The 50374-nt window shown below is 58.1% G+C and carries 45 protein-coding genes, 1 tRNA gene and 1 pseudogene; 23 read left to right on the top strand and 24 right to left on the bottom strand.

Going from position 1 to position 50374, the window contains the following annotated elements; translation table 11 throughout:
* From L3J03_03210 to ybgF, 6 genes are all read left to right on the top strand, one after another.
* On the top strand, positions 1–234 hold a 234-nt coding region (locus L3J03_03210), incomplete at its 5' end, for a hypothetical protein (protein MCF6289996.1).
* Between the two features lie 116 nt (positions 235–350).
* The gene (tolQ, locus tag L3J03_03215) at positions 351–1058 is read left to right on the top strand and encodes a protein TolQ (GenBank protein MCF6289997.1); all 708 of its coding nucleotides are present in this window, start codon (positions 351–353) and stop codon (positions 1056–1058) included.
* 13 nt (positions 1059–1071) lie between these two features.
* Entirely contained in the window at positions 1072–1500 is a 429-nt protein-coding gene (gene tolR, locus L3J03_03220; GenBank protein MCF6289998.1) for a protein TolR, read from the top strand.
* A 51-nt stretch (positions 1501–1551) separates the two neighbouring features.
* Positions 1552–2472: a TonB C-terminal domain-containing protein gene (locus tag L3J03_03225; protein ID MCF6289999.1), complete on the top strand. Its 921-nt coding sequence runs from the start codon at positions 1552–1554 to the stop codon at positions 2470–2472.
* Positions 2473–2534: 62 nt separating this feature from the next.
* Complete coding sequence (gene tolB, locus L3J03_03230) at positions 2535–3827, top strand: Tol-Pal system beta propeller repeat protein TolB (protein MCF6290000.1); 1293 nt, start codon at positions 2535–2537, stop codon at positions 3825–3827.
* 166 nt (positions 3828–3993) lie between these two features.
* Positions 3994–5037, top strand: a complete 1044-nt coding sequence (gene ybgF / locus L3J03_03235) for a tol-pal system protein YbgF (protein ID MCF6290001.1) — start codon at positions 3994–3996, stop codon at positions 5035–5037.
* 65 nt (positions 5038–5102) lie between these two features.
* Here ybgF and L3J03_03240 read toward each other — a convergent pair whose 3' ends face one another.
* The gene (locus L3J03_03240) at positions 5103–6347 is read right to left on the bottom strand and encodes an AmpG family muropeptide MFS transporter (GenBank protein MCF6290002.1); all 1245 of its coding nucleotides are present in this window, start codon (positions 6345–6347) and stop codon (positions 5103–5105) included.
* Between the two features lie 201 nt (positions 6348–6548).
* On the opposite strand from L3J03_03240, the gene L3J03_03245 reads away from it, so the two are divergent.
* Positions 6549–7364, top strand: coding sequence for a TlyA family RNA methyltransferase (locus L3J03_03245; GenBank protein MCF6290003.1), 816 nt, complete (start codon positions 6549–6551; stop codon positions 7362–7364).
* A 229-nt stretch (positions 7365–7593) separates the two neighbouring features.
* Here the strand turns inward: L3J03_03245 and L3J03_03250 are convergent.
* A pseudogene (locus L3J03_03250) lies at positions 7594–8805 on the bottom strand (GAF domain-containing protein).
* A gap of 909 nt (positions 8806–9714) precedes the next feature.
* On the opposite strand from L3J03_03250, the gene L3J03_03255 reads away from it, so the two are divergent.
* From L3J03_03255 to L3J03_03270, 4 genes are all read left to right on the top strand, one after another.
* Positions 9715–10197, top strand: a complete 483-nt coding sequence (locus L3J03_03255) for an SH3 domain-containing protein (protein ID MCF6290004.1) — start codon at positions 9715–9717, stop codon at positions 10195–10197.
* Positions 10198–10422: 225 nt separating this feature from the next.
* On the top strand, positions 10423–12093 hold the full coding sequence (locus L3J03_03260) for a prephenate dehydrogenase/arogenate dehydrogenase family protein (protein MCF6290005.1): 1671 nt from the start codon (positions 10423–10425) through the stop codon (positions 12091–12093).
* A gap of 201 nt (positions 12094–12294) precedes the next feature.
* Positions 12295–12948 (top strand): zinc ribbon domain-containing protein, encoded by a 654-nt coding sequence (locus L3J03_03265; GenBank protein ID MCF6290006.1) that lies wholly within the window; start codon positions 12295–12297, stop codon positions 12946–12948.
* Between the two features lie 71 nt (positions 12949–13019).
* Positions 13020–13096: transfer RNA gene (locus tag L3J03_03270), tRNA-His, on the top strand.
* 124 nt (positions 13097–13220) lie between these two features.
* On the opposite strand, the gene L3J03_03275 is transcribed toward L3J03_03270, so the two are convergent.
* The 5 genes from L3J03_03275 to L3J03_03295 form a co-directional block, all read right to left on the bottom strand.
* Positions 13221–13568 (bottom strand): MTH938/NDUFAF3 family protein, encoded by a 348-nt coding sequence (locus L3J03_03275; GenBank protein ID MCF6290007.1) that lies wholly within the window; start codon positions 13566–13568, stop codon positions 13221–13223.
* 340 nt (positions 13569–13908) lie between these two features.
* Complete coding sequence (locus L3J03_03280) at positions 13909–14256, bottom strand: hypothetical protein (protein ID MCF6290008.1); 348 nt, start codon at positions 14254–14256, stop codon at positions 13909–13911.
* Between the two features lie 21 nt (positions 14257–14277).
* Positions 14278–15264, bottom strand: a complete 987-nt coding sequence (locus L3J03_03285) for a transglycosylase SLT domain-containing protein (protein ID MCF6290009.1) — start codon at positions 15262–15264, stop codon at positions 14278–14280.
* 367 nt (positions 15265–15631) lie between these two features.
* Entirely contained in the window at positions 15632–16687 is a 1056-nt protein-coding gene (locus tag L3J03_03290; GenBank protein MCF6290010.1) for an HD domain-containing protein, read from the bottom strand.
* A gap of 29 nt (positions 16688–16716) precedes the next feature.
* The gene (locus L3J03_03295; protein MCF6290011.1) at positions 16717–18252 is read right to left on the bottom strand and encodes a hypothetical protein; all 1536 of its coding nucleotides are present in this window, start codon (positions 18250–18252) and stop codon (positions 16717–16719) included.
* A gap of 795 nt (positions 18253–19047) precedes the next feature.
* Between L3J03_03295 and L3J03_03300 the strand changes: the two genes are divergently transcribed.
* A complete protein-coding gene (locus L3J03_03300) occupies positions 19048–19197 on the top strand; it encodes a hypothetical protein (GenBank protein ID MCF6290012.1) in 150 nt (49 codons plus the stop codon).
* 177 nt (positions 19198–19374) lie between these two features.
* On the opposite strand, the gene L3J03_03305 is transcribed toward L3J03_03300, so the two are convergent.
* From L3J03_03305 to kdsB, 3 genes are all read right to left on the bottom strand, one after another.
* On the bottom strand, positions 19375–21687 hold the full coding sequence (locus L3J03_03305) for a YvcK family protein (GenBank protein ID MCF6290013.1): 2313 nt from the start codon (positions 21685–21687) through the stop codon (positions 19375–19377).
* A gap of 34 nt (positions 21688–21721) precedes the next feature.
* Positions 21722–22654 (bottom strand): malate dehydrogenase, encoded by a 933-nt coding sequence (mdh, locus tag L3J03_03310; GenBank protein ID MCF6290014.1) that lies wholly within the window; start codon positions 22652–22654, stop codon positions 21722–21724.
* Positions 22655–22719: 65 nt separating this feature from the next.
* The gene (gene kdsB, locus L3J03_03315) at positions 22720–23493 is read right to left on the bottom strand and encodes a 3-deoxy-manno-octulosonate cytidylyltransferase (GenBank protein MCF6290015.1); all 774 of its coding nucleotides are present in this window, start codon (positions 23491–23493) and stop codon (positions 22720–22722) included.
* A 281-nt stretch (positions 23494–23774) separates the two neighbouring features.
* Between kdsB and L3J03_03320 the strand changes: the two genes are divergently transcribed.
* Complete coding sequence (locus L3J03_03320) at positions 23775–24533, top strand: class I SAM-dependent methyltransferase (GenBank protein MCF6290016.1); 759 nt, start codon at positions 23775–23777, stop codon at positions 24531–24533.
* Between the two features lie 86 nt (positions 24534–24619).
* Here L3J03_03320 and L3J03_03325 read toward each other — a convergent pair whose 3' ends face one another.
* The 5 genes from L3J03_03325 to L3J03_03345 all read right to left on the bottom strand — a co-directional run bounded on the left by L3J03_03325 (position 24620) and on the right by L3J03_03345 (position 28483).
* The gene (locus L3J03_03325) at positions 24620–25828 is read right to left on the bottom strand and encodes a DegT/DnrJ/EryC1/StrS family aminotransferase (GenBank protein MCF6290017.1); all 1209 of its coding nucleotides are present in this window, start codon (positions 25826–25828) and stop codon (positions 24620–24622) included.
* Between the two features lie 33 nt (positions 25829–25861).
* Positions 25862–26224 carry an aspartate 1-decarboxylase gene (locus tag L3J03_03330; GenBank protein MCF6290018.1) on the bottom strand — a complete coding sequence of 121 codons (363 nt, stop codon included), beginning with the start codon at positions 26222–26224 and terminating at the stop codon, positions 25862–25864.
* Positions 26225–26400: 176 nt separating this feature from the next.
* Positions 26401–27243 (bottom strand): pantoate--beta-alanine ligase, encoded by an 843-nt coding sequence (gene panC / locus L3J03_03335; protein ID MCF6290019.1) that lies wholly within the window; start codon positions 27241–27243, stop codon positions 26401–26403.
* Between the two features lie 216 nt (positions 27244–27459).
* Positions 27460–27597: a hypothetical protein gene (locus tag L3J03_03340; protein MCF6290020.1), complete on the bottom strand. Its 138-nt coding sequence runs from the start codon at positions 27595–27597 to the stop codon at positions 27460–27462.
* A gap of 163 nt (positions 27598–27760) precedes the next feature.
* Positions 27761–28483, bottom strand: coding sequence for a tetratricopeptide repeat protein (locus L3J03_03345; protein MCF6290021.1), 723 nt, complete (start codon positions 28481–28483; stop codon positions 27761–27763).
* Positions 28484–28677: 194 nt separating this feature from the next.
* On the opposite strand from L3J03_03345, the gene xseA reads away from it, so the two are divergent.
* The 8 genes from xseA to L3J03_03385 all read left to right on the top strand — a co-directional run bounded on the left by xseA (position 28678) and on the right by L3J03_03385 (position 37162).
* The gene (xseA, locus tag L3J03_03350) at positions 28678–30021 is read left to right on the top strand and encodes an exodeoxyribonuclease VII large subunit (protein MCF6290022.1); all 1344 of its coding nucleotides are present in this window, start codon (positions 28678–28680) and stop codon (positions 30019–30021) included.
* 171 nt (positions 30022–30192) lie between these two features.
* Positions 30193–30411, top strand: a complete 219-nt coding sequence (locus tag L3J03_03355; GenBank protein MCF6290023.1) for a hypothetical protein — start codon at positions 30193–30195, stop codon at positions 30409–30411.
* A 272-nt stretch (positions 30412–30683) separates the two neighbouring features.
* Positions 30684–31250 carry a GNAT family N-acetyltransferase gene (locus L3J03_03360; protein ID MCF6290024.1) on the top strand — a complete coding sequence of 189 codons (567 nt, stop codon included), beginning with the start codon at positions 30684–30686 and terminating at the stop codon, positions 31248–31250.
* 46 nt (positions 31251–31296) lie between these two features.
* Positions 31297–32646 (top strand): cytochrome c3 family protein, encoded by a 1350-nt coding sequence (locus tag L3J03_03365; GenBank protein MCF6290025.1) that lies wholly within the window; start codon positions 31297–31299, stop codon positions 32644–32646.
* Between the two features lie 54 nt (positions 32647–32700).
* Positions 32701–33651 (top strand): NADH:ubiquinone oxidoreductase, encoded by a 951-nt coding sequence (locus tag L3J03_03370; GenBank protein MCF6290026.1) that lies wholly within the window; start codon positions 32701–32703, stop codon positions 33649–33651.
* A gap of 19 nt (positions 33652–33670) precedes the next feature.
* Positions 33671–35224 carry a nickel-dependent hydrogenase large subunit gene (locus tag L3J03_03375; protein MCF6290027.1) on the top strand — a complete coding sequence of 518 codons (1554 nt, stop codon included), beginning with the start codon at positions 33671–33673 and terminating at the stop codon, positions 35222–35224.
* Positions 35225–35300: 76 nt separating this feature from the next.
* Positions 35301–35756, top strand: coding sequence for a hydrogenase maturation protease (locus L3J03_03380; protein MCF6290028.1), 456 nt, complete (start codon positions 35301–35303; stop codon positions 35754–35756).
* Positions 35753–37162 (top strand): SpoIIE family protein phosphatase, encoded by a 1410-nt coding sequence (locus tag L3J03_03385; GenBank protein MCF6290029.1) that lies wholly within the window; start codon positions 35753–35755, stop codon positions 37160–37162. Before L3J03_03380 ends, L3J03_03385 begins: the two co-directional genes overlap by 4 nt.
* A 103-nt stretch (positions 37163–37265) precedes the next feature.
* Here L3J03_03385 and L3J03_03390 read toward each other — a convergent pair whose 3' ends face one another.
* The 4 genes from L3J03_03390 to L3J03_03405 all read right to left on the bottom strand — a co-directional run bounded on the left by L3J03_03390 (position 37266) and on the right by L3J03_03405 (position 40740).
* On the bottom strand, positions 37266–37553 hold the full coding sequence (locus L3J03_03390; protein MCF6290030.1) for a Smr/MutS family protein: 288 nt from the start codon (positions 37551–37553) through the stop codon (positions 37266–37268).
* Between the two features lie 3 nt (positions 37554–37556).
* Positions 37557–38711, bottom strand: coding sequence for a lipid-A-disaccharide synthase (lpxB, locus tag L3J03_03395; protein ID MCF6290031.1), 1155 nt, complete (start codon positions 38709–38711; stop codon positions 37557–37559).
* A 60-nt stretch (positions 38712–38771) separates the two neighbouring features.
* Positions 38772–40328, bottom strand: coding sequence for a sodium-dependent transporter (locus tag L3J03_03400; GenBank protein ID MCF6290032.1), 1557 nt, complete (start codon positions 40326–40328; stop codon positions 38772–38774).
* Between the two features lie 208 nt (positions 40329–40536).
* Positions 40537–40740 (bottom strand): DUF2065 domain-containing protein, encoded by a 204-nt coding sequence (locus tag L3J03_03405; protein ID MCF6290033.1) that lies wholly within the window; start codon positions 40738–40740, stop codon positions 40537–40539.
* A gap of 332 nt (positions 40741–41072) precedes the next feature.
* On the opposite strand from L3J03_03405, the gene purM reads away from it, so the two are divergent.
* Entirely contained in the window at positions 41073–42131 is a 1059-nt protein-coding gene (purM, locus tag L3J03_03410; protein MCF6290034.1) for a phosphoribosylformylglycinamidine cyclo-ligase, read from the top strand.
* On the opposite strand, the gene L3J03_03415 is transcribed toward purM, so the two are convergent.
* Both L3J03_03415 and fusA read right to left on the bottom strand, forming a co-directional pair.
* Entirely contained in the window at positions 42128–42592 is a 465-nt protein-coding gene (locus L3J03_03415; protein ID MCF6290035.1) for a MogA/MoaB family molybdenum cofactor biosynthesis protein, read from the bottom strand. The genes purM and L3J03_03415 overlap by 4 nt on opposite strands.
* A 74-nt stretch (positions 42593–42666) precedes the next feature.
* Positions 42667–44730, bottom strand: coding sequence for an elongation factor G (fusA, locus tag L3J03_03420; GenBank protein ID MCF6290036.1), 2064 nt, complete (start codon positions 44728–44730; stop codon positions 42667–42669).
* Between the two features lie 342 nt (positions 44731–45072).
* On the opposite strand from fusA, the gene murJ reads away from it, so the two are divergent.
* Positions 45073–46686, top strand: coding sequence for a murein biosynthesis integral membrane protein MurJ (murJ, locus tag L3J03_03425; GenBank protein MCF6290037.1), 1614 nt, complete (start codon positions 45073–45075; stop codon positions 46684–46686).
* 288 nt (positions 46687–46974) lie between these two features.
* Here the strand turns inward: murJ and L3J03_03430 are convergent, their stop codons facing one another.
* From L3J03_03430 to L3J03_03440, 3 genes are read right to left on the bottom strand one after another with little or no spacing between them, the layout of a single operon-like run.
* Entirely contained in the window at positions 46975–47622 is a 648-nt protein-coding gene (locus L3J03_03430) for a CDP-alcohol phosphatidyltransferase family protein (protein MCF6290038.1), read from the bottom strand.
* Positions 47622–48725 carry a histidinol-phosphate aminotransferase family protein gene (locus L3J03_03435; GenBank protein MCF6290039.1) on the bottom strand — a complete coding sequence of 368 codons (1104 nt, stop codon included), beginning with the start codon at positions 48723–48725 and terminating at the stop codon, positions 47622–47624. The genes L3J03_03430 and L3J03_03435 overlap by 1 nt, the downstream gene beginning before the upstream one ends.
* A 16-nt stretch (positions 48726–48741) precedes the next feature.
* Positions 48742–49611: a phosphocholine cytidylyltransferase family protein gene (locus L3J03_03440; protein MCF6290040.1), complete on the bottom strand. Its 870-nt coding sequence runs from the start codon at positions 49609–49611 to the stop codon at positions 48742–48744.
* Positions 49612–50374: the final 763 nt, after the last annotated feature.

The raw sequence follows: 50374 nt of genomic DNA on the forward strand, positions 1-50374 counted from the left end.
TACGGTAAACTCATGCCCGTAAGCGTTTACCAGTGGCTTAGATTCGTTCATTCGGGACTGCGAAGCATACTGGTGCTATTCGAGCAGGCCAGAATGGGCGAAGATGAGGTGCTGGTGAACGCTTACCCGTCGAGCGGGTTGTTGCGAGACCGACAATGTTTACCAACAACCAGATCCAGGGCTGCCGTTACTCCCTGTAAGTCCGGCGGAACGGACGCGGGCGAGCAATGTTGACATGCCGCTGAAAACCATATAAAAGTAATCCCTGTCCATCCACGCTCCCTCTTGGCCAACCAATGTTCCTGAAAAACAAGGTGGAATAATCAGTGTATAATTTCAATATATTGGCAATGATCTTCAGTGCCGGGCCAATGGTGAAGTTTGTCATGCTTCTCCTGCTCATCTTTTCCCTGCTCTCCTGGACCATCATCTTCATGAAGTACCGGCAGTTCAGGAACATCCAGGATGAATCCGTTGAGTTTCTCGACAGCTTCTGGAACAGCAAGAACCTGGCCGATGCCCAGGTCTCGGCCCGGGAGAACCCGGTCAGCCCCGAGGCCGCCCTGTTCAGCCACGGCTATGCCGAGTTGCAGAAGCTGGGCAAGAGCCGGGCCTCGATCCGTACCGGGGAAGAGACCCTGGAGATGCAACTGGCCACCATGGACAACCTGAAACGGGCCCTGCGCAAGGCCGAAAGCCGGGAACTGCAGCGGCTGGGCAAATCGCTGTCCTTCCTGGCCACCACCGGCAGCGCCACCCCTTTCATCGGCCTGTTCGGCACGGTATGGGGAATCATGAGTTCCTTCCATGAGATCGGCATGCGCGGCTCCGCCTCCCTGGCCGTGGTCGCCCCGGGTATCTCCGAGGCCCTGGTGGCCACGGCGGCCGGACTGGCCGTGGCCATCCCGGCGGTGATCTTCTACAATCATTTTTCAAACCGGGTGGAAGATTTTGAGGGCGACATGCAGAGTTTTGCCACTGATTTTCTCAACCTGGTGGAACGGGACCTCCTGGCCCGGGTGGCGGGCCGGGAAACCGCGGCTCCAACTGATCCGTAACCAGGGGAAGGTGATGGGAATGATAGGTCGGAAAAACCGTAGAGGTCTGGTGTCGGAGATCAACGTCACCCCGCTGGTGGACGTGATGCTGGTTTTGTTGATCATCTTCATGGTCACCGCGCCGATGATGACCCAGGGGGTGGACGTGGACCTGCCGGAGACCACGGCCAGACCACTCCGCCAGAAGGATGAGCTGGTAATCGTCACGGTGAACAAAAAGGGTGAAATCTTCATTAATAAAATCAAGTGCAGCCAGGCCCTGCTGAAACAGCAGCTCGTCTCCCTGGCCGGCAAGGACCGGGACAAACCGATATTTCTCAAGGCCGACAAAGAGGTGCCTTACGGAATTGTGGTATCGGTGATGGCGGATATCAAGGATGCCGGATTCGACAAGCTGGGGATGATCACTCAACCAAGGGACAAAACATACCCCATGCCCTGACCCCAGCCCGGGTATAAGAGTAGAGCTATAACGGCTTGTGCAAGAAAAATAATGATCGACCAATGGAAGACATCCCTGCCCCTGGCAATCGGCCTGCATTTTCTGATACTGGCCGCGGCAATGGTTCTTCCCTCTGTCCTTGAACGCCACCCTGTCCTGCCCGAGGTGTATACGGTTGACCTGTTCACCGTAACCGAACTTACTCCACCGGCCCCGGCCCCGGCCAGACCCGCTCCGGCCGGGCCCAAGGTTATCGAACCGCCGGCCGCGCCTGAAAAAATCCCGGTTAAAGCCCCGGCGTCACCGCCGGCGGCAACCCCGGTCTCCACTGCCCCGGCCCCGGCCAAGGCAATCTCCCTGGCCCCGCGCAGACAGAAAACCAAGATCCGCAAAAAAACCGCGCCAGCCGTGAACCGGGCAGTGGAACAAGGGAAACTGTCCAGGGCCCTTCAGAAACTGCAGACCAGGATCAACGAAAAAGAGGCCCAGAGGAAACTGGACCGTCTGGAACAGGAGGCAGTGGATAAAATCCGGGCCGCTTATGCCGGCGAGGCGGCCGTTGAGGCAACCGTCACCGCTCCTGTCGCGCCCACGGTCGATACCGGTTCAAAACACACCGAAACAAGGGCGACCACAGGGACCGATACAACTCCGGCCAACTCCGGGGGCGTCGTCACCAGTGACGCCATAACACAGTACAAGACAACCGTGGAAGGTAAAATAAAGGCCCATTGGAGCCTGCCGGATCTGCAGGACTGGGATAAATCCCTGAAGGCGATTCTGGTAATCACGGTTCGCCGGGACGGGGTGGTCACCAAGACCTTTTTTGACCAGAAATCAAAAAACGTCCAGTTCAACCAATCCGTGCTCAAGGCGGTGCGCGAGGCAGCGCCCCTGCCCCCCCTCCCTCCGGAACTTGAGGAAAACCAGCAAGATCTCGAACTGCGCTTCAGAATGGAGGAACTCCTGTGACAAGAAGCGGACATCCTCTCCATTATTGACAAGGACTTTTCAAGCTTCAGACACCCGTGACCATGAAAACAAAAACTTTCCTTCTACTCCCTGCCGTCTGGGTCATCACCTGCCTGCTCCTCAGCCTGGTGGCCCCGGCCCGGGCCGGGCGGATCATCCTGGACATCACCTCGCCTGATTTCCGTAAGATGCCGATGGCAATCCCCTCCCTGGTGAACAAGAGCCACCCGGACCGGGCCACCGAGACCGGCCGGGAAATGGCGGCCCTGCTGGTCAAGGGGCTCGAGTTCCACGGCTTTTTGAAGGCCATCCCGGCATCGTCCTACAACGACCGCCAGGATGCCCGCTGGCAGGACCTGGGCGTTGATTACGTGCTGCTCGGCCAGTACCGGATGGAGGGGACCAGGCTTGTCCTGGAGCTGCGGCTGCTCAATATCATTGAGGGCACCATGGTCTTTGGCAAGCGGTATACCGGAGAGATGAACCGCCAGGACGAGATGCTGCTCAAGTTCTGCGACGAGGTGATCAAGGAGTTGACCGGAGAACCGGGCATCAGCCGTTCCCGGATCGCCTTTGTTTCCGATGCCAGCGGCAAAAAAGAGATCTATGTTGCCGATGTCCTCGGGCTCAAGGTCCGCCAGATCACCCGCCACGGCACCCTGGCCATCTCGCCCAGGTTCTCGCCCAGCGGCCGTTACCTGGCCTATACCTCCTACCATCACGGCAACCCTGATCTTTATGTCACCGACCTCACCCAGGGCAGCACCACCCGGGCGATCTCAAGACGCAGGGGGCTCAACCTGGCCCCGGCCTGGTCACCGGACGGCCGGACCATGGTGATCACCCTGAGCAAGGACGGCAACCCGGACCTGTACCTGATGGATACCAGGGGCCATATCCTGCGCCGGTTGACCGTTAACGCCGGGATCAACGTCTCGCCGACCTGGTCCCCGGACGGCCGCAGGATCGCCTTTGTTTCCGACCGCAGCGGCCGGCCCCAGATCTACATCATGGACATGGTCACCTTCCAGGTCACCCGTCTCACCTATCAGGGCGAGGAGAATGCCGAGCCCAACTGGTCGCCCAAGGGGGACTACATCGCCTTTTCCGGCTATTACGAGGGCAACTACCATATTTTTATCATCAGGCCGGAAGGCGGGCCCGCGACCCGGTTGACCCGGTACTGGGGGGGGCATGAATCACCCTCCTGGTCACCGGACGGACGGCAGATCGCCTTTACCCGCCGCCGTAACGGCAAGGACGAGATCTGCGCGATCTTCAAAAACGGGGCCGGGCTGCGGCCCCTGTTCAAGCTAAAGGGGCAGCAGTCCTACCCCCAATGGTCACCCCGTTAATATCGCCACGGCTGAAGAGCTGCTTGCAATCGTGCCGGTTTCCTGGAATCATTGGGATGGTATCCGCTCGACCGGGCAGCCCGGCGATGGATCCCAGGCGGGAAATCAATCCCAACGACCGGATCCTTGACCACCAATTACTCTCTTGATGCATAACGAGGACACCATGAACAAACGGTTACGTAACGGTCTGCTGCTCCTGATCCTGACCCCCTTTCTCCAGCAATGCATTGCCACCACCCAGGACGTGCAGAACACCAACCTCCGGGTACGCTACGTGGACCAGGAGGTGAAACAGATCCGGGAGGGAATTCTCAGGGAGGTTCAGGCCCGGCAGGCCAAGGTTGACAACCGGCTCGACTCCCTTCATACCGATCTGCTCGGCCTGAAAGGCCAGATGGAGGAAAATGCCTACAACAACCGGCGGCTCCACGAGGAAAACAAGGAGATGCTGGCCGGCCTGCGCGACCAGGCGGCCCGCCAGGGCAGGAGCAGGGACCAGCGGCTGGCCCGGCTGGACAAGAAACTCAGCCGGCTGGACAAGCTGCTCGCCCGGCAGGATAGCCGGCTTGCCGGGCAGGATGATCGCCTGACCCGGATCGAGACCATGATCAGCCGGAACCAGGGCGAAATAGAGTCAATAAAAAAGGCCAGGGCCAGAGAAGCGGTGGAGCGGGCCATGGAAGCGGCCCGGGCCGTGGAAGAGGCCAGGAAGGCCAGGGAACTGGCCCGGGTTACGAAAACGAAAAAAGGCGTTCCAGAACTCATTCCGGACAAGCACAAGAAAAAGGTGAGCCCCGGCATTGGTGAAAAACCACCGGTAAAGAGTATCCAGGACCCTGGCCAGGGCCTGTATGACAAGGCCCTGGACCTGTTCCGGCAAAAAAAATACCAGGCCGCCCATGACGGGTTTGCCGCCTATCTGGATAAAAATCCGAACGGTAAACTGAAGGTCAACGCCCGGTTCTGGATGGGGGACAGCCTGTTTAACCAGCAGGAATACGAACTGGCCATCCTGGAGTACCAGAAGGTGATCAGTGACTTCCCCTACCATGCCAAGGCCCCGGCCGCCCTGTTGAAACAGGGGCTGGCCTTTGAGAAACTGGGCGACCGCGAAACAGCCAGGATCGTGCTGCGGAAGCTGGTGGCCGAGTATCCCAAGAGCGACCAGGCCGGGGTTGCCAGAAAACGGCTGCGGAAACTGAAATAAGGTCGGCCTCAGAGGGCTACGGGCACAGGGGTATAACTCGTTTTAAGGTCAGTGGCCGGGCGCCTTCAGGAAGAGACGTCCAGTTCTTCGTTGCTTGTTCCCAGGGGCGCTATCTTCAGCAGCAGCAGCATGCCCGGGATGGCGATAAGGGTGCAGGCCAGGTAAAAGCCGATCCATCCCAGGCCCTGGGCCAGATATCCGGTGATCGAGGCGGCAATGGTGCCCGGGACGGCCATCAGGCTGGTCAGCAGGGCATACTGGGTGGCGGTGAAACGCTTGTCGGTCTGGATCGCCATGTAACTGGCATAGGCTGCCTGTCCCAGGCCGGTGGCCAGGAATTCAAAGGCAACAACAGCGGTCAGCAGGGCCTGGTTCTTGCCAAAGATGACCAGCAGGGCAAAACCGGCGGTTGAAACGGCCTGGAGCAGTCCGAAAAGCCAGAGCGAGTTGGCGATCCCCAGCCTGATCATCAACACCCCTCCGAAAAAGGCGCCGCCGAACAGGGCCAGCATGCCGACCCCCTTGACGATCACGAAATATTCCTGCTTGGAGAAACCCATCTTCAGGATAAAGGGGATATTCATGGCCCCGGCCATGTTGTCGCCGATCTTGTACAGCAGGATAAACGACAGGACCCACCAGACCCCGCTTCTCTTGAAAAATTCGGCAAACGGTTCCACCACTGCCTGGCGCAGGGTGGGCGGTGCGGCAATGCCGGTATCCGGTTCAGGCACCAGCAGGGTGGTCAGGATCCCCACCCCCATCATCAGGCTGAGAATCACATGGACCGCCCCATAGCCGATACTGTCGGCCAGGAAAAAAGCAGTGCCGGTTGAGGCGAACATGCCGAAGCGCCAGGCGTTCATCCAGATGCCGGTGCCCACCCCCAGTTCCTCGTCGGTCAGGTACTCACGCCGGAAGGCGTCCAGCACGATATCCTGGGAGGCGCTGAACACCGCAATGGAGAAAGCGACCACCGCCATGGCGGTCAGGGACCGGGTGGGATCGAGCCGGCCCATGCCGAGGATAAGCAGCACCAGGCCGCACTGGGTAAGCAGCATCCAGCCGCGCCGCCGGCCGAGAAAAGGCGGGGTCGTGCCGTCCATCACCGGCGCCCAGACGAATTTCCAGGTATAGGGGATGGCCACCGCCGAGAACAGGCCGATGGTGCCCAGATCAATGTTGGCATCGGTCAGCCAGGCCTTGAGCACCTCCCGGATCACATAAAACGGGAATCCGGAGGAAAAGCCGAGGGTGAACATGGCCACCATTTTCCAGGAGAATATGGTCTTGAACACCTGCCGCGACATGGGTGAGCCGGTTTCCTTATCGGTTGAGAGATGCTGGCGTCGATCCGGCAAATTAGCAGGTTTAACTGAAAAACAAAAGCAAAGATTGTCGGTCTCGCAACAACCCGCTCGACGGACGTGATTCGTCTTGTAACTTGTTGATTTTATTGGGTGGCATTTGAAGCCTTTCGGGTTGTTACGAGTTCATCAAAGATTCACCCCATGAAAATCCGTCTCGATCAATTGCTGGTTATAAAAAAACTGGCCCCCACCCGGCAGAAGGCCCAGGCCATGATCGGGGCCGGCCAGGTGAGTGTCAACGGCCGGACCTCGGACAAGGCCGGCCGGCAGGTGAGCGAGGACAGCGCGATCAAGATCAGGCAACGGTTGCCCTATGTGAGCCGGGGCGGGTTGAAACTGGAAAAAGGACTCGCTGCTTTTGACATCAGGCCGGCCGGGTTTGTCTGCGTTGATATCGGCGCTTCCACCGGCGGATTCACCGACTGTCTGCTCCAGCACGGGGCGGAAAAGGTGTATGCGGTTGACGTGGGCTATGGGCAGTTGGCCTGGCAACTGCGGCAGGACCCCAGGGTGGTGGTCATGGAGCGGACCAATGCCCGCAACCTGGCCCCCGGGGATATCCCCGAGCCCATTGACCTGGCAGTGATCGATGCCGCCTTCATTTCCCTGAAACTGCTGCTCCCGCCCCTGCTTCCGCTGTTTCGCGACCAGGTCTCAATCCTGGCGCTGATCAAGCCCCAGTTCGAGGCGGGCCGGGGCAAGGTCGGCCGGGGCGGCGTGGTGCGGGACCCGGAACTGCACCAGGAGATTATCCGGGAGATACTCGCCTTTGGCCAGGGGCTGGGGCTCAACAGCCGGGGGGTGATCCCTTCGCCCCTTCTCGGCCCCAAGGGAAATCGGGAATTTCTGGTCCATTTTGTCTCGGTCCGGGCGATATCCCTCAGCCGTTCCCGCGCACGGAATAATGCGTCCCCTTCCACTCAAAGTCGTCCAGTTGATCCTCATCCAGATACCTGAGGGCATAATCCCTGATCAGGCCGGTCTCCACCACTAAATCGCAGAGATTCTCATCAAGATGTTTGTCCTTGACCATAAAGCCCAGGATCCGCATGGATTCGGAGAGCCGCTTGCCCTGCTTGTAGGGCCGGTCGGCCGCGGTAAGCGCCTCAAAGATATCCGCAACCGCTATAATCCTGCCCCTGATGTCGATATCGTCCTGTTCCAGGCCCCGGGGGTAGCCGCTGCCGTCAAGTTTCTCGTGGTGCATGCCGGCATAGAGCGGCACATGGCGCAATTTCCTGGGAAAGGGCAGACTCTCCAGCATCTTGATCGTGATGGTGACGTGATTGTTGATGATGTTCCGTTCCTTTTCAGTCAGGGTGCCGTGCCGGACCAGCAGGTTTTCCAACTCGTCACCAGTGAGCAGCGGCACCTTTTTCCCGGCCAGCCGGTAGGAGCGTTTCCCCAACTCGGCGAGCCTCTCGACACTCTCGTCACCGAGGAACTCAGCGCCGATGTTCACTGTTCTCAGAAATCGAAAATCCTCGGCCAGGGCTGCCGTCCGGGCGGCCAAATCATCCGGCGGCCGGGCAGCGGCCTCTTCCCCCAGGCGACTGCGCAGGAGACTGATCTCAACATCCCGTTCAAGGATTTCAAACTTGTGCCGGATAAGTTCGATACGGTCAAAGATTGTTTCAAGTTTGGCCGACTTATCCACCACATACTCCGGGGTGCTGATCTTGCCGACATCATGCATCCAGGCGGCCAATTTTATCTCCGCCATCTCGTCATCGCTGAAGCTGAGATCCTTATAGGTTCCGGAATCAGCCTGGTTGATCGCCGCGGCAATACTCTCGGTCAGGCCGGCCACCCGGAGAATATGGCCGGCGGTGTACGGTGATTTTTCGTCAATGGCCGAGGCAATGGACTTGACAAAGGCCTGCAACAGGTCTTCCAGGCCCTTGATCAGACGGACATTGGTGATGGCAATGGCGGCGGAGGAGGCCAGGCTGGTGATGCTTTCCTCGTCACGGGCGGCAAAGGAGACCACCTGGCCGGAGTGACGATCCCGGGCGTTGAGCAACTGCAGAACGCCGATCACCGCGTCCTCATGGTCGCGCATGGGGATGACCAGCATCGACTTGGACCGGTAGCCGGTGGTCTTGTCAAAATCCTTGGTTCCCTGAAAATCAAAGCCCTCGGCATCATAGACGTCCTTGATGTTGATCGCCTTGCCGTAGATGGCGCAGTAGGCCGAGACATTACGTTCGTTCCTGTTGCCGTTCCTGGTCACCAGCGGCACCGAGGGCCAGGTGATCCGTTCGCCGGTGCCGCCCATCCGCACATTAAGGGAGTCGTTCTGGACAATTGAAAAATCCAGGGCCTCTTCCAGTTCCCTTTTGATATACAGGGTGCCGCCGTCGGCATTGGTGAAACGGCGGGCCTCGCTGACGATCATCTCCAGGAGACGGTCGAGATTCTTTTCCGCGGACAGGGCCTGGCCGATCTTGACCAGTTCATGGATATGGACGACCTGGCCCTCGGTGAACGACTTGATATCCGCGACCACCCCGGCCAGGAGCGCGTCGAGCCCCTGGTCCCCGGCCCGGGGATAATCCGGGCCGCCCGGCCGGGTGCAAAACGAGTTGATCCTGGCCACCACCCCGGCCAGGAGGCCGTTGATCATCGGATCATCGCTGTATACCGGTTGGCCGGTCGATGCAGTGGTTTTACCGTCTGACATATCCATCTCTTCCCGTTGAGCTGGTTTATATGAAAATCGCCGTCAAACGCCGGCCTTGCCATGCCGGAGTGACGCCTTTGATTGTTTCGTTGTGGCCGGATGCCGTACTTGACCTGTCCGGCGGTTATGCCTTATTGGTAAGCGTTCACCAGCACCTCATCTTCGCCCATTCTGGCCTGCTCGAATAGCACCAGTATGCTTCGCAGTCCCGAATGAACGAATCTAAGCCACTGGTGAACGCTTACGGGCATGAGTTTACCGTAAATCCGTACCCCCGGTGAACGGTTACCCTTATTGTTCCCGCGGGCCGGGATCGAGGTTGAAGCGGAAAAACAAATCCCCGGCCGGCTTGGCCCAAATACCATTTCCGGGTTTGACTTGCCGCCTGGATAATGCTATTTTAGCCTCCGTTGACACAGGGATAATACACCATAAACCGAAAATATAAAATACCCTGGTCCGGTCAATCCCGTTCCCCGGCCCAGGGCCCTGATAGCTGCTCCCATGACCTGCCGCAGGCAGGACCCCGGCCGGCAACGATCGGTGAACGCGGAAAAATTACCGCGGATAACCAGGGCGGCGGCCTCCAACCCCGACAACCTCAGATTATCCAGGGAAAACACCATGAAGACACGTGGAATCCGGAAGCAAGGCGTTATCTTGTCAGCAATGCTCATCTCGTTTTTTCTTCTCTTCTCCGGGATGACCGTCCAGGCGGCCGAGTATGTCAGTATAAAAAAGGACGGGGTCAACATCCGCTCCGGACCCGGCACCAAGAACCCCGTGCTGTGGGAGGTGTTCCAGGGTTTTCCCCTAAAAGTGATGGCCAGGAAAAACGACTGGGTCCAGGTGATGGACTTTGAGGGCGACAAGGGCTGGATCTACGCCTCGCTGCTGACCAACCGGAAGACCGTGATCGTCAAGGTCGACACCGCGAACATGCGGAGCGGGCCGGGCACCAATTTCGAGATAATCGCCACGGCCAAGAAACAGGTGGTGTTTACGCCGGTTTCCCAGAAAGGGACCTGGATCAAGGTAAACTACAAGGACGAGATCAGCGGCTGGATGCATAATTCCCTGGTCTGGCCCGCCAATCCCTTAAATTAGCGTCCGTCCGGAACTGAGAACCTTGTTCAAGATCAAGGATCGCGGAGAAAACAAGCGCGGGCAGCTGGTCGATATCACTCCGGGATAATCGAAATCGTTCCCTTTGCGCATCCGAACCACAGGCAAACGCTCACGGGTTCAGGAACCTGTCTGTTTTCAAAGCACGCTTGTTGCCCAGACCTTTCCGGGCAAATGCTTTAAGCGTTTACACCAGAGGACACGGTCATGACCACCATAGCCACACTGGGCCCGGCGAATTCCAACTCCTGGCAGGCGGCAAGGCAGTATGCCCCGGACGCCGGGGTCGTTGCCCTGCCCAACCTGCCCGCGGTCCTTGACGCCTTTAACAACAACCAGGTCGATCTGGCCGTCCTGCCGGTCTATAACACCCGGGAAGGGGAGATAAAAAAATATCTCCAGGGGATGGAATCCCTGCGCCGGGGCCACTGGATCGACAACGTAATGCTGGCGATCAACCTGTCCCTGGCCGGACTTGACGGCCAGACCGGGCTGACCACCATCATCGGCCGTCGTTCGGATCTCCGCCAGGCAGAGGATTTCATTGTCCAGCGTTTTCCCGAGGCCACCCTGGTCCTGGTGGATGACCTTGGCCCGGCGATCCGGTCGATAAAGGAGGACGGCCAGCGTGACCACGGCATCATCGGCCCGGAAGAGATACTGCTCGCCGCTGATCTCGTCCTGCTGGAACGGGAGGTGGCGCCTTATAACCAGACCCGTTTCGCGGTGATCGGCCGGGAGCCGGCCCCGGTCAGCGGATATGATGCCACGGCGATGCTCACCGAACCGCTCAAGGACCGGGTCGGCCTGTTGTTCGACATGCTGGGCGAGTTCACCAAACGGGGAATCAACCTGATCGACCTGCGATCGGAAAACGATATCAAGTCGCAGAAACTGCAGATATACCTGGAGACCGAAGGCCACATCAAGGACAAGGCCCTTAAACAGGCGGTCCGCGAGATCGAGGAGGCCATTATCCAGGAACCGGGGTCGGTCAAGGTGTTGGGCAGTTTTCCCCGGGTGGACATGCGCAAAAAACAGATCCGCGCCTTTGGTTTCATCGGCACCGGCGCCATGAGCAGATGGTTTGCCGATAAACTGGGACATGAGGGATACCGGACCCTGCTTGCCGGACGACACACCGAGCCGACTCCGGTGGAGATGATCCCGGAGGTGGATGTGGTGGTGATCTGCGTGCCGATCAGCGCCACTCCCGGCACTGTCAGGCAGTACGGTCCGCTGCTCAGCGCCGGTCAGGCCCTGATCATTCTGGCCGGTGAGGCGGAGAATTCCCTGAACGCCGCCCTGGCCCACACCAGTCCCGAGGTGGAGGTGATGCTGGTCCACAATCTCTGGGGCCCCCAGGTCACCTCGATCAAGGACCGGAACGCCGCCGTGGTCCGGACCAGCCGGAGCGGGGTCCTTTGCAGCGAATTCGAGGCGTTCCTCTACAAACATGGGGCGGTGATCAATCAGGACACCCCCAACCAGCACGATCTGCTCATGGGGGTGGGTCAGAAACTGCCGACCACCATCTCGGTGGCCCTGGCCATGACCCTGGCCTTGAACCGGATTGCAACCAGCGATATCGGCACCCATTCCACCCTGACCTCGCTGTACGGGATTCTGGCCATGGCCCGGGTCCATACCCAGAACCCTCGAACCTACGCCGAAATAATGGCTGCCGGCGGAGACGGGCAGAAGATCGTCCGCAGCTTTGCCGAAAATCTGCTGCTGATAGTGGATCTGGCCGACCAGGGAAAGATTGATGAACTCTGTGAGCTGATCGACCGGAACAACCAGTATCTGACCCAGGATTTCCTGGCCCAACAGATGCGCCAGGCCCTGGCAGTGGACGAGGTGCTGACCAAAAGGTAGCACGGTCCCTGCATTGACTTTCAATGATTGATGATTAGCGTACCTTTTCAGGACAGGAGCCTGGCGAAGAATTACCTTTTACCCTGATCGCTTACAGGTTTACAATAATACCGCGGAGTTACACGTCCCGTTCTACTCTACCCGAATTGAACGATAAGCACATGCCCCACTGATCTAAAACTGTTTGGAGGTTTTTTTAATATGCTTAATATCTCCCAGGCCCACCTGGATGAAACATACCACTGCCCGCACTGCAAAAAGCAGCTTACCTGTTGTAATGCACCGCCGTTTCACGTGGGCGACGGCCTGGGCTGGGGCTCCGAATTCCTCTATATCTGTTTAAACGATGACTGCTCCCTGTATGTAAACGGCTGGAAACATATCTCGGAACAGTACGCCCATGTGGGTTCATACCGCTATATGCAGCTGCCCGGAGAAAAAAGCGGCACCCCGATGATGGTGGGCAGCCCCGATGCCTACAAGGGCTGTGAGGTTGACCGCGCCGCCCTGAGACTACAGAACAAACGCTATTGCGATGAAAAAGAGGCCCTGGCAAAGCTTGACACCTGCGTCCGGGAAAAAAACATGCAGCCCGCTCTCCATCTGATTCTGGACGAGGCCGCGGACCTGGAAGGCAGAAATCGCGCCTGCGATCTGCTCCTCGAACTGGACGATCTCGCCTGTATCGATCCCATCCGCAACCATGAGTTCCGCAACAACAAAATCGAACAGAAGATCAACATGACGATCAGTCAGCTGTTGCACAACAACTATCGCAAGGAATGTCCCCACTGCGCCGAGATCATCAAGGCCCGGGCCAAGGTCTGCATGCACTGCAACCGGGACCTCAAATAACCGCCCGGGCAGCGACTTTGCCCTTGCCAAACATCTTCCCATCTATTATACAAGGTCCCACGTTTTACATGGTGAGCGTAGCTCAGCTGGTGGTAGCACCGGGTTGTGGCCTCGGCGGTCGTGGGTTCAAGTCCCATCGCTCACCCCATTAAATACAAAAAGGGCTTCAGCTGTTATCCTGAAGCCCTTTTTCTTTGCCCCCTTTGTCCCAGGCCTGAACAACCTTGGGCTTCACCGGTCCGTTGCTGCGAGCAAGTCTTGCCGAGCCCCCCTTAACAGGTCAGGTGGAAACACCCCCCTACCCTTTTTTGTTGCTCCCACAGGCGGTTGAAGGAATCCACGGCCCGGGCGGTGGGCTGGGCCAGCATCTCGATGCCCTTTTGAGCGAGCTGTTCGGCAAGCCCGGCAACCGGACGCAGCAGACCGCTGGCCCCGGTGCCGACAACCAGGATTGCCACCGCCTCGGCAACGATATCCTCTATATCGTCGAGCAGCAGTTGATGTCCGGACCGGCGCCACCAGGGGGCCCGGATTCGACCGCTCGGAAAGACGATAAGGTCCGAGTTATACTCCCTGCCCGCGACCCGCATCCGGCCGAATGAATAGGATTCGATCATCATCCCCTGCCCTTTCCCTCGCTTCCGGAAGGCCGTCAGCCCGGTATCTGTTCCTGCACAGGGGGCAGCCCTCTCCCCCTTAAGGCCATCCCCTTGTCCGGCACTATCCCGGCCTGGACCCCTTGGCGGACATTCCAAAAAAATCTTCATCAATGGTAAACAGGCTGGCCGGGACCTCCTTGATCCCGAGCCGCTGTTCGACCAGCAGTTCAAACAGGCGGCCGCCTTTTCACCAGGATGACCTCGTTGACCGTGGATATTCCCAGCGGAGCCATGGCCAGCAGTTCGAGCCCCTGCCGGCGCTCTCGCCCTTTATCACGATATCCTCATAGCCCGCGGCCATCTATTGCACTTCATGGGTCTCGCCCGGATCAATGAAATGGCGGACTCCCTGCTCCTCTTCCATTTTTCTGATCTGATCCCGGACCTCGTCAACAGTGACCCCCAGCGAAGCGGCCATGGCCTGGATATCGTAACAGGGCTGGCCGTCAGGGGTGTAGCGGACAGGTTTTAACTCGGGAAAATACTCGCTGGTGGCCATGGCCGAGGCCTGGGTCAGGATATCGCGCATCTCCGGCGGACCGTGGAGAATCAACCATTTTACCGCCTCGGACCAGGTCCGGCTGTCAACGGTCTCACTCCCCAGAACCGCCAGCGCCATTTCAAGGTTCCACTGTTTTTCAAATTCCACCAATCAGCCTCTTCCGCATTATTACTGATAGATAAACAGCCTTTCACCGGGATAGAGAAACCTGGCCTTGCTGATATCGTTCCAGGCCAGGAGCCTGGGCAGCGACACCTTGAACCGCTGGGCAATGACACTCAGGCTGTCGCCCTTTTTGACAACATAGACAATCCTTTTGTTTTCCCGCAGCCACTGGGCGAGCAGAGCGCGATAGCTGGTGTGGAACCGCTGGGCGCGGCCCTTGGGAATGGCCAGCATCCGGCGGCCGGCGGCCAGGTAGTCTCCGCGCAGTTCCGGATTCAGGTCCTTGATTTCCTTATAATACGAGCCAGCCGCCTCGGCAATGAGCCGGATCGGTATCTCCCTGGAATTGGAGATGATTACCCGGTCGACCTCGCGGGGCTGATACCGGTCCTCGGGGCGGAGGGTGAACCCGAACCGGGCCGGGTCGGAAAAGATCATTTTCACCGCAATAAGCTTGGGCAGATGGGCCTCTGTTTCCCGTGACAGATCACATTGATAGTAATCAGTAACACCCTGTTGCCTCATGGCCGCCCGCAGACGATCCTCGCCCATGTTATAGGCGGCAACCGCCAGGCTCCAGGATTGAAACTGCTGGTGAAGTTTGCGCAGATAACGGACCGCGGCCCGGGTGGAGGTATAAATATTGCGCCGTTCATCGATTTTCCCGGAAATCGTCAACCCGTATCGACGGCCGGTGGCAGCGATAAACTGCCAGAAACCCACCGCCCCCTTGCTCGATCCGGCATGGGGTCGAAGTCCGCTTTCAACAATCGCCACATACTTGAGATCATCGGGCATTCCGTTCTGCCGGAGGATCTTTTCAATTACCGGGAAATAACGGTGGCTGCGCTTCAACCACAACAAAACCTGGGGCCGGTCCCAGGCAAGGAGGAGTAACTGCTTCTCCAGTCGTTCCCGGATGTCAATATTGTCCAGGGGCACCTGTTCTCCGCAGAACTCAAGGGGTTCCTTCAGGATCGTTGCAGCCAACAGGGGATCAGGCTCAGATCCAGACCCAGCGCCCAGAGCGTGGTCCGCAGTCACTACCAGACTGAGGAACAAGACGGTCAAGAGGATTCCTTGCTGCAAAACCCGCATCATTGGTCTCCTTAAACCTCACGGCGGACGAATCCGCTCGAAGGACAGTGACACTCGATCTTTACTATAATATAAGGAAATCCTTTACCCGGAAGTAATTTTCCCCAACAACCCATCAATGTCAACTTGACACCTGCCAAAATAGTAAAGCTCCTCGCCGCAAGCTGCAAGGAATCTTTGTTTATGGTGCTTGCCGGCAAATCGAAAAAAAAAGCGCGAACCATTCGGTTCGCGCCCTCTGTCTTTGTTCGGAAGGAGTTTACTGTAACGGCATGTTGCCGCTTTCAAAGACACGCTTGGTGGCGGCAACCACCTCGAAATCATAATAGGTCCCCTGGTTATTGGTTATCTCGATCATGGCTTCCTTCAGCCCGATGGCGGCCCGGTAGGGCCGGTGCGAGGCCATGGCCTCGATGACATCAGCCACCGCGATTATCCGGGCCTCAAGGAGTATGTCCTCGCCCTTCAGCCCGTAAGGATAACCAGAGCCGTCCATCCGCTCGTGGTGCTGGAGCACAATCTGGGCGACCGGGCGTTGAAACTCGATCTCTTTCAGGATCTCAAACCCTGCCAGGGGGTGGTTCTTGATCAGGGAAAACTCGACCTCGTTTATCTTGCCGGGTTTGCTCAATATCTCCGCCGGGATCGAAATCTTGCCCAGGTCGTGAACCACGCCCGCCATCCGGATCCCGTCTATCTGTTCCTCGCTCAATCCCATCTCCTGGGCAATGCACCGGGCGATATTGGTGGTCCGCTTCTGGTGTCCGGCGGTATAGGCATCCCGGGCCTCCACGGTCATGGCCATGGCCTGGACCGTGCCGCCCAGGAGTTTACGCAGCTTCTCCATGCTGTCCTTGAGTTCCTCGCCGGTCTGTCGTTGCTTGGTAATATCCTGGGCAATTTTCACCACTGCGGTAATCCGGCCATTGTCATCCTTAAGCGCCGGATGAGATGTACAGTGTAAATAGACAGTATCTCGCTCTTTTGTGGACACACGGACATCAAGTTCATGTCTGCACCCGTCCTCCAGGGTCTGCTGTACCATGCAATCCTCTATGGGACATTGCTCAGAGCTGTCGTGGTAGACCTTGTAGCACTTGCGGCCGACCATGTCGCCGCCGAATCTTCTCTTTGAACTGCTGCTGGCCCAGAGAATATTCAGCTGGTCGTCAAGCAGGGTAACCTGGTCCTCGACATATTCCAGCATCGCCCGCAACCCGGCCTCGCTCTGCTTGAGCTTAACCTCCCGCTGCCGCTGCCGCTCCAGCTTCTCCTGCAAAGACCTGATCGTTTCCATCTGATTCTTCGGTTCCATGACTTCCTCCGATACTCTGTTGCCCCTGCTCATGATTTTTTCTCCACTACTTCCGTTATCGGCAAGTTTGCAATATCCATAACATGACTGATTCCGGGATCCTTTCCATCGACAAGATCAATGACCCGGGAAAATGAATTGGGAATAAAAACCGTACCGTCTTTCTGTTGCCGGCGAACGCCGTAGCGCAACCCGGCCCTTTCCTCGGATTCCAGCTTGCCAATGACGTTCTTGGTGGTCCAGATCGATCCGTTCCGGGCAAAATCAGCCAACCTGCCGGTGGAGTTTATCGAATCTCCCAGGGCGGTGAACTCGACATTGGCGGCCGAATGAATGGCCCCGAAAAAAACCTGCCCCTCGTTGATGGCGATATTAAGGATAAGTTCGTTGTCCCAGTTTTTACGTACTTTCCAGCGGCTACTGAACTCTTGCATGCTCCGGCGCAATTCCAGGGCGCAGTCAATTGCATTCATGAGGTAGTTGGTGCCCGGTTTTTTGACAAAATAATAGAGCATCCCGTCCCCCACGTGCCGGCCATGGATACCGCCATATTTTTCAAAAGAGCCACGCACCGTCTGCCACAACCCGTTGATAAGCTCGAAATACTCCTCAGGCGGCAGTTCGGCACTGATCCGCACCGAGTCCTGCAGGTCGGCCACCAGCACGCAGAGCGAGACCAGGGAGGGCATCCGTTGGGCCAGCAGTTCACGGATCACCCTGCTCCGCTGGGTCAGAAGCCGCAGCACGGAATCGTTGAGATCGTCCGCTGCAACATAGACCACGAAAACTCCTTCCCGAAAGGACATGGTATGTATCTGAAAGGACCGGGTAGAGCCGTCCTTCATCTCAAGCGTGACCGGAGAGGCCGTGGCCATGGCCGCGGTGGTGCCGTCTACCCGGTCGTAGAGATCGCTCAGCACCTTGATCTCGCGGGCGGCTATTCCCTTGAAAAGATCGGTGAGCAGTTCCCTGGATATCCTTGACTTGAGAAAGCTGAAATGGGCGGCAATGCATTCCCGCCAGTTTCTGACCTGATCCTGGAATTCCCAGTTGAAAAAGAGTTTGAAGATGTTCCGCTGTTCACTTTCACTGATCGAACCGACCTTACTGTGCAGGACCATATCCTCGGCCTGGCTGTTGATCCATTCAATTTCGAAATTATGGTTTATCAGGTAGGCAGGGGTGTCCAGGTCCCGGATGGACAGGTTTAACTCCGGTTTGCCGGCAGAGGTGTCGGCAACGACCTGGGTTCGCTGTTCCAGCGTCTCCAGGGATCTCCGTTCTGGTAATTCATATGGGGCCTTGCCGGGAGTCGCCTCCCGGGAAATCGTTCCGGACAGTTGCCTGGCAATACTGTCCATTGTAAAACCGGAACGCTTTAACTGTTTAACCCGGTCAATCCGGTCCAGGACCCCCCTGGGAAAGAAACCAATTTTCTTGGCGCCCTGCTGCCCGGCGCCCGCCCGCTTGACAATGGGACGCGGCAGGATCCCGAGCTTGATGTAATTATTGAGAGTGGCCCTTGATATGCCTGTTTTCTCAAAAATTTCCTTACTTGAGATCATTATGTCCTCGCCCTGACCCGACATCCATTCCCTCGCAAAGCTTACTGTCTAACCCGGCGCTGTTTCAATCTGCTTACTGTCTAAACGATCACCTGCCGGGCCTGTGTTGTTTTGGACAGTTAAACAACCTGTTGGCGGGTTGTCAAGAAAAAAATCACCCGACTGTCTATTTTTTTCATACTGTCTAAAAAAGGCCCCTTCCCGTCCTTGCCGGGCCAGGCGACAAGATCGCTGCGGCGTAAACCCAATCAGGTAAACAACAATGAAAAAACAAAGAGATCAACCAGACAACTCGACAGCGCTAACTGTCTCCCTCGCCCTATTTATACAGTATGTGCAACCGACCTGGACACTTAGACAGATACAAATCTGCTCCTGCCAGGCCCTCTGCCCGAACATCGCGCCACAACCGGCATGGCCATGATTATCCCTGCCCCTGAAAAAAATTCAGCAAAAGTGAGGGCCGCTGGCAATGCTGTTTTTTTGTAACCGTTCACCTTTTTTTGTTCGCTGCCTGACCCGGTAAAGGCAAGCCGGCAGCAGGGATTTATACTGTTGGACGGTTACATGGCATTGCCAACCAGTCAAAACAGCTCATATCTTTCCATAAAACCAACTATTACAACAGGTTATGACGGCACAGGCCTGGTAATGGTTGGTAAGGTTTCGGTAAACCCCGTACGTTTGAGGTTGGACCGGGAAAGGGGTTTTCTTATAGCGAACGGTGTAGCAGACCCTGAGCCGCGGCCGTGACGGCAAAAGCGGAATTTGAAACAACTTCGGCAGGATATGCTTATGGCTTCCGAATCGCCGTTGCGGCGAAGCGAGTTGCTGCTTGATAGCCTGTTTATGAACAGCCGGCCCTTTTCAATGGAGCGGCCGTTGGTAGAAGAAGACCCCTTTCCCGACAGGAGGGGGGTTACTGAATGTTTACAATGGTTGTAGCCTGTAAAGAATGTTGTCTAAAACAAGCGGGATGACCAAAGACCGGCGATGAAAGACCTCACTCCGGCACGGCAAGGCCGGCGCCTGGTGACGACTTTCATATAAACTTTGTTATCAGAGTATCAGGCGAGAATGGGGGGGGAATAAAAAAAAGGGGGGCGGTTAAAAGGTAAGCGTTTACCAGTGGCGGAAGACCGTCCGCCGGAAGAAATCGACCAGGGCCTGGCGCCGGGCATACACCTTTACCTGCTCCGGGATAAGGTTGGAAATCTCGTTGCGCATTATCGCCATCTTATATTCGAGATAGGCGGCAAAGCGGTTGTCCAGGTACCAGGCAAAGGTCATCCCGAACAACAGGCCGGGCGGGGTGAATCCTTCGCTGCCGTTGATCAGCCGGGTATAATGATATTCATTGCCAGGGGAACGGACCATCCGCGCCAGGGTCAGATATGTATCCAGTTCCCGGGCATTGAGAAAAGAACGGTATTCGCCTGCCGGCCGGATTGTGAGATGAAATATCTTGCCCATGACCTGCCCTGCCCGCTCAAGGTTTTCCATCTGTTTTTCAGCAGCGTAATCGCCGAGCAGGGATTGTCCCAGGGCAACCAGCAAGGCGACCTCGAACCGTCCGGGCCGGGACAGGACGTCGTGGCGGATCTTGATCAGGCCGTCAACAGGATCGTAAAAGGAAAAAACATTGTCCCATTGCTGGCAGCGGGACCAGGCAGCGGTATCCACCAGGTGTATTCCCCTGACCGTATCCAGATGATCGATCCTGAGATCCCAATGCTTCCAGAGGATCTCCAACAAACGGTTGCGCAGCCCGGTTACGGCCAGGGGTTGATCCGCGGTCATGGTGAGCCGGCCCAATCTTCGCTCCAGCGCCCTGAAACGCTCACTGGATGACATCCGTTCAGCGGCAACCAGGAACGAGTCCGGTTTCCGGCTGGGCGGGAGTCCGGTGCCGGGGATGTCCTGTTTCTCTTCCGGCAGATGGCGGCGCACGGCCCAGAGGGTTTGGATAGCCTTGGCCAACCCATCGGGATCATGATGAATTATCCGTCTTTCATCCAAGGCCGCCTGGGAGAAGATCCCGGCCTCAACCGGTACGAACCCCAACCCCCGGACCTGGTCCCGATCCAGATAGATCGGCACCTTGCCCTCCATGGCGTAATTCTGCAGAATCGAGCCGGGGATATCCCGGAATCCCAGGGTCAACACCTGATGAAACAGTTCCCCCACCCCGCCCGGTACATTCCGATGATAGGCCTTGATCAGGTCAGAGACATGAAAACGCCGGCCTGGATCTTCCCGCACCAGGTCGGTCTCCCCCTTCTGGACCCAGAGGTTGGCCACCAGGATCTTCAGGGCCCGCCGGTTTGAACGGATGGCCGCGGCCACCCCCGGGACCTGGAGGATCGGAATAGTGCTGGTATAGAGACTGCCCGGGGCCAGGACAATGATATCCGCCTTATCCAGTCCGGCCATGACCTCTGCCGGAACCCGGGGCTCCCCGGTAAACTCGACAAATACCCGGTCCACCGGAAAACCGCGGCGGGCATGGCCGGACTTGTACTCACCGGTCACCAGGACTCCGTTGCTGTACAGGACCTGGAGCCGGGCCTGGCTGGTGGTGCAGGGCAGCACATTGTTAACGCCGATTCCCAGCATCCGGGCAAACTGATTAAGACCCTTGAGCACCGCGTGGTGGGGAACCACCTTTATAGCATCCCGGTCCGGTTGTGCCCCCCCTGGTCCGGACTGCAGCCGGATCGCCGCGGCCAGGAGCAGATTGCCCAGGCAATGCGGCCTGGCCAGGAGCGGGGTAAGGCAACGGTCGGCAAAAAGCGTATCCAGCAGCCTGATAAAAAAATTCCGGAGCGGCCCGGGCAGGGAGTCAAGGGATATCCCTTTCTCTTTCAGCAGGGTTGCGGCCGAAAGGGGCGGTTCGGCAAAGCGCAGATTGAACAGGCCGTGCAGGGTGGCCATGGTCCGCAGCCCGTCCTCCTGGTTGAGCTGATACCGTTTCCGCAGTCCCTGCCGGCGGATCGCCGACAACAGGACATGACGAAGATCGCCAAGACCGATCAGCGGCAGATCCTTGAGCAGCTCGCCGGTGGAGCCGCCGTCATCAGTGACACAGACCACGGCCGAGGTTTTAGGAAAGACCTCTTTCAGGCCGATAAACGGGTTTTGCTCCCAACCCGGACTTCTGCTGTCTCCGCCAAGGATATTGGACAGCCCGGTGCCGCCGCCCAGGACCATTACCCGGACCCGGTCGGTGGCGACCCGGCCGAGCATCTCGGCCAGTTCGCGCAGGTCGGCGGCCACCCCCTGGTCCAGTCCCGGAGGCGGTCCCTGCAGCCCCAGCTCGATCAGCTTTTCAGCCGGATCGTGCCTGGGCAGAAGATCAAGCGGAGTAAGCCGCTTGGCACGCAGTTTCTTCAACTGCGCACCGATTGCAGCAGCGGTCGGCCTCATGGATGCCATTGGTTTTCTTCAGTTAGGGCTCTGACTTTTCTGACTACAGATGCAGGCTGGCGGCAACCATCTGTTTTTGCACCGCTCCCACGGACACTGCCATGGCTGCCTTTTCCTCGTTGGTTAAGGAAAACTCGACGATCCGCTCAACCCCGTTGCCGCCCAGCACCACCGGCACGCCCAGGAAACAGCCGGAGATGCCGAACTCACCTTCCAGGTAAACGGCGCACGGCAGTACCCGTTTACTGTCAACCAGGATCGCCTCGGCCATCTCAATGGCGGCCAGGCCCGGGGTATAAAAGGCGCTGCCGGTCTTGAGGTGATTGACGATCTCAATGCCGCCCTGCTGGGTCCGGGCAACGATCTCAGCGATCCGCTCCGGGCTGAGCAAATCAATGACCGGCACCCCGGCCACGTTGGCCAGCCGGACCAGGGGCAGCATGTTGTCGCCGTGGATACCCATGACCATGGCGTTAACATCCCGGGGCGACACCCCGATCGCCTCGGCCAGGAAGGTCCGGTACCGGGCCGAGTCAAGGACCCCGGCCATGCCGATCACCCGGTTGCGCGGCAGGCCGGAAACCTTGAAAGCGGTGTAGACCATGGCGTCAATGGGGTTGGTGACCACGATCAGCACGCAGCCGGGCGAATGGTTGACCGCCTCCCGGGCGCAGGACTTGACAATGGCCACATTCCTGGCCAGCAGATCGTCACGCGACATCCCCGGCTTCCGGGCCAGGCCGGCGGTGATAATCACCACGTCGGAGTCAACGCTATCCTTGTAATCGTTGGACCCCTTTACAGAACATGAAAAACCAGCCACCGGGCCGGACTGCCAGAGATCAAGGGCCTTGCCCTGGGGAATCCCTTCCATCACATCCAGGAGAACCACGTCGGCCAGGTTGCGCGCCATTGCCCAGTGGGCGGCCGTGGCCCCCACATTGCCGGCGCCGATTATCGTAATCTTCTTTCTCATCAAACTCCTCTCTTTCTATGGTAGACGACATATACCGAACCGGATTCCGACTGACCCGGCGGCAATCACCTTTTTGCAGACGCCAATATCTCTTCCAGCCGTACTATGTCCCAAGGGGTATCGATTTCAATGGAATCATGCTCGGTGAGCACCACCTTGATGGCATAGCCGTATTCCAGGGCCCGGAGCTGTTCCAGTTTTTCGAACCGTTCCCATTCCCCCTGGGGCAGCCCGACAAAGGTGAGCAGAAATCCCTTGCGATAGGCGTAAAAACCGAGATGCTTATAATAGGTCGGCAGATTCTCGGACCCGGGGTCACGCTGGAACGGGATCGGCGAACGGGAAAAATAAAGGGCCCGGCCGTTCCGGTCAAAAACAGTCTTCACATGGTTGGGGTCGTCAATCTCCTCGGGCCGGATGATCTTGTAAATCAGGGTGGACATGGGCAGGGCCGGGTCGGCCAGAAGCGGGGCCGCGACCTGTTCCACCACCTCGGCCGGAAACAGGGGCTGATCGCCCTGGATATTGACCACCACGTCCTGCTCCGGGATATCAAGCAGCGTGGCCGCCTCGGCCAGCCGGTCGGTGCCCGAGGCATGCTCCGGGCTGGTCGATACCACCTCGCCGCCAAAGGAAAGCACACAATCGACGATCCGGTCGTCATCCGTGGCAACCACCACCCGGGAGAGCAGGGAAATCGATTTGGCCCGTTCATAGACATGCCGGATCATCGGTTTGCCGGCAATCAGGGCCAGCGGCTTTCCCTCGAACCGGTTGGAATGATAACGGGCCGGAATGATCGCCACAACTTTAGGCTGTGATTTATGGTCAAGATCCATTATTGTCGGTCTCGCAACAACATGCGAGACGGACGTGTCTCATGTTGTAACTTGTTGATTCTGTCCAGTGGCATTTGAAGCCTTTCGGGTTGTTACGAGTTCATCATTATTGATTATTCTCTCAACACCTGTCGAGCGATCCGGTCCGGATCCGCCAGACATTATTTGTGGGGCTCACCCCACGGTTTACCTAGACCAAGCTCGGTCGTTTGTCTGCCATGAGATCTCCACCAACCCAACCGGCTACGCCATCAGTTGCCGTTGCCCCGGAAACCGAATCATTGCGGGACCAAAGCCGCGGTCTCGCGCAAAGCCTGGGTCTGCCGGATACGGATGTCGCGAATCTCTCCTTTGCCTTTCTGCTGGTCCGGACAAAAAAACGGCTGGAGCTGCGCCGGACCGGACCATCGGCGCCAGGCCCGCTCTTTGTTGATTTTATCCGCGGCCCCCTGGGCTATCGTCATCGCCACGGCGGCGGCAACAAGCAGTTCCTGGCCCGGGCCGTGGGGATCAAGCGCGGCCGCCGGCCCGCAATAATCGATGTCACCGCCGGTCTCGGGCGGGATGCATTCATCCTTGCCGGGCTCGGCTGCCGGGTACGGATGATCGAACGGTCGCCCATCCTGGCAGCCCTGGTCAAGGACGGTCTCAAACGGGCCGCGGCCGACCCGAAAATTTTCGCGCTCATTCAGGAACGGCTCCTGCTGACAGTAGGCGACAGCCTGGAACTGCTGCCCCGGCTCGCCGCGGAAAACCGGCCCCAGGTGATCTATCTTGATCCCATGTATCCCCATCGCGGCAAAAGCGCCCTGGTCAAAAAAGAGATGCGGATGATCCGCGGCCTGGTGGGCGACGATCCCGACGCCCCTGCCCTGCTTGCCGCGGCCCTCCGCCTGGCCGCCGACCGGGTGGTGGTCAAACGGCCGCTCGCCGCCCCGCCGCTGGCCGGGACACCCGCGGTGAGCACGGTGATCACCGGCAAGACCATGCGCTACGATATCTATCTAACCCCTGTCCCGGCAAGCGGGAATGATGATTAGGGTACTCTGTCCCCTGTCCTCTGTCCTCCGTCTTCCGTCCTCCGTCTTCTGTCATCCGTCCTCTGTCCTCTGTCTTCCGTCCTCTGTCATCTGACAGCAGCGGCCGCCTTGTTCAAGGCGCGGCTGATCTCGGCCAGCCGCGCCTCACCCAACTTGATCGGCACCTGATAGACCAGGAGCCGGCCGATGATCCCGGCCGAGGCCGGCAGGGAATCAGGGTCATGGATCACCCGGCGCCGGCCATCCTGATCCTTAAAGGGCCAGTCGTTCTTGCACAGGGTCGAACCGTTCAACAGGTGCTCCCATTCGGGATAATAATGCCAGCTGTTTTCAGCGAAACTGACGGCGCCGGCGTTATTGGCGGCCAGCACCTTGTTCACGGCCCGGGCCCGGGCCGCGTCGGGCAGGAAAAAACCGATAAAGGTGGCCGTGTCCCCTTCCCTGTCCACCAGGGTCCGGAAACCGACCCCGGGCAGGACCGAGATCGCCGCGCGCAAGGCGGCCTTGTTCTTTTTCTGGGCCGCGATCATCGAGTCCAGCTTGGCCAGCTGGGCCAGGCCGATGGCCCCCTGGAGTTCCATCATCCGGTAGTTGAAGCCGATAAAGCTCCTGCCCTCGCCGCCCCGGCCGCCGGGGTTGACCACATGGTCATGGCCGTGGTCATGGTACTCGGACATGGCCTGCCACAGATCATGATCATCGGTGATGATCATCCCGCCCTCGCCGGTGGTCATGGTCTTGACCGCGTCAAAGGAAAAGGTGCCGCATCTGCCAAAGGTGCCCAGGTATTTGCCGCCCACCGTGCCGCCGGCGGCCTGGGCCGTGTCCTCCAGCACCGGTATCCGGTGGCGGTCGGCGATCTCGACAATCTCCTTGATCCGGGCGGCAGCGCCGAGCATGTGCACCGGAATAATGGCCCTGGTCTTGTCGGTGATCTTCTTTTCCAGGTCCGCGGGATCCATGTTCAGGGTCTCGTCCACCTCGGTGAACACCGGAATCGCACCGATATCGAGAATCGCCTCCCAGGTGGCCACAAAGGTGAAGCCCTGGGTGATCACCTCGTCGCCGGCGCCGACACCCAGCGCGACCAGGGCCACCTTCAGGGCCGCGGTCCCGGAGGTGACCGCCTGGCCGTGGCCCGCTCCGCAATATTGGGCAAATTTTTCCTCGAAACTCCGTACCTTATAGATCCCCCGGCGCTGTTCGCCAAACTCGTACCGAAACAGGACCCCGGTCTCCAGGACCTCCATGATCTCCTGCTTCTCTTCCGCGCCAAACACCTCAAAACCAGGCATACTCATCCCTCGATATGTTGTGGTAATATTTTTTTACCGGTACAGCCACTCCTTGATCCGGTTGTTCTCGTCCAGCAGCACCACCCGGGGCCCATAATCCTCAAGTTCCGTCTCGCTGTACAGGGCATAGGTAACAATAATGATCAGATCGCCGACCTCGCCCTTGCGGGCGGCGGCACCGTTCAGGCCGATGATCCCGGAGCCGGCCGCGCCCGGGATGGCATAGGTGTCGAACCGGGCACCGTTGTTGATATTGTAGACCTTGACCTGCTCAAAGGACTCAATGCCCACCTGGTCCAGCAAGGTCTGATCGATGCTCAGGCTGCCCTCATAGTCCAGGTCAGCCTCGGTTACCGTGGCCCGGTGGATCTTGGCCTTTAACATGGAACGTATCATTTCTCTTCTGCTCCTAAAATATGATGAACTCGTAACAACCCGAAAGGCTTCAAATGCCACCCAATAAAATCAACAAGTTACAAGACGAATCACGTCCGTCGAGCGGGTTGTTGCGAGACCGACAAATATAACTGGTCACAGGGCATGGAACTCCGCGGCAGCACCGGGCGCTTACCCTAAAACAACAACCCGTTGTCGATCAACCTGGTGCGGCCGATCCGCACGGCCATCAACAGCCGGGTCTGCGAATCCACCGCGTTTTTTTCGGTTAATTTTTTCTGGTCAACCAATTTAACGTACTCGATCTCCACCCCGTTGCCCGAACCAAGCATCCCTTTAATCTCGGCGATGAGCCGTGGCCCGTTGCGCAGCCCCTGTCGCACCAGCCGCCGGGCCGATTCCAGGGATTGATAGAGACAGAGGGCGGTCTGCCGTTCCCTGGGGTCAAGATAGGTGTTGCGCGAACTCATGGCCAGACCATCGGTCTCGCGGACAATGGGATGACCGAGGATAATGATGTCCCAGTCCAGGTCAGCCACCATCCGCCTGATCACGGCAAGCTGCTGAAAATCCTTTTCCCCGAACACCGCCAGATGGGGCTTGACCAGGTGAAACAGTTTGGCAACCACCGTGGTCACCCCCTCAAAATGACCGGGCCGGCCAGCGCCGCACAACCCCCGGCTGAGCCGGTCCACGCTCACCCGGGTCTGAAAATCATCCGGATACATGGCCGCAACCTCCGGAGTAAAAAGCACCGCCACCCCCTGGCCCGCGGCCAGCTCCGTATCCCGGGCAATATCCCGGGGATAGCGGTCCAGGTCCTCGCCGGGCCCGAACTGAATCGGGTTGACAAACAGGCTGACCACCACCTGGTCGGCCTGGTTCGCGGCATGCCGCATCAGGGCCAGATGTCCCTGGTGGAAACAGCCCATGGTCGGCACCAGGGCGATGCGCTCGCCCCGGGCCAGGACCTGGTTGCTCCAGGCAGTCATTTCAGCGCTGGCACGGATAATCTGCATAACAGGGGGAAAAGTGATAACTGTTTTCGTAACCGTTCACCAGGGGCTACAGATTTACGGAACCCACCAGCCGGTAAGCGTTTACCAGTGCCCCGGATTCGTGCAAGCGTAAACATTGTCAGTCTCGCAACAACCCGCGAGACGGACGTGTGTCATGTTGTAACTTGTTGATTTTATTCGGTGGCATTTGAAGCATTTCGGGTTGTTACGGGTTCATCAACATTCAGTAACCCCCCTCCTGTCGGGAAAGGGGTCTTCTTCTACCAACGGCCGCTCCATTAAAAAGGGCCGGCTGTTCATAAACAGGCTATCAAGCAGGAACTCGCTTCGCCGCAACGGCGATTCGGAATCCATAAGCATATCATGCCGAGGTTGTTTCAAATTCCGCTTTTGCCGTCACGGCTGCGGCTCAGGGTCCGCTACACCGTTCGCTATAAGAAAACCCCTTTCCCGGTCCAACCTCAAACGTACGGGGTTTACCGAAACCTTACGTGCAAGCAGGCCTCTGGGATGAAAACTATTTCCCCTCAGGGGTCGCGGCAATACGCTCCTTGATCCGGGCAAGCTTGCCGGTAATCAGGGAGGTCTCCTCCGGGGAGAGGGGCAACCGGGCGGTCAGGTACTGTTCGTAGCTCTTTTTTGCCGCGCCCAGGTTGCCGCGCAGTTCATTGATCCGGCCCATCCCCTTGAACCCCTGGCCCTTGAAACCTTCCATTTCACTGAGCGCCCGGTAGGCGGCCAGGGCCTGCTCAAGGTCCCCTTTTGTTTCCAGGGACTGGGCAATGCTTAACTCCACCAGCGGGTAGAGCGGATTGTCCTTGTCCAGATCCGCCAGAACGGCCTGATACCCGGCAATCGCCCGATCAAGGTTGCCGGCCTTGAAATCGATGTTAGCCAGCTCCACCCGGCTCCAGAGCGCCGAAGAGGTCCGGGGATACTGCTCAGCCACCCGGGTCAGGGCCGGAATCCGGTTTTCATCGCCGGTGAACTGAAGCGCGACCGTGAGTTCGGCAACGGCCCGCTCATCCTGCTGATCAACATAATAATCATAAACAGCCCAGGCCAGAACCGCGACCGCCAGGACGATCCCGGCGATCTGTAATTGTTTTTTATTATTACGGACAAAGGCGACCACCCCGGGCGGCAGGTTCAACTCTTCCAGCAGCCCTGGTTTTGCTTCCGGATTGATGGTCACTCCAATGATATTTTTTTTGCTGAAGGCGCTCGGCTGTTTGGTCATTATTTTGTTCCTATCTTCTGTTACAACCTGGCTTTCCAGGTTCTTGAACCGGTATTGAACGAATTTGACAATATACCCGGCCGGAATGAAAAATGCACCTGCGTTTTGCCCCGGCCGGTCTGATCGTTTTGCCGGCCGGAGCGGGGACCGAATGTCAGTGACGGCTCCCTGCTGATATGGTATTAACATTGTCCATGACGGAACTGCCCATCCCGAAAATCCTGACAGTCACCGAGATCACCCGCTCGATCAAGGGGATGCTTGAGACCGGATTCCCCTTTGTCACGGTGACCGGCGAAGTGTCCAACTTGAGCCGGCCGCTCTCCGGCCACCTCTACTTCAGCCTCAAGGATGCGACCGCCCAGCTCCAGGCCGTGCTTTTTAAGCCGCAGCAACGGTATATCGTTGCCCTGCCCCGGGCCGGCGACCAGGTGATCTGCCGGGGCCGGATTTCGGTATACGAGCCCCGGGGCAACTACCAGCTGATTGTCGATTTTGTCGAAGCCCGGGGCGCCGGCGATCTGCAGATGGCCCTTGAACAACGCAAACAGCAACTGGCAGCGGAAGGACTTTTTGCCGAGGAAAACAAAAAAGCACTGCCGCTGCTGCCGGCCCGGGTGGCCCTGGTAACCTCGCCCAGCGGGGCCGCGGTGCATGATTTCCTCACTGTGGCCGAAAAACGGTTTCCGTCATTGCCCATTGAAATTTTTCCGGTGCGGGTCCAGGGCCAGGAGGCAGCGGCCGAGATCCGCGCGGCCATCCTTCTCCTTAATCAACGAAAAAACTCCGAGGTGATCGTCATCTGCCGCGGCGGCGGCTCCCTTGAAGACCTCTGGCCCTTTAACGACGAGTCCCTGGCCCGGGCAATCCATGATTCAAGGATCCCGGTGGTCAGCGCAGTGGGCCATGAGATCGATTTCACCATTGCCGATTTTGTCGCCGACCGCCGCGCCCCCACCCCATCGGCCGCGGCCGAGATGGTGATTCCGGACCGGCAGGCCCTGCTCGACCGGGTCGGGTCCCAACAACAGCGTCTCCTGGCCCGGATCTCTCATATAATTCAGGACCGCCGGAGCCGGGTCCACACCCTGCTGCGGTTCCTTGGTGATCCCCGCACCCTGCTCCCCCACTTCCTCCTCCGCCTGGACCATGGCCAGACCGCCATGATCCAGGCACTGACCGCTGGTCTGACCGCCCGCCGGGGCCGGCTCAAGGATATCAACGCCCGGCTCCTGAAACAGACACCGGTCCACCAGCTGGCAACCCGCAAACAACGGGTGGCTGAACTTTCCCATCGCCTGCGGACAATGATCCGGGTGCTGCTGAGCCGTAAGGAGAACCGGCTTGGCCAGACGGTCTCCCTGCTTGAGGCAGTGGGCCCGACCGCGGTCTTGAACCGGGGCTATGCCATTGTCCGGGCCCGGCCCGGCGGCGAGGTAGTCCGCGCCGCTAGCCAGGTGACCAGGGGTCAGGCCCTGGATATCCTGCTCCATCGCGGCCGGCTGGAATGCGAGGTTACCAGGATCAAGGACGATTAAAACTTTGTTATTGACAGCCCTTGTCAAGATTCATTATAGGAGATTTGTGCGTCAGGAACCGGGGAGGATCATCACGGCGGTCCTGTTTTTTTGCGCGGACCGAAAAAGTAATTATCACTATTCCGTGTCCGTTACCTCACCCTTTATATCAGCCAATCCAAGGAGGACTGAATGGCAACAAAAATCATACAGATTATCCCGGCAACGGAATGGTATGCCAGATACGAGGAAGAAGGGACAAGCTTTCTCGAACCTATCGCCTGCTGGGCCTTAATCGACCGGGGAGAAGACGGGACAGAGATAGATGGTCTTGTGCCCGCGGGCAACACCCTGGTTCCCTGTAAGGAAACCGATGGTTTTGCCGAGATAATCAACCGGGAAAAGGTTTAAAAGATGTAAGCGTTCACCAGCACCTCATCTTCGCCCATTCTGGCCTGCTCGAATAGCACCAGTATGCTTCGCAGTCCCGAATGAACGAATCTAAGCCACTGGTAAACGCTTACGGGCATGAGTTTACCGTAAATCCGTACCCCCGGTGAACGGTTACTAAAAGATGACAACAGCCAGCAGGCGGGCCGTGACGGTTGTGGCCGCCCCTTGAATATGGTTAACATCTCCAAGGGTTGTTTTTTGATTTCTCAAGTCCGGTACTTGGAATACACATGCCAAATATCGACAAAGTTATTGAAGCGCTCTGGGATAAACGGGAAGCGTCAATATATGGGGCCGACGGCAAGGAATATCGAGTAATTTTTTCCAGGCCGGGCGGTTTCTTTGACGTCAGTATTCTTGATAATCTGGAGCCCATGGGATTCATAACCCTGAAGCACGAAAACAAGGGGTTATATTCCATTGTCAATGACACTAAAATCAATCCTCATTCGTCCCTTGCCAATACCCCGGGACATGGGATTGAGGTAAAAGAAAAATTCAGAAAAAGAGGGGCCGGCAAGGCCCTGCTCAGTGTTGGAATCGGTATCATCCAGAGAGATTGGCGGCTTGAACAAAGAGGTGGAGAATTCAAAGTAATCGCTTCTGATATTACCAATATCGGGTTAGGATGCTATCATAACTTCGGGTTTACCATCAAGGAAGGCATGGCGGTCAGTTCCTGTTATTACACTGATCCGGATACTGTCCCTGAAATAAACATCCTGCCCAAAAAGGTATGTTTTATTAAACGGCTGGCAAAAAGACTGCGGCGGGACCTCCGAGGGGATTCAGGATAGGGCCGGTGATCTTTTAGCTGCAAACTTACTGAGAGAGAACCAGGTGATGAAAAGAACCACCCTGTGTAGCCGCCAGACCGGCCCTGTTTCCCTTGAAACAGCCCTCCTGGCCATTATCGTTCTCCTGGGCACGGCCTGTTTCCCCGGCCCGGCATTATCCGGCCCGTACATCAACTCCGCCCATGGCGATACCACCTCCGGGGTCAGCCGCAACAGCACCGCCGCTTTGGGCTACACCAGGGGCAACTGTGCCCACTGCCATGAACAGCATGCCAGCATCAACGGCTCCGAACCGAGCCCAACCAGTGGCGGGCCGGACATATACGCCCTGTTCTACACCAACTTCGTCAGCCAGACCGACGGCTTCTGTCTCAAATGTCACGTTGTTCTCAGCTCCGAGCAGTCCGGCGGCATCACCAACCGCAGTTACAGTTACCGGGCCGGTGGCTGGACCAGTGATACCCTGGCTGATATAACCGAGGCCTTTTCCTTTACCTCGCCCTCCTCATCCCACAATTTGGGCGACATTTCCACATTTATCACCGGCAAGTGGGGTTATACCGCTGATTCCAACCCCTGCGTTGCCTGCCATAACCCCCATGCGGCCCAGGGCGATCCGCTGGGCGATTCGACCTTGCCCAAGAGTAGCGCCACCCGGGGCTGGACCGTGTCCCGGCCGGCGGAACACAACTCCAGTCCCTGGGATGTGTGGGGCGATGATGCCGGTGAAAAAATGTCCGACTACACTGCCAGCTACCAGGCCCCTTATCGCTTCGGTTCCACCAGTGCCTATGAGCCGGACGGTTCAACCACCCAGGACGGCTCCAACCTGGCGGATTTCAATACCTTCTGCACCGACTGCCATAACAGCACAAACATTATCTACAGCAACAACCTGGCCAGAAATCTGCGTACCATTGACTGGGATAACGAGAAACACGGCCGCGGCAACGCCGACACCAGCCTGTGCGGTGATGATCCCTATCCCAACGGCACCACGGGCCTGGGCAAGGTGCTTTCCTGCCTGGACTGCCACGAGCCCCATGGCTCGACCAATGCCTTTCTGATCAGGCCGGAGGTAAACGGCGGCGTGCTGGCCGGTTCCATCGGCGCCTTTTCCACCACTGACTGGCAGTATCTCTGTGACAGATGCCATCAGGATGACAAGGAGATCAACTCATCCTGTCAGGAAGACCATTACTATATCAGTCACCATCAAAACACCGGCTGCAACTCCGACGCACCCTATTCCCCCTCCAGTTGCGGCTCATGCCACAGTGGCGGCGGTGGCGGCGGCCCCCCCAGCTGTACTTCCAGCCGTGCAAAAAAAATCTGTAGCGACTGCCATTTTCACGGTTCCACGAACCCGTATGACTCCAGTCAACGCACGTTTTAGCCTGCTTTTCTTCACGGCCGAGGGCCGGCCCTTATCCCCGGAGAGGTGATCGCTATGGGTGATTTTTCCTTGTTATGGCTCCAGTCCGCGGCCTGCGGCGGGGACTCCATGTCGCTGCTGGGCCTTGAAAACCCGAATCTTATTGAACTGCTCGGCAACCAGGGGATCACCCTGCTCTGGCACCCCTCCCTGTCACCGGAACGGCCCCGGCAGTTACAGACGATCATTGACGCCATTCTCGCGGATGACCGGCACCTGGACCTCCTCTGCATTGAAGGCGCCATTGTCAACGGGCCCGAGGGCACCGGCCTGGCGGATGTCCTCGGCGGCCGGCCCAAGCGTGACCTGATCGGCGAACTATGTGCCAGGGCGAAGTTTGTTCTGGCCATGGGCACCTGCGCCTCCTACGGGGGCATTCCCGCGGCCCCGCCCAATCCCATGGACGTCACCGGGATGCAGTGGCGGAACAAGGAGCCGGGCGGGCTGCTGGCCCCGGACTGGCTGTCCCGGGGCGGGCTGCCGGTGATCAATGTTGCCGGTTGTCCGGCCCACCCCCTGAACATGGCCCAATCGATTATCAACCTGCTCATCCAGGGCACGGCAATGGTCCTGGACGAGTGGAATCGTCCGCAAGAGAGCTACAACACCATGGTCCACCAGGGCTGCACCCGTAACGAATACCATGAGTACGACATGGAGGAGACCGACTTCGGCGGCCGGGGCTGCCTTTTTTTCAACCTGGGCTGCCAGGGGCCGAAGACCAGCGGTTCCTGCAACTCCTCCCTGTGGAACAACCAGAAAAGCAAGCCCCGGGCCGGGGTGCCCTGCTTTGGCTGCACCTCACCCTCCTTTCCGAAAAACAAGGACTTCTTCAAGACCGACAAGATCGGCGATGTGCCGGTGGAACTGCCGACCGGGGTGGAGCGGCCCAATTACATGGCCTACAAGGGGCTGGCCAAGGCAGCGGCCCCCCAGCGTCTGAAAGACCGGACCACCGGACTTTAGGATTCAAGGATCGGAACCCATGGCGGATAATAAAAAAAACCTGACCGTTGAGCTGAACCGGGTTGAGGGTGATCTGGAGCTGAAACTGGTGGTGGAGGGCAACCGGATCGTTGACGCCCGGGCCGTGGGCCGGATGTACCGGGGGTTCGAGCAGATTCTGATCGGCCGCCATGCCCGTGACGGCCTGGTGATAACCCCGCGGGTCTGCGGCATCTGCAGCACCGCCCATTTATACGCCGCGGTAACCGCCATTGAGACCGCCTGGCAATGCCCGATCGGACCCAACGGCACCCGGGTGCGCAACCTCTGCCTCATGGCCGAGGAGGTCCAGAGCGATGCCCGCCACTCCTTTCTGATGTTTGCCATTGACTTCTGCAACCGCAGGTACCGCCACCATCCCCTCTACCCCCGGATAGAGGAGGCATTCCAGGTTTTCAAGGGAAGGATCTACGCTGAAACCATCCGCCATACCAAGCAGTTGCTGGAAATTGTCGCCCTGTTCGGCGGCCAGTGGCCCCACTCCTCATATATGATTCCCGGCGGGGTGACCACGGTGCGGAGCCGCAAGGAGTTGATCCGGGTGCAGACCATTCTGGACAGCTATCTCCGCTGGTACGAGGATTCGATCATCGGCTGTTCCAGCGAACGCTGGCTGGCCCTGCGCACCCGGGATGATTTTCATGCCTGGCTCGATGAGAAACAGGCCCACCGGGACAGTGCGGCCGGCCTGTTTCTCCGCTTCGGCCGGGAAGCAGGCCTGGCCGGGCTGGGGCGGGGCAACGACCGGTTGTTGAGCTATGGCGCCTGGTTCGAGCCCGAGGAATGGCAACCCCCTTTCCGGAAAAGGCCTTGCCGGCGGCGGGCCGGTTTTGTCAACGGTATTAACGGCCGGGTGGAAGAGTTTGTCGAGGAAAAAATCAAGGAACATATCGAGTATTCCTGGTTTGCCCGGCAGAGCGGCTCCGGCCCCCCGGCGGGCAACCGGACCATCCCGGAGTTCGCTCCCAACTCGAAACGGTACAGTTGGGCCAAGGCCCCTCGCTACGACGGTCAGGTGGTTGAGATGGGGGCCCTGGCCGAACTGGTGGTTGCCGGCGATCCCTTGATGTCCTCGTTTTTCCGGGAGCAAGGCGCCACGGTCTGGCTGCGGGAACTGGCCCGGCTGCACCGGCCGCTGCTCACCCTCAATCATATGCGGGAGATCGTCCGCACCATGCTGGGACCGGACTTTGAACAGCCGTTTTACCTGAGCCCAAAAACGGTTTACAGCGGATCGGGCCGGGGCCTGATCCAGGCGGCCCGGGGCGGACTCGGCCACTGGGTGAGCTTTGCCGACAACCGGATCACCGGCTATCAGATCATCTCGCCGACCACCTGGAACGCATCACCCCGTGATAACCTGGACCGGCCCGGCCACTGGGAGACCACCCTGATCAACACCGAGATCGCGGACCTGGAAAACCCGGTGGAAATAGAACATATCATCCGTTCCCACGATGCCTGCCTGGTCTGCTGCGTCCATTTCCTCGATACCGGCAGAAAGCTCTCCTTTGGCCTGGGGCCCACGCGGTAATCAAAACAATAGGCAACAACCGGCCGGTCGTCGCCTATTCCCGCGATCGGTTACGGGCCGGAGGAGGGAAGCGGTTGTGATCCATATCGTCTGTTTCGGCAATCTCTGGGCCGGGGACGACGGCTTCGGGATCCATGTCTTTGAGGAACTGGCCCGGCTGGACCCGCTGCCCGGGGTGAAGATCTTTGATGCCGGCCTGCTCGGGCTCGGGGCTCTGAGCTGCTTTGAACAATGTGACAAGGTAATTGTAGTCGATGCCCTGCGGGGCTCCGGCAAGGTCGGTGTGGTCCTTCGTCTGAATGCCGCGGAGATGGCTCTCCATTACCCGGTCTACAGCGAGCACGCCCTGGGGGTGAATTTTCTGCTCCGCGTACTCCCCATTGCCCTGGCCGGACAGACCCTGCCGGAGATCGTTATCCTGGCCGCGCGGATCAAGGAGGCGCGGCCGGCGGACAACCGCCTCAGCGGTCCGGTCCGGGCGGCCCTGCCCCTGGTCCTGGCCCTGATAACCGAAGAACTTTTGACCTGTTGAACCAGAAGAAGATGGCGGAAACGGTGGAGGAAAGGCGCCAGCGGCAACTGGAGGCCCTGGAAGCGGAGCTTGAGAGCCTGCGGCTGGCAGCCGCGGAGCAGGAAGCCCTGGTCCGGGACGGCTATCTCCGTTCGGATGCCATGCTGCAGGAGGTGATGAACGACAAGGCCGCCCTCCAGGCAAAAGAGACCGGACTGGCCCGGGCCAACGAGTTCACCAGCCTGGTGCTGGACATGATGGACGAGGTCCTGATCGTTCTGGGGACCGACGGCAGGATCCAGCGGGTGAACAAGAAACTGACCGATCTCCTGGGCCGCACCGTCACGGAACTGACCGGCGCCAACCCGGATCTGCTTTTTTCCGGCGCAAGCCTTTCCCTTTGCCAGTGGTTCTTTGACCCGGGCCTCTGCGCCAGCGACTCGATCACCTATCAGTTCTTCTCCTGGAATCCCCAGAAACAGACGGAGTTGACCCTGATCGCCCGCAACGGCCGGGAGATCCCGCATGATTTCCGCAGTTCCATTCTGCACAATTTTCAGGGCAAAAAGGTGGGCGTGGTCATTGTTGGGATCGACCTGCGCGAACTCAAGGCAAAAAACGAGATGCTCAACCAGTCGCTGCAGGAGGTGCAGGAGGCCAACCGCCAGATTATGGACTCCATCCGCTACGCCCGGACGATCCAGCGCTCCCTGCTCTCCGACCGGAAGATGGTCGAACAGCGCCTGGCCCGCAGTTTTTTCATCTGGGAACCCCGGGATGTCATTGGCGGGGATATCTACCATGTCTATCCCCTGGAGAACGGCAATCTTATCATCTCCCTGTTCGATTGTACCGGCCACGGGGTGCCGGGGGCCTTCATGACGATGCTGGTCTCGGGCAAGCTGCACCATGCGATCCGCAGCGCAAAGATCTCTTCTCCGGCCGTGATTCTCAAATATCTGAATCAGTCCGTGCGCTCGGCCCTGCATCAGGACTCGGACCAGCCGTCATCGGATGACGGCCTGGAGGCGGCGGTATGTCTCCTTGACCGGACCGGCTCCACCCTGACCTTTGCCGGGGCCCGGCTTTCCCTGCACTATATTCACAACCGTAAAGCAGTGACCGTGACAGGGGACCGGCAGAGCCTGGGCTACCGGAAATCGAACCCGGACCATGATTTCACTGAGCATCAAATCCCCCTGGAGCAAGATATTGCCTTTTACCTGTGGACCGACGGCATCACCGACCAGGTGGGCGGAGACAAGGGGCTCCCGTTCGGCCGGACGCGATTAACGGAACTGTTGCTTGAGATTCACCAGTTGCCATTTGACCGGCAGCAGGAGTTGATCCGGCAGGCCCTTGCGACCTTTACCGGGGAGGAACAACGGCGGGACGACCTGACCGTGATCGGATTTTCGCCAGGGTGACAGGAACCGGCAGCTGAAACCAGGTAACCGGCTGACGAGAATTTACAGAAAAGAAAGTTGCTTTATCAAGCAACTGAAGCAGGTAAGGCTGGTTAGTTACGGATTATCGCTGCTGGTCAGCCGGCCGCAACTCGACCAGGGTCGCGCCCCAGCTGCCGCCGTCCCCGCCGGCCAGCCGGTAGGAGCGGACCATGGGCAGCCGGTCGAGGATGGCGTGTACGGTGCGGCGCAAGGTGCCGGTGCCCTTGCCGTGGATGATCCGCACCTGATAGATATCCCGGGCCCGGCACTCTTCGAGATAGTCAGGCACCAGGTCCTTTACCTCGCGGGGCAAGAAGGTATGCAGATCCAGGGTCCCGTCAATGGGAAGCTCGAATATCTCCTGGTCCATGCCCTACCCTCCTGTCATCTCCAGGATAAGCCGGGCGCAGCGGCGCGAGGCCCCGGGACCGCCCAGCTGTTGCCGGACCCCGGCCAGTTCCGCGGCCATCTTCCGGTGCGCTGTTTCATCCAGGAGCAGGGGTGTTATGGCGGCGGCCAGTTTTTCCGGGGTAGCGTCGTTCTGTAATAACTCCGGCACCACCTCCCGGCCGGCGATGAGGTTGACCAGGGAGGCGTACCTGACCTTGATGAAGTGGCGGGCGAGATGATAGGTCAAGGGGGAGACCCGGTAGCTGACCACCATCGGGACATTGAGGATGGCCAGTTCCAGGGCCACGGTGCCCGAGGCGGCCAGGACCGCGGCGCAGACCGCCATCAGGTCGTAGCGGGCCTCGGTGCTGACCCGGATATCGAGGCGGGTACCGGCCAGGCCGTGGTTGTCGAGATCGGCCCGGCCCAGGGTGGATGCCAGGGGCAGCAGAAAAACCGGATTGTTGAGTTCAGGGGCTATTCTTTCCGCGGCAGCGATAAAGAGCGGCAACATCCGGGCGATCTCCTGGCGGCGGCTGCCGGGCAGAAGTCCCACCACGGTACGATCCGGCCCGATCCCCAGTTCCGCCCGCATCTCCGGACCGGACATGGTGGTGGCAACCGAGTCGAGCATCGGATTGCCGACAAAGTCCACTGCCATGCCGTGGCCGCGGAAATACTCCTCCTCAAAGGGCAGGATCACCGCCATCCGGTCCACGTATTTTTTGATTTTTTTAATCCGCCCCTGCCGCCAGGCCCAGACCTTGGGGCTGATATAGTAGAGCACCGGGATATTCAGTTTATGGGCCTTTCTGGCCAGTATCAGGTTGAAACCCGGATAGTCGATAAGGACGAGAAGCGCCGGCGGCTGTTGCCGCAGCCGTTGCTCCAAGACCCGCATCGCCCGGCGGATCTTCCCCAATTGGCCCAGGACCTCCACCAGCCCCATCACCGCCAGGTCATTGATATCGACCAGGATATCCACCCCGGCCCCGGCCATCTCCCGGCCGCCCATGCCGGAGAGAGCACAATCCGGGGCCAGATCGCGCAGTTCCCGGGCCAGGATGGCGCCGTGCTGGTCGCCGGATGCCTCGCCGGCCACGATCATGACACGGGCGGCGGCAGGCGATCTCTTCATTGCTGGAGAATCGATTGAAGCGGACAAAAAATACCTGGGCTGTAGAGGTTCAGGAGTACATTAAATCAGCAACTCATCTTCCTCCGGTTTGTGGCGGCGCCTGCGCTTGCCCGGCTTCCAGGGCACAAAGGTCAGGGCCAGGGCCGCTACCAGGCAGGCCAGCAGCCAGCCGCCGCCGTACATGATGAGCTGGTCGGTGGGATAGCCGCTGTAGTTTTCCTTGAGATCGCCGGTGAGCGACAGGTACAACAGGTAGACAAGGACAGCCGGGGTCACGAATTTCACCAGGATATCCCAGAGACCCGGGATCCGGGTGCCCAGCCGGCTGACATGCTCGCGCAACACCCTGGCCTTCAAGACCCAGCCGATGATCAGACATTCGAGCAGGCCGCCCATGACCAGGCCGTAGTTGGTAATGAAGTGGTCGGCAATATCGAGCAAATACAGACCGCCCTGGGTGGTAAAAATAAGGCTGCCGACAAAACCGGCCGCACAGACAACGGTCACCACCCGGCCGCGCGGCCAGTCGAACTTGTCGGTTACAGCGCAGCTGAAGGCCTCGATCAGCGATATCCCCGAGGTCAGGCCGGCGATCACCAGCATCAGGAAGAAGATAATACCGAACAGGACGTTCATGCCGGGCAGCAAGGAGATGGCCTTGGGATAGACCACAAAGGCGAGCTGCGGCCCGCCCTTGATCGCCTCCTCAAACGGCACCCCCTGGCTCTGGGCCATGAAACCGACCACCCCGAACACGGCAAAACCGGCGACAAAGGAATAGAGACAGTTGACAACGCAGGTGATCAGGGCATTCTTGCCGATATCCGTTTTCCTGGGCAGGTAGCTGGCATAGGTGATCATGATGCCGAAGCCCAGGGACAGGGTGAAAAATATCTGGCCAAAGGCCGCGGCCCAGACCTTGCCGGCCTCGCTCCGCATCGCCGGGTCGGAAGAAAAAAGATTTATCTTGGCCCAGTCGGCATGCAGATAATGGTTGCGGATGGCATCCCCGGCGCCTTCAAGGGAGACGCTCCACCCCACCAGGATGATGGTCAGGACGAAAAGTATCGGCATGAACACGACACTTGCCCGTTCAATCCCGTGACGGATGTCGCGGAAACAGATGATCCAGCAGAGAACCCAGACCAGCAGGGTCGCGGCAACAATCGGCACCCTGACCCCGCCAAGCTCGGCGGCGGAATCGCTCAACTGGAGGAACTGGTTGAAGAAAAAGGCCTGGGTGTCCGTGCCCCAGGCAAGGTTAAAGGAATAGAACAGGTAATTGATACACCAGCCGATCACCACCGAGTAGTAGAGCATGATCCCGAACATGGCGACAACCGGCATCCACCAGCCGAGCCATTCGAAACTTCCGCGAATCCTGGCAAAACTGAGCGGTGACGACCCTTTCTCCCGGTGGCCGAGCCCATACTCGATGATCATGATCGGCATGCCGGCCACCAGCAGGGCCACCAGGTAGGGAACCAGAAAGGCGCCGCCGCCGTACTGGTGCGCCATATAACTGAACCGCCAGACATTGCCCAGTCCGATGGCCGAGCCGATGGCGGCCAGCAGGAAACCGGCGTTTGACTTCCAGTTGCTTCTCTCCTGTGCCATGTCCCCCCCAGATCGTTCAGATTGTCTGAAGATACCGCTATCCAACCATGGCGGATCCGGCCTTGGACGCCCCTTGCCAGGGCCGGTCTGCTGTTGCGCCGCCACCAGAAAACATTGACCAACAGTCGAACATTCGAGTTACGAACAAAAAACGAAGAAACAACTACTCCTGAAATCCAACAGATTCCACCAGGTCGATTACAGTCCGTTATCCGGGCAGCAGACCGGTTCGCAGGGCAACAAAGCAGATAAGAAAACCGAGTGCCACGGCCATTAAGCCCATCACCCGAAGTTGACCCGGGCGCATCAGGAGAAGCTGGGCCAGCCATTTCCGCATCGTCTCCGGAAAAGTCAGATAGGGCAGCCCCTCCAGGATAAAGACCACACCGATCAGGGTAAGCAGTAATTTCATAGCGCATCATCCTACCAAGAGTGACAGACGATTTCAACGATCACGCGGAGAGGTGGCACCCGTGCTCATCTACAAAAAAAGAGTGACGGCCGACTGCTTTCAGCCTAAAGTAGAAAAAGCTGCCCGTTAGCCGATCCAGGAGGTTGCCGGAAGATATGTGTTTATGTGTTCTTTCCCCGGTTTCTACCCGAACAACGGGGCCTGCCCGCCACAATCTCCATTGACTTTTCCGCGGGCGGAAATTAATAATAACCGCTCAAATCAAGCCATGCAGAGAAGCCGGTGGTCCGTCTTTGGGGCCGCCAACCAACAACCTTATACAGTGAGTACCCATGAGTGAATCGGACAGTTCAAGATACGCCGAGGCCGGTGTTGATATAGATAAGGGCAACGAGTTTGTCGACCAGGTTAAAAAAATCGCCGCCCGGACCTTCCGGCGGGGAGTCCTTACCGATATCGGCGGGTTCAGCGGCCTGTTTGCCATTGGCAACGACTATGAGGACCCTGTCCTGGTCTCCTCCACCGACGGTGTGGGCACCAAGCTGAACATCGCCAAACTCTGCAACAAGCATGACACCATCGGCATCGACCTGGTGGCGATGTGCGTCAACGATATTGCCGTGGGCGGGGCCCGCCCTCTCTTCTTCCTCGATTACCTGGCCATGGGCACCCTGGAAACAGGGATCGGCACGGATATCGTCACCGGGGTGGCCAAGGGCTGCGAGATTGCCAGATGTTCGCTCATCGGCGGCGAAACCGCGGAAATGCCCGGGCTCTACGCAACGGGCGACTATGATATCGCCGGGTTCGTGGTGGGGATCGCCGAGCGGGACAAGATCATCGACGGCTCTGAGATCAAGGTCGGCGACCGGATCATCGGCCTGGCCTCCACCGGGATCCACAGTAACGGCTATTCGCTGGTCCGGCAGATCTGCTTCAAGGAACTGGGCCTCACCGTGGACCAATATGTGGAAGAACTGGGCTGCATCCTGGGCGAGGAGTTGTTGAGACCGACCCGGATCTACAGCGAATCGATCCTCAACCTGATCAAGAACTACAAGGTCAGCGGCCTGGTCCACATCACCGGCGGCGGGCTGCTGGACAACATTCCCCGGATCCTGCCCCAGGGCAGCCGCGCCATCATCCGCACCGAGAGTTGGCCGGTATTGCCGATCTTCTCCTTCCTGCAGGACAAGGGCAATATCAATTCCCGGGAGATGTGCCGCACCTTCAACATGGGCATCGGGATGGTGGTTATCGTGAACGGGGATATTGTCGAGGATGCCATGCAGCATCTCACCGCCCTGGGCGAGACCCCCTACCTGATCGGGGAAATCGTGGTCCGCGGAACCGACGAGCAGGATGCCCCGGCGGTTGATATAGACTGCTAGCCGCCGCAGTCCGCTTCATCGCCCCTGATCTTGGCCAGGGCATGGGGCAGGGCTGCCAGCACCACTGCCAGATTCTCCCGCGCCGCCCGTTCACTGCCGGGCAGATTGATGATCAGGCAGGTCTTGCGGATTCCGGCCAGGCCCCGGGAAAGCATGGCATGCGGGGTCTTTTGCAGGCTGGCCCCACGCATGGCCTCGCTGATCCCGGGCACCTCGCGGTCCAATACCTTGCGGGTGGCCTCCGGGGTAACGTCCGACACCGCCACCCCGGTGCCGCCGGTGGTCACCACCAGATCAAGACCGAGGTGATCGACCCATTGGACAAGTGTTTCCCGGATGGTCTCTTCCCGGTCAGGGACAATGGCGGTGGCAATCACCGCCAGGCCCGTGGCTTCCAGCATCTCGACGATGGCCGGGCCGCTGCTGTCCCGCCGCTTGCCCTGGGACCCCTTGTCGCTCACAGTCAAAACCCCGCAGCATAAACCTTGCCGCGGGGTTTTTTCAGTTACATTCATCCGGATTATTCTCCAGAGGCTTATCTGGTTTCCTTGGCAGCCTCGATGATCTTCTCGGCCAGCGGGGCCGGCACCTCCTCGTAATGGGAGAAACTGACGCTGAAGGAACCGCGGCCGCCGGTCATGGAGGTAAGATCAGCCGCATATTTCTGCACCTCGGCCATGGGTACCTGGGCATTGATGATCTCATGCCTGGCACCGGAATCCATGCCCATCACCCGGCCGCGGCGGCTGTTCAAATCGCCCATCACATCACCGACGCAGTCCTCGGGGACATGGACGGAAAGATTCATTATCGGCTCCAGGAGTACCGGCCTGGCCTCGGCCACCGCCTTTTTAAAGGCCAGGGAGCCGGCAATCTTGAATGCCAGTTCCGAAGAATCCACCGCATGGAAAGAGCCGTCCACCAAGGTAATCCTGACATCGACCACCGGATATCCGGCGATCACCCCGCCGAGCATGGCCTCCTGGATACCTTTTTCCACTGCCGGGATATACTGCCTGGGAATCGCGCCGCCGACAATCTTGTCAACGAACTCAAAGCCGCCGCCCCGGGGCAGGGGCTCAAGTTCGATCCAGGTGTCGGCGAACTGACCGCGGCCGCCGCTCTGCTTCTTATGCTTGCCCTGGACCCGGGCCTTGCCCTTCAGGGTCTCCTTATAGGGCACCTTGGGCAGATGAAGCTCCATCTCCACCCCGAACTTGCGCTTGATCTTCTCGCCCACCACCTCGAGATGGACCTGGCCGACCCCGGAGATCAGGATCTCCTTGGTCTGGGCCTGGCGGGTGAGGCGCAGGGTCAGGTCTTCGTCCAGCATCTTGGTAATTGAGGCGAACAGCTTCTCCTCGTCCCCCTTTTTGCCGGATACCGCGTAGGAGATAACCGGCTCCATCGGCTCGAGCCGGTCATAGACAATGGGCGCGTTCTCATCACAGAGGGTATCGCCGGTCACGGTCTCCTTGAGCTTGGCCACCACCGCGATCATCCCCGGGCCGACGCTGTCAACCGGCTGCTGGCCCTTGCCTTCCTGGATGAAAAGCTGGCCGAAACGCTCGGCCGTCTCCCTGGAGCTGTTATAAAAACTGTCTCCGGACAGGGTGCCGGATATCACCTTGAAGATGGTCAGCCGGCCGGCATAGGGATCGGCCATGGTCTTGAACACCAGGGCTGAGAAGGGTTCGTCGGCCAGGGGTTTGCGCTCGATCAGCTCACCGGTCACCGGATCAATGCCGACCATGGCCGGCCGTTCGGAAGGGGCGGGCAGGAGATCGTTGATCATATCGAGAAGCAGCGCAGTGCCCTTGTTGGCAACGGCCACGCCGACGCAGACCGGAGACAGCGACCCGGCGGCAACCGCGGCCTTCAGGCCGGCAAAGGTATCCGCTTCGGTGAGTTCACCCTCTTCGAGAAATTTCTCGATCAGGTCGTCGTCGGTCTCAGCCACCTGCTCCATCAGGGACTCCCGGGCCACCTCCAGTTCGTCGGCCAACTCGGCCGGGACCTCGGTTTCAACAACCTTGCCGCTGCCCTCCTCAAAGAGATAGGCCTTGCGGCGAACGACATCCACCGCGCCCTTGAAACCAGCCTCCGCGCCGATGGGCAGATAGAGAACCACCGGGTTCAACGGCAGTGAACTTTTGATTTCCTTGATAACCTTTTCAAAATCGGCCCGTTCCCGGTCCATCTTATTGATAAAGATAATTGAGGGCAGGTTGCGCGCCTCAATGAAAGAGGCAAATTTTTCGGTCTGGTTTTTCACCCCCACCGCGGCGCCGATTATGAACAGGGCGCAGTCGGCAACCCGGGCCGCGAATTTTGCTTCATTGACAAAGTTGTCATCACCCGGGGTGTCGATCAAAAAGACCTGGTGCTTTTTCCAGGCATACTGGTGGGCGGAAGCGTTGATCGAGATTCCCCGCCTGACCTCTTCCGGCTCAAAATCCATGACCGACGAGCCCTCATCCACCCTGCCCTGCCGGCTGGTCTTGCCCGCGGCAAAAAGCATGGCCTCGGCGGTCGAGGTTTTTCCGCAGTTACCATGCCCCAGGATCACAACGTTTCTTATCAAGCTACTATCGTGCATGTCGCCTCCACAGCTCATGCCCCTGCCGGACCATCGCCCGAAGGGGGTTCATTGTCAGGATTAACCCGGAACAGCAAACCGCGTTCAGGGCAGATATGACAACCGACTCATCCATCGTCGCCCGCGGCCGCTCAACGCCGGCCGGGCAAGTGGGTTAAGTGGACAAAATAATGCATATTTGCAGAAGCCCCGGGCAAAGTCAAGCAAGAAACATTGTCATCTTTTACCCTGCCTGGTATGTTCCTGGCTTAATGAAACAAATGGTCCGAGATATCGCAACAGCACCCCCTGCCAGCGGACGCACGCTCCCGGTTGCAGCGCCCCTCCCCTTCTTCTATTCCCATGAATAAACCGTCCGTTGATACCGGCAGGATCGCCCGGGCCGCCTCCACCGTCAGTATCGCGGTGATGTGCAGCCGGGTCCTGGGGTTGATCCGGGAACAGGTGTTTGCCGGTCTGTTCGGGGCCGGGCTTGCCTATGACGCCTTTGTGGTGGCCTTCCGGATTCCCAACCTGCTCAGGGACCTGTTCGGCGAAGGGGCGCTCTCCGCCGCCTTTATCACCGTATTTACCGACTATGACACCAACAAGGGGAGCAGAAAAACCTGGCTGCTGGCCAGCAACGTCCTGGTCTTCTTTGCCATTGCCCTGAGCATCATCACCCTGATCGGCATCTTTTTCACCGACCATATCCTGATGCTCCTGGCCCCGGACTTCGCCCTGGTGGCCGACAAGATGGAGCTGACCGCGCGGCTCACCGTGATCATGTTCCCCTTTCTGATCTTTATCTCGCTGTCCGCCGTGGTGATGGGCATCCTCAACACCAAGGGCAAATTTTTCATCCCGGCGATGGCCTCCAGCTTCTTCAACCTGGGCTCGATTATCGGCGGCGTCGGCCTGGCCCTGCTCCTGCCCAGATTCGGGCAGCCGGCCATCGTCGGCATGGCCATCGGCACCCTGATCGGCGGCCTGCTCCAGTTCACCCTCCAGCTGCCCGCCCTGCGCCGCACCGGCTTCACCTTTACCCCCCGGCTCAACCTGGCCGATCCCGGACTCAGGCGGATCCTCCTGCTGATGGTACCGGCGGTCATCGGCCTTTCCGCCACCCAGATCAACATCTTTGTCAATACCAACTTTGCCGCATCCTGCGTCCAGGGCAGCGTCTCCTGGCTCAACTATGCCTTCCGCTTTGTTCAATTCCCCATCGGGGTGTTCGGGGTGGCCATTTCCATCGCCACCCTGCCGGTGATCTCGCGCCATGCCGCGCTCCGCGACATGACAAGCCTCAAGGCCACCTATGTTTCGGCCCTGACCCTGGCCTTCTGCCTGACCATCCCGGCCACCGTGGGCCTGATCATGCTGGCCGAACCGATCATCCGGCTCATCTACCAGCACGGGGCCTTCACCGCCCTTGACACGACCAGGACCGCCCAGGCCCTGGCCCTCTATGCGGTGGGCCTGTTCGCCTACGCCTCGGTCAAGATCATGGTCCCGGTCTTCTATGCCTTGAACGACACCAGATACCCGGTGATCGGCAGCTTTATCGCGGTGGGGGCCAACATCGTCGTCATCCTCCTGACCATTGACCGCTTCCAACACCAGGCCATCGCCCTTTCCACCTCCTGTGCCATGACCATCAACTTCCTCTTTTTGAGCATTGTTCTCCACCGGAAGGTGGGGGGCTACTCCCTGACCTATCTCCTCACCGGCCTGGGCAAGGTGCTGCTCGCCGCCGCGGTCATGGCCGGGTTTCTCTTCTTCATGGGCAAGGGTCTGGCCGGCTGGCTGGACGGCGGGATTCTCACGCAGGGGGCAGCGCTACTCCTCCTGGTCATCGGCGGGGCCGGGGTCTACGGCGTAATTCTGCACCGGCTCCGGCTGGATGAACTCCAATTGATCACCGGCAATATTCGAGCACACTTCAGCGGACAGAAAACAGAGGACAGAGGACAGTAGGCAGTGGACGGATGACAGTCAGGAGTTTTCCCTCAGTGCTTGTTTCAATCCAGCAAAATAATGCAATATTAACAGGTTAAGGCTTATACACCCTGTAAGACCCGTAACCGTTCACCAGGGGCTACAGATTTACGGAACCCAGCGGCCGGTAAGCGTTTACCAGGGCCACGGATTCGTGCAAGCAGGCCGGCGAATCCATAGTATGCCTATGTGAGCCGGCCTGATCGTGCGAAGATGGGGTGCTGAATATCTTACAGGGCTTTAACCTGGTTTGGGTGCCAGTAATCTTTAAAAGCTATACCACTGCCAGCCAAATATTGCGGACAAGGTCACCGTATAGGCGATGAGGGCGTAATACCATCGACCGGCAAACTTGGGGGTTTTAATCGGGGCTACATTCAAAGCGGCCAGCAGCATAAGCAGGATATAGATAAAAATAGAAAAAGCAGTGTGGCTGATTAATCCATTAAACAGAAAAGCAAAGACCAGGATGATGATGTTATTGTCCAGCGCCAGTCCCATGTAGGTCGACCCGTCAACCAGGCCGAAGACATTGAAATAGCTGAGCCGGAGTACCCCGGTCGCTACGATAATAAAGGCTCCGGGCAGGAACCAGGGACTGAAATGTCCGTAGCTTAACAGGACAATGGCCGGGCAAATGCTGAAGCTGACAATGTCGATCAGGGAATCGAGCTGTCCCCCGAACTCCCGCTGTTTATCGTTCCGCCCTTTCAGGCGCCGGGCGATAAGGCCATCACTCCAGTCAAAGAATACCGCCCAGATCAGGCCGATCATTGCGGCTGGGAAGATGCCCAGGAGCGCATAATAAATAGCGACAACCGCGCATAGAAGCCCTGCCAGAGAACATATGTTAGGCAGGTCTTTGGCAAAAGAGAGTATGGAAGCGGGCGAATCTGATGAATGTGGGGCTGCCATTATTCCCTCTCCGGACCAATAACGTCGCGTAATGCTTCAGCCAGGCCCAGGTTTTCAGGCTGGGTGCGGCTGGCTATGCGGAGATAACGGTCGGATTCCGGCATTGTCTTGCCCTGACAGTGTTTTATGTAGATATTATGCTTAACAAACAGCTTTTCGGTTACTTCCGGACCGGATGCGGCATGATCGGGCAGACGGCAGAAAATATAATTGGCCTCAGGCTGGTAGACGGTCATTCCCTGGACCGCTTTGAGTTGCTTGTAAAAATGGTCGCGATCAGCCTTGACCCTGCTGCAGCTATCAATAAACTGCTGACGGTACTGCGGGGCAAGACGCAGGAATTCTTCCGCAAAGCCATTAATATTCCAGATATGGAGCCCTTGCCGGACTTTTGCCGCAAAGTCAGGGTTGGCGGTGAGCATGTAACCGATCCGGATGCCGCAGATGCCATAGGCCTTGCTCATGCTTTTGAAAATTGCCAGGTTCGAAAAATTATCAATCTCTTTTTCAAGGGTTTCCTGGTCGCGGTTTCTGACAAAATCAATAAAAGATTCATCAACGATGAGCATACAGTCGTGGTCTGCCAGTTTCTTCAACAAACGGATAAGTTCAGCCTTCGGGACCAGCAACGAGGTGGGATTATTCGGGGTGACCACCACTGCCAAACCTGCCTTGCAACGGATGGCCTCTGCAGCGAATTTGTCCACATCCAACTGAAAGGAGGGTGACTCAAGGGCAAACTCAACTACATTTCCAGTAAGCGCCGCATTGGCGTATTCATTGAACGACGGAACCGGCACAATCAATTTGCGGCCCATCCCGGCGATAATCTTGATAAGCTCTGCCGCCCCATTGCCCACTACAATCCGCTCCGGCGGCTGGGCGATCAGGTCGCCCATCAGGCCGGCCAGGTCTTTCTGGGCAACGGGATAGCTTAATACCAACTGATGGATGTGCCTGGTAATATGGGTAAAAAAATCCTCCGGCGGAAAATAGAGGTTATAGAGATAGTTATGATCGATGAAATCATGACGCCAATAGCCGCCATGCTGACTGGAAATAAATTCATAACGCTGTTGAGCGGTAGAGGCTTTATTTGTCATTTCTCAGTATTTTTTATCAATGGATTACAGTGGTAACGTCGAAGCTGACATCTTTGGCAACGGACACCTTTATGCCGGGATGACGGCGGGGAGCCCTGTTAATTCTGCCAATGACAGGTGGCCGGTGATGGAGACCGAGTACCTGTTCAGCTGCTCTGAGATCAGCAATGGTGTCAATCTCATACCAGTGGTTGATATCAAAGAAAACCGGCTTAAAAGAGAGACAGCCCTCGTTGACCATATCCGCGAAAACAGTCTCATAGTAGCCATTCACCATATTATTTGAAATATGCTGGTCCAATCTTTCCCGGAGCAGTTGCCAGGTTGTGGTGGAAAGACTGTAAATATTGACGGTCTTGTAATGGGTATCATCATTTTTATGCGCGCCGCAATAAAATGCCTTGATCTCCTGGCGGCTATTGATTGTCACCGTGGTGCCGGTCATCCAGGGCCGCAATCCGGCCACTGCGATTCGATCAGGATAGAGCATATCCTTAAGCATTTCCGGGTCGAAAACAAGATCGCTCTCAATCAGCAGAAACGGTTCATCTATTGCCTCCCTGGCAAGCCATAAGGAATAAATATTGTTGGTTGTTCTGTATAACGTACTGGTTATATAAGTAATTTCCATTCCCCCGGCCCGAGTTCCAAGAAAACTACGAATACAGTCAGCTTGATGCCCGACAACTACGACCAGCCGCTTGAAATTATGTACCTTAAGGGAGTGGATCAACCTCTCAAGAATAGATATTTCATTGACCGGAACAAGGCATTTGGGCGTCATGTCGGTCAAAGGAGAAAGACGGCTGCCCGTACCTGCAGCCAACAGCAGAGCCGTGCTTACCTGTTCATTCGCAAGACCGGGATAAACAGTCCTGTTCTTCATTTATATTCCCTCCGAAATTATAACCAGACCATGACAGCAACACGGTGCGGTTTAGATCCTCTGTCTGAAACATCTACGCATAAGCGTGTATGTGGTGAGTTGCTCGAGTTGCGCCCATAGACTTTATTGGAACTGTAGAGGATTTTATCCAGCTCCGCTGGGTTAGGGTGTTAGCGATTATTTTCTGCCTTCTGCCTTTGGAAAACGAGATGAAGGAAGAGCCCAAAAAAATGAAAGGTCCAAAGAACTGATAGCAGGGACAAACGCAAGAGATCGGCGGCAAAAAGGCAATCAAATAACATGGATCCAGGCGGCCAACTTCGCGAGAGAACAGTAAATTGTATCATGACATCCTCAGATGGTCAAGGTGTATTCGGTGCCTGTGAGAGCTTACCCTTTACCTGCTATTTCAAAGAGCAGAAGCCCGACGACCTGGCATGGATTCGTCAGGCGGACCAGAAATGACCCCCTGTGAGGACTTACGGTTTATATGAAAGTCGTGCCGGACGAAGCTCGCTGTCCGGGGAGATTATATGGTGCAAGGCACCTGGGGCGCATCGATTCTCGCTTTTCTCGGCATTCGAAATGTAGATCAGAAGAGAACGTAAATGACAAGAAAAGAATTATTTCACGAAGGTAAACATTCAGTACCCCCCCTCCTGTCGGGAAAGGGGTCTTCTTCTACCAACGGCCGCTCCATTGAGAAGGGCCGGCTGTTCATAAACAGGCTATCAAGCAGGAACTCGCTTCGCCGCGGCGGCGA

It is taken from the genome of Desulfobacterales bacterium (genome assembly GCA_021647905.1).
GTDB lineage: Bacteria > Desulfobacterota > Desulfobulbia > Desulfobulbales > BM004 > JAKITW01.

Coding starts and splice junctions, on each gene's coding strand:
- tolQ (MCF6289997.1), top strand. CDS start 351: ATGATCTTCAGTGCCGGGCCAATGGTGAAGTTTGTCATGCTTCTCCTG.
- tolR (MCF6289998.1), top strand. CDS start 1,072: ATGGGAATGATAGGTCGGAAAAACCGTAGAGGTCTGGTGTCGGAGATC.
- L3J03_03225 (MCF6289999.1), top strand. CDS start 1,552: ATGATCGACCAATGGAAGACATCCCTGCCCCTGGCAATCGGCCTGCAT.
- tolB (MCF6290000.1), top strand. CDS start 2,535: ATGAAAACAAAAACTTTCCTTCTACTCCCTGCCGTCTGGGTCATCACC.
- ybgF (MCF6290001.1), top strand. CDS start 3,994: ATGAACAAACGGTTACGTAACGGTCTGCTGCTCCTGATCCTGACCCCC.
- L3J03_03240 (MCF6290002.1), bottom strand. CDS start 6,347: ATGTCGCGGCAGGTGTTCAAGACCATATTCTCCTGGAAAATGGTGGCC.
- L3J03_03245 (MCF6290003.1), top strand. CDS start 6,549: ATGAAAATCCGTCTCGATCAATTGCTGGTTATAAAAAAACTGGCCCCC.
- L3J03_03255 (MCF6290004.1), top strand. CDS start 9,715: ATGAAGACACGTGGAATCCGGAAGCAAGGCGTTATCTTGTCAGCAATG.
- L3J03_03260 (MCF6290005.1), top strand. CDS start 10,423: ATGACCACCATAGCCACACTGGGCCCGGCGAATTCCAACTCCTGGCAG.
- L3J03_03265 (MCF6290006.1), top strand. CDS start 12,295: ATGCTTAATATCTCCCAGGCCCACCTGGATGAAACATACCACTGCCCG.
- L3J03_03275 (MCF6290007.1), bottom strand. CDS start 13,568: ATGATGATCGAATCCTATTCATTCGGCCGGATGCGGGTCGCGGGCAGG.
- L3J03_03290 (MCF6290010.1), bottom strand. CDS start 16,687: ATGGAACCGAAGAATCAGATGGAAACGATCAGGTCTTTGCAGGAGAAG.
- L3J03_03295 (MCF6290011.1), bottom strand. CDS start 18,252: ATGATCTCAAGTAAGGAAATTTTTGAGAAAACAGGCATATCAAGGGCC.
- L3J03_03300 (MCF6290012.1), top strand. CDS start 19,048: ATGGCTTCCGAATCGCCGTTGCGGCGAAGCGAGTTGCTGCTTGATAGC.
- L3J03_03305 (MCF6290013.1), bottom strand. CDS start 21,687: ATGGCATCCATGAGGCCGACCGCTGCTGCAATCGGTGCGCAGTTGAAG.
- mdh (MCF6290014.1), bottom strand. CDS start 22,654: ATGAGAAAGAAGATTACGATAATCGGCGCCGGCAATGTGGGGGCCACG.
- kdsB (MCF6290015.1), bottom strand. CDS start 23,493: ATGGATCTTGACCATAAATCACAGCCTAAAGTTGTGGCGATCATTCCG.
- L3J03_03325 (MCF6290017.1), bottom strand. CDS start 25,828: ATGCCTGGTTTTGAGGTGTTTGGCGCGGAAGAGAAGCAGGAGATCATG.
- L3J03_03330 (MCF6290018.1), bottom strand. CDS start 26,224: ATGATACGTTCCATGTTAAAGGCCAAGATCCACCGGGCCACGGTAACC.
- panC (MCF6290019.1), bottom strand. CDS start 27,243: ATGCAGATTATCCGTGCCAGCGCTGAAATGACTGCCTGGAGCAACCAG.
- L3J03_03340 (MCF6290020.1), bottom strand. CDS start 27,597: ATGGATTCCGAATCGCCGTTGCGGCGAAGCGAGTTCCTGCTTGATAGC.
- L3J03_03345 (MCF6290021.1), bottom strand. CDS start 28,483: ATGACCAAACAGCCGAGCGCCTTCAGCAAAAAAAATATCATTGGAGTG.
- xseA (MCF6290022.1), top strand. CDS start 28,678: ATGACGGAACTGCCCATCCCGAAAATCCTGACAGTCACCGAGATCACC.
- L3J03_03355 (MCF6290023.1), top strand. CDS start 30,193: ATGGCAACAAAAATCATACAGATTATCCCGGCAACGGAATGGTATGCC.
- L3J03_03360 (MCF6290024.1), top strand. CDS start 30,684: ATGCCAAATATCGACAAAGTTATTGAAGCGCTCTGGGATAAACGGGAA.
- L3J03_03365 (MCF6290025.1), top strand. CDS start 31,297: ATGAAAAGAACCACCCTGTGTAGCCGCCAGACCGGCCCTGTTTCCCTT.
- L3J03_03370 (MCF6290026.1), top strand. CDS start 32,701: ATGGGTGATTTTTCCTTGTTATGGCTCCAGTCCGCGGCCTGCGGCGGG.
- L3J03_03375 (MCF6290027.1), top strand. CDS start 33,671: ATGGCGGATAATAAAAAAAACCTGACCGTTGAGCTGAACCGGGTTGAG.
- L3J03_03390 (MCF6290030.1), bottom strand. CDS start 37,553: ATGGACCAGGAGATATTCGAGCTTCCCATTGACGGGACCCTGGATCTG.
- lpxB (MCF6290031.1), bottom strand. CDS start 38,711: ATGAAGAGATCGCCTGCCGCCGCCCGTGTCATGATCGTGGCCGGCGAG.
- L3J03_03400 (MCF6290032.1), bottom strand. CDS start 40,328: ATGGCACAGGAGAGAAGCAACTGGAAGTCAAACGCCGGTTTCCTGCTG.
- L3J03_03405 (MCF6290033.1), bottom strand. CDS start 40,740: ATGAAATTACTGCTTACCCTGATCGGTGTGGTCTTTATCCTGGAGGGG.
- purM (MCF6290034.1), top strand. CDS start 41,073: ATGAGTGAATCGGACAGTTCAAGATACGCCGAGGCCGGTGTTGATATA.
- fusA (MCF6290036.1), bottom strand. CDS start 44,730: ATGCACGATAGTAGCTTGATAAGAAACGTTGTGATCCTGGGGCATGGT.
- murJ (MCF6290037.1), top strand. CDS start 45,073: ATGAATAAACCGTCCGTTGATACCGGCAGGATCGCCCGGGCCGCCTCC.
- L3J03_03430 (MCF6290038.1), bottom strand. CDS start 47,622: ATGGCAGCCCCACATTCATCAGATTCGCCCGCTTCCATACTCTCTTTT.
- L3J03_03435 (MCF6290039.1), bottom strand. CDS start 48,725: ATGACAAATAAAGCCTCTACCGCTCAACAGCGTTATGAATTTATTTCC.
- L3J03_03440 (MCF6290040.1), bottom strand. CDS start 49,611: ATGAAGAACAGGACTGTTTATCCCGGTCTTGCGAATGAACAGGTAAGC.